The 57,671-nt window shown below is 39.4% G+C and carries 55 protein-coding genes (2 of these 55 cut by a window edge); 9 read left to right on the top strand and 46 right to left on the bottom strand.

What is annotated here, in order from left to right:
• Window positions 1-31, top strand: the final stretch of a protein-coding gene (locus BLS35_RS24480; protein WP_090786340.1) for an L-rhamnose mutarotase. 305 nt of this gene lie to the left of the window's left edge; the window shows 31 of its 336 coding nt (coding positions 306-336); its start codon lies beyond the left edge, outside the window; its stop codon occupies window positions 29-31.
• Window positions 32-34: 3 nt separating this feature from the next.
• A complete protein-coding gene (locus BLS35_RS24485; RefSeq protein WP_090786342.1) occupies window positions 35-1,069 on the top strand; it encodes an aldo/keto reductase in 1,035 nt (344 codons plus the stop codon).
• Between the two features lie 211 nt (window positions 1,070-1,280).
• Here BLS35_RS24485 and BLS35_RS24490 read toward each other — a convergent pair whose 3' ends face one another.
• From BLS35_RS24490 to BLS35_RS24625, 28 genes are all read right to left on the bottom strand, one after another.
• Window positions 1,281-2,834, bottom strand: a complete 1,554-nt coding sequence (locus BLS35_RS24490) for a M16 family metallopeptidase (RefSeq protein ID WP_090786344.1) — start codon at window positions 2,832-2,834, stop codon at window positions 1,281-1,283.
• Between the two features lie 51 nt (window positions 2,835-2,885).
• Window positions 2,886-3,695, bottom strand: coding sequence for a GLPGLI family protein (locus BLS35_RS24495; protein ID WP_090786346.1), 810 nt, complete (start codon window positions 3,693-3,695; stop codon window positions 2,886-2,888).
• A 27-nt stretch (window positions 3,696-3,722) separates the two neighbouring features.
• Window positions 3,723-5,297 carry a S8 family serine peptidase gene (locus BLS35_RS24500; protein ID WP_090786348.1) on the bottom strand — a complete coding sequence of 525 codons (1,575 nt, stop codon included), beginning with the start codon at window positions 5,295-5,297 and terminating at the stop codon, window positions 3,723-3,725.
• On the bottom strand, window positions 5,297-7,732 hold the full coding sequence (locus BLS35_RS24505) for a zinc-dependent metalloprotease (RefSeq protein ID WP_090786350.1): 2,436 nt from the start codon (window positions 7,730-7,732) through the stop codon (window positions 5,297-5,299). The genes BLS35_RS24500 and BLS35_RS24505 overlap by 1 nt, the downstream gene beginning before the upstream one ends.
• A gap of 28 nt (window positions 7,733-7,760) precedes the next feature.
• Complete coding sequence (locus BLS35_RS24510; RefSeq protein ID WP_090786351.1) at window positions 7,761-8,687, bottom strand: hypothetical protein; 927 nt, start codon at window positions 8,685-8,687, stop codon at window positions 7,761-7,763.
• Window positions 8,688-8,718: 31 nt separating this feature from the next.
• On the bottom strand, window positions 8,719-10,206 hold the full coding sequence (locus BLS35_RS24515) for a RagB/SusD family nutrient uptake outer membrane protein (RefSeq protein ID WP_090786353.1): 1,488 nt from the start codon (window positions 10,204-10,206) through the stop codon (window positions 8,719-8,721).
• Between the two features lie 10 nt (window positions 10,207-10,216).
• Complete coding sequence (locus tag BLS35_RS24520; RefSeq protein WP_217634951.1) at window positions 10,217-13,867, bottom strand: SusC/RagA family TonB-linked outer membrane protein; 3,651 nt, start codon at window positions 13,865-13,867, stop codon at window positions 10,217-10,219.
• 172 nt (window positions 13,868-14,039) lie between these two features.
• A complete protein-coding gene (locus BLS35_RS24525; RefSeq protein WP_090786355.1) occupies window positions 14,040-15,206 on the bottom strand; it encodes a FecR family protein in 1,167 nt (388 codons plus the stop codon).
• 76 nt (window positions 15,207-15,282) lie between these two features.
• Window positions 15,283-15,873: an RNA polymerase sigma factor gene (locus BLS35_RS24530; protein WP_175459630.1), complete on the bottom strand. Its 591-nt coding sequence runs from the start codon at window positions 15,871-15,873 to the stop codon at window positions 15,283-15,285.
• A 183-nt stretch (window positions 15,874-16,056) separates the two neighbouring features.
• A complete protein-coding gene (locus BLS35_RS24535) occupies window positions 16,057-16,392 on the bottom strand; it encodes a hypothetical protein (RefSeq protein WP_132226065.1) in 336 nt (111 codons plus the stop codon).
• 69 nt (window positions 16,393-16,461) lie between these two features.
• Window positions 16,462-18,051, bottom strand: coding sequence for a S8 family peptidase (locus BLS35_RS24540; RefSeq protein ID WP_090786360.1), 1,590 nt, complete (start codon window positions 18,049-18,051; stop codon window positions 16,462-16,464).
• 38 nt (window positions 18,052-18,089) lie between these two features.
• Window positions 18,090-20,219, bottom strand: a complete 2,130-nt coding sequence (locus BLS35_RS24545; protein WP_090786362.1) for a S9 family peptidase — start codon at window positions 20,217-20,219, stop codon at window positions 18,090-18,092.
• A 5-nt stretch (window positions 20,220-20,224) separates the two neighbouring features.
• Window positions 20,225-21,313: a thioredoxin family protein gene (locus BLS35_RS24550; RefSeq protein WP_165973408.1), complete on the bottom strand. Its 1,089-nt coding sequence runs from the start codon at window positions 21,311-21,313 to the stop codon at window positions 20,225-20,227.
• A gap of 16 nt (window positions 21,314-21,329) precedes the next feature.
• Window positions 21,330-22,472: a thioredoxin family protein gene (locus tag BLS35_RS24555; protein ID WP_165973407.1), complete on the bottom strand. Its 1,143-nt coding sequence runs from the start codon at window positions 22,470-22,472 to the stop codon at window positions 21,330-21,332.
• 19 nt (window positions 22,473-22,491) lie between these two features.
• The gene (locus tag BLS35_RS24560; RefSeq protein WP_090786369.1) at window positions 22,492-23,652 is read right to left on the bottom strand and encodes a thioredoxin family protein; all 1,161 of its coding nucleotides are present in this window, start codon (window positions 23,650-23,652) and stop codon (window positions 22,492-22,494) included.
• Window positions 23,653-23,721: 69 nt separating this feature from the next.
• A complete protein-coding gene (locus BLS35_RS24565) occupies window positions 23,722-24,660 on the bottom strand; it encodes a hypothetical protein (protein ID WP_090786371.1) in 939 nt (312 codons plus the stop codon).
• Between the two features lie 25 nt (window positions 24,661-24,685).
• Complete coding sequence (locus BLS35_RS24570) at window positions 24,686-26,248, bottom strand: RagB/SusD family nutrient uptake outer membrane protein (RefSeq protein ID WP_090786373.1); 1,563 nt, start codon at window positions 26,246-26,248, stop codon at window positions 24,686-24,688.
• 11 nt (window positions 26,249-26,259) lie between these two features.
• A complete protein-coding gene (locus BLS35_RS24575) occupies window positions 26,260-29,832 on the bottom strand; it encodes a SusC/RagA family TonB-linked outer membrane protein (RefSeq protein WP_207909182.1) in 3,573 nt (1,190 codons plus the stop codon).
• A gap of 316 nt (window positions 29,833-30,148) precedes the next feature.
• Window positions 30,149-31,297 carry a FecR family protein gene (locus tag BLS35_RS24580; RefSeq protein ID WP_090786376.1) on the bottom strand — a complete coding sequence of 383 codons (1,149 nt, stop codon included), beginning with the start codon at window positions 31,295-31,297 and terminating at the stop codon, window positions 30,149-30,151.
• Window positions 31,298-31,389: 92 nt separating this feature from the next.
• Entirely contained in the window at window positions 31,390-31,965 is a 576-nt protein-coding gene (locus BLS35_RS24585; RefSeq protein WP_090786378.1) for an RNA polymerase sigma factor, read from the bottom strand.
• Between the two features lie 504 nt (window positions 31,966-32,469).
• On the bottom strand, window positions 32,470-33,051 hold the full coding sequence (locus tag BLS35_RS24590; RefSeq protein WP_132226064.1) for a hypothetical protein: 582 nt from the start codon (window positions 33,049-33,051) through the stop codon (window positions 32,470-32,472).
• Between the two features lie 11 nt (window positions 33,052-33,062).
• A complete protein-coding gene (locus tag BLS35_RS24595; protein ID WP_090786382.1) occupies window positions 33,063-33,437 on the bottom strand; it encodes a hypothetical protein in 375 nt (124 codons plus the stop codon).
• Between the two features lie 52 nt (window positions 33,438-33,489).
• Window positions 33,490-33,861, bottom strand: a complete 372-nt coding sequence (locus tag BLS35_RS24600) for a hypothetical protein (RefSeq protein WP_090786384.1) — start codon at window positions 33,859-33,861, stop codon at window positions 33,490-33,492.
• Between the two features lie 44 nt (window positions 33,862-33,905).
• Entirely contained in the window at window positions 33,906-34,124 is a 219-nt protein-coding gene (locus tag BLS35_RS24605; RefSeq protein WP_090786386.1) for a hypothetical protein, read from the bottom strand.
• A gap of 42 nt (window positions 34,125-34,166) precedes the next feature.
• On the bottom strand, window positions 34,167-35,246 hold the full coding sequence (locus BLS35_RS24610; protein ID WP_090786388.1) for a DUF932 domain-containing protein: 1,080 nt from the start codon (window positions 35,244-35,246) through the stop codon (window positions 34,167-34,169).
• 11 nt (window positions 35,247-35,257) lie between these two features.
• A complete protein-coding gene (locus BLS35_RS27955; RefSeq protein ID WP_165973406.1) occupies window positions 35,258-35,431 on the bottom strand; it encodes a hypothetical protein in 174 nt (57 codons plus the stop codon).
• Window positions 35,432-35,620: 189 nt separating this feature from the next.
• Window positions 35,621-36,175 (bottom strand): hypothetical protein, encoded by a 555-nt coding sequence (locus BLS35_RS24620; RefSeq protein ID WP_090786391.1) that lies wholly within the window; start codon window positions 36,173-36,175, stop codon window positions 35,621-35,623.
• A 302-nt stretch (window positions 36,176-36,477) separates the two neighbouring features.
• Window positions 36,478-37,089, bottom strand: a complete 612-nt coding sequence (locus BLS35_RS24625) for a UPF0758 domain-containing protein (RefSeq protein WP_090786392.1) — start codon at window positions 37,087-37,089, stop codon at window positions 36,478-36,480.
• Window positions 37,090-37,242: 153 nt separating this feature from the next.
• Between BLS35_RS24625 and BLS35_RS24630 the strand changes: the two genes are divergently transcribed.
• From BLS35_RS24630 to BLS35_RS24640, 3 genes are all read left to right on the top strand, one after another.
• Window positions 37,243-38,505, top strand: a complete 1,263-nt coding sequence (locus BLS35_RS24630) for a site-specific integrase (protein WP_090786393.1) — start codon at window positions 37,243-37,245, stop codon at window positions 38,503-38,505.
• A gap of 275 nt (window positions 38,506-38,780) precedes the next feature.
• Window positions 38,781-39,491: a tyrosine-type recombinase/integrase gene (locus BLS35_RS24635; RefSeq protein ID WP_207909180.1), complete on the top strand. Its 711-nt coding sequence runs from the start codon at window positions 38,781-38,783 to the stop codon at window positions 39,489-39,491.
• Window positions 39,478-40,491 (top strand): site-specific integrase, encoded by a 1,014-nt coding sequence (locus tag BLS35_RS24640; protein WP_090786468.1) that lies wholly within the window; start codon window positions 39,478-39,480, stop codon window positions 40,489-40,491. Before BLS35_RS24635 ends, BLS35_RS24640 begins: the two co-directional genes overlap by 14 nt.
• A gap of 85 nt (window positions 40,492-40,576) precedes the next feature.
• Here the strand turns inward: BLS35_RS24640 and arsB are convergent, their stop codons facing one another.
• From arsB to BLS35_RS24660, 4 genes are read right to left on the bottom strand one after another with little or no spacing between them, the layout of a single operon-like run.
• Entirely contained in the window at window positions 40,577-41,656 is a 1,080-nt protein-coding gene (gene arsB, locus BLS35_RS24645; RefSeq protein ID WP_090786396.1) for an ACR3 family arsenite efflux transporter, read from the bottom strand.
• 2 nt (window positions 41,657-41,658) lie between these two features.
• Window positions 41,659-42,291 carry a low molecular weight phosphatase family protein gene (locus BLS35_RS24650; RefSeq protein WP_090786398.1) on the bottom strand — a complete coding sequence of 211 codons (633 nt, stop codon included), beginning with the start codon at window positions 42,289-42,291 and terminating at the stop codon, window positions 41,659-41,661.
• Between the two features lie 11 nt (window positions 42,292-42,302).
• Complete coding sequence (locus tag BLS35_RS24655; protein ID WP_090786400.1) at window positions 42,303-42,770, bottom strand: DUF6428 family protein; 468 nt, start codon at window positions 42,768-42,770, stop codon at window positions 42,303-42,305.
• A gap of 56 nt (window positions 42,771-42,826) precedes the next feature.
• On the bottom strand, window positions 42,827-43,156 hold the full coding sequence (locus tag BLS35_RS24660; RefSeq protein ID WP_090786402.1) for an ArsR/SmtB family transcription factor: 330 nt from the start codon (window positions 43,154-43,156) through the stop codon (window positions 42,827-42,829).
• Between the two features lie 418 nt (window positions 43,157-43,574).
• Between BLS35_RS24660 and BLS35_RS24665 the strand changes: the two genes are divergently transcribed.
• The gene (locus BLS35_RS24665; protein ID WP_090786403.1) at window positions 43,575-43,994 is read left to right on the top strand and encodes a hypothetical protein; all 420 of its coding nucleotides are present in this window, start codon (window positions 43,575-43,577) and stop codon (window positions 43,992-43,994) included.
• 196 nt (window positions 43,995-44,190) lie between these two features.
• Here the strand turns inward: BLS35_RS24665 and BLS35_RS24670 are convergent, their stop codons facing one another.
• From BLS35_RS24670 to BLS35_RS24680, 3 genes are read right to left on the bottom strand one after another with little or no spacing between them, the layout of a single operon-like run.
• Window positions 44,191-45,870, bottom strand: a complete 1,680-nt coding sequence (locus BLS35_RS24670) for a nucleotidyltransferase domain-containing protein (RefSeq protein ID WP_090786404.1) — start codon at window positions 45,868-45,870, stop codon at window positions 44,191-44,193.
• A gap of 2 nt (window positions 45,871-45,872) precedes the next feature.
• A complete protein-coding gene (locus tag BLS35_RS24675) occupies window positions 45,873-47,015 on the bottom strand; it encodes an HNH endonuclease (protein WP_090786406.1) in 1,143 nt (380 codons plus the stop codon).
• Between the two features lies 1 nt (window position 47,016).
• On the bottom strand, window positions 47,017-47,286 hold the full coding sequence (locus BLS35_RS24680; RefSeq protein ID WP_132226063.1) for a hypothetical protein: 270 nt from the start codon (window positions 47,284-47,286) through the stop codon (window positions 47,017-47,019).
• Window positions 47,287-47,655: 369 nt separating this feature from the next.
• Here BLS35_RS24680 and BLS35_RS24685 point away from each other — a divergent pair, with 369 nt between their 5' ends.
• Window positions 47,656-48,282 (top strand): sigma-70 RNA polymerase sigma factor region 4 domain-containing protein, encoded by a 627-nt coding sequence (locus tag BLS35_RS24685; protein ID WP_090786411.1) that lies wholly within the window; start codon window positions 47,656-47,658, stop codon window positions 48,280-48,282.
• Window positions 48,260-48,982: a hypothetical protein gene (locus BLS35_RS24690; protein WP_090786413.1), complete on the top strand. Its 723-nt coding sequence runs from the start codon at window positions 48,260-48,262 to the stop codon at window positions 48,980-48,982. Before BLS35_RS24685 ends, BLS35_RS24690 begins: the two co-directional genes overlap by 23 nt.
• A gap of 73 nt (window positions 48,983-49,055) precedes the next feature.
• On the opposite strand, the gene BLS35_RS24695 is transcribed toward BLS35_RS24690, so the two are convergent.
• Genes BLS35_RS24695 through BLS35_RS24735 form a run of 9 tightly spaced genes read right to left on the bottom strand, consistent with a single transcriptional unit; the run spans window position 49,056 to window position 56,274 of the window.
• Complete coding sequence (locus BLS35_RS24695) at window positions 49,056-49,238, bottom strand: histone H1 (protein ID WP_090786415.1); 183 nt, start codon at window positions 49,236-49,238, stop codon at window positions 49,056-49,058.
• Between the two features lie 58 nt (window positions 49,239-49,296).
• Window positions 49,297-50,718 carry a hypothetical protein gene (locus tag BLS35_RS24700; RefSeq protein ID WP_090786417.1) on the bottom strand — a complete coding sequence of 474 codons (1,422 nt, stop codon included), beginning with the start codon at window positions 50,716-50,718 and terminating at the stop codon, window positions 49,297-49,299.
• 30 nt (window positions 50,719-50,748) lie between these two features.
• On the bottom strand, window positions 50,749-51,798 hold the full coding sequence (locus BLS35_RS24705; RefSeq protein WP_090786419.1) for a hypothetical protein: 1,050 nt from the start codon (window positions 51,796-51,798) through the stop codon (window positions 50,749-50,751).
• Entirely contained in the window at window positions 51,798-52,877 is a 1,080-nt protein-coding gene (gene traM, locus BLS35_RS24710; RefSeq protein ID WP_090786421.1) for a conjugative transposon protein TraM, read from the bottom strand. The genes BLS35_RS24705 and traM overlap by 1 nt, the downstream gene beginning before the upstream one ends.
• A 33-nt stretch (window positions 52,878-52,910) precedes the next feature.
• The gene (locus tag BLS35_RS24715) at window positions 52,911-53,132 is read right to left on the bottom strand and encodes a hypothetical protein (protein ID WP_090786423.1); all 222 of its coding nucleotides are present in this window, start codon (window positions 53,130-53,132) and stop codon (window positions 52,911-52,913) included.
• On the bottom strand, window positions 53,129-53,755 hold the full coding sequence (traK, locus tag BLS35_RS24720) for a conjugative transposon protein TraK (RefSeq protein WP_090786425.1): 627 nt from the start codon (window positions 53,753-53,755) through the stop codon (window positions 53,129-53,131). The genes BLS35_RS24715 and traK overlap by 4 nt, the downstream gene beginning before the upstream one ends.
• 11 nt (window positions 53,756-53,766) lie before the next feature.
• Window positions 53,767-54,966 (bottom strand): conjugative transposon protein TraJ, encoded by a 1,200-nt coding sequence (gene traJ / locus BLS35_RS24725; RefSeq protein WP_090786470.1) that lies wholly within the window; start codon window positions 54,964-54,966, stop codon window positions 53,767-53,769.
• A gap of 5 nt (window positions 54,967-54,971) precedes the next feature.
• Window positions 54,972-55,598, bottom strand: a complete 627-nt coding sequence (locus BLS35_RS24730) for a hypothetical protein (RefSeq protein WP_090786427.1) — start codon at window positions 55,596-55,598, stop codon at window positions 54,972-54,974.
• A 10-nt stretch (window positions 55,599-55,608) separates the two neighbouring features.
• Complete coding sequence (locus BLS35_RS24735) at window positions 55,609-56,274, bottom strand: hypothetical protein (protein WP_090786429.1); 666 nt, start codon at window positions 56,272-56,274, stop codon at window positions 55,609-55,611.
• Between the two features lie 33 nt (window positions 56,275-56,307).
• Between BLS35_RS24735 and BLS35_RS24740 the strand changes: the two genes are divergently transcribed.
• Complete coding sequence (locus BLS35_RS24740) at window positions 56,308-56,676, top strand: VOC family protein (RefSeq protein WP_090786432.1); 369 nt, start codon at window positions 56,308-56,310, stop codon at window positions 56,674-56,676.
• Here the strand turns inward: BLS35_RS24740 and BLS35_RS24745 are convergent.
• Together BLS35_RS24745 and BLS35_RS24750 are read right to left on the bottom strand one after the other, a co-directional pair.
• Window positions 56,673-57,308 (bottom strand): conjugal transfer protein TraI, encoded by a 636-nt coding sequence (locus BLS35_RS24745; protein ID WP_371328263.1) that lies wholly within the window; start codon window positions 57,306-57,308, stop codon window positions 56,673-56,675. The genes BLS35_RS24740 and BLS35_RS24745 overlap by 4 nt on opposite strands.
• Window positions 57,309-57,437: 129 nt before the next feature.
• On the bottom strand, window positions 57,438-57,671 hold the 3' portion of the coding sequence (locus BLS35_RS24750) for a hypothetical protein (RefSeq protein ID WP_090786436.1). 141 nt of this gene lie beyond the right edge of the window; 234 of the gene's 375 nt are visible here — the last part of the coding sequence; its start codon lies beyond the right edge, outside the window; the stop codon is at window positions 57,438-57,440.

The raw sequence follows: 57,671 nt of genomic DNA on the forward strand, positions 1-57,671 counted from the left end.
GATCATAATGGATAAAATATTTCAACTGTAGGATATGAAATTATCAACTAAATTACCACCAGTGATTTTTGGCACAAGCGGCTTGGGCAATATTTACGAGGCAACCCCATACGAAATAAAGCTGGCTATTGTCCGGGAATGCGTGAACAATGTACCAGGCGGCATTGCTATCTTCGATACTGCCGGAAAATATGGAGCCGGCTTAGCTCTTGAAACATTGGGAAAATGCCTGAAGGATCTGAACGTACCGAAAGAGAAAGTAATCATTAGCAACAAGCTGGGATGGTACCAAACCGAACTTAATACACTTGAACCAACCTTTGAGCCTGGGGTATGGGTTGGCCTAAAAAACGATGCCGTTCAAAAGATCAGTTATGAAGGAATTTTAGAATGCTTCGAACAGGGGAACCAACTATTGGGCGACTATGACTCTCAAATGGTTTCAATACACGACCCTGATGAATATCTGAAAGCATCCCTAGACCAACTGGATGAAAAACGTCGCTTCAATGATATCCTGGAGGCCTATAAGGCGTTGTTTCAACTAAAAGCACAAGGCAGAGTTCGCTCAGTAGGCATCGGCGCCAAGGATTGGCGTTCCATTGAGCGAATCTCACAGCATATCGATCTAGATTGGATGATGATAGCCAACAGCATTACGCTGAAATCGCACCCCAAAGAACTGCTGGATTTTGTAAAAAAAACTCACTCGAAAGGTGTAACAATCATAAATTCAGCTGTTTTCAACGGAGGATTTCTAATTGGAAGCGATTTCTACAACTATTCGCAGGTAGATAAAAATACACCTGAAGGAATTGAGCTGCATCAGTGGCGCGACCAATTCTTCGCACTTTGCCAAACGTTTGGGATAGCGCCGGCAGAGGCGTGTTTCAATTTCGGATTCAATATCTCCGGCATTGACAGCATAGCTTTGAGCACCAGCAAACCCTATAAGGTAAAAGGGAATATTGAAATGGCCACTAAAACCATCCCGCCCGCGTTTTGGGAGGCGATGGTTCGGGAGGGCCTGTTAGAAGGCATCAATTTTTTTAACACCGATAAAAAATAGGAATCATCTCAAATGAAATAGAAGTTACTTATCCATATTTTTTCAAGAAACTTAGGCGCTTTTTTTATCAGAATTCGGATGATAAAAGAAGCGCACCCCCATCCGGGAAACTTGCGCTTCTAACCTAAATTTCAATTTATAGAAAATTCAAATTGACTAAACGGAAAACTTGTACCATCTCATCTATTATTAACTAACCACCCTTGTCCAGCTATGGTTTTTTCTCTATCAGAGATTTATCTATGGCATTTTCAACAGCAGCAACCAACTGGGCTTCAGTAGGAAGATCCTCTTTTTCTCTTTCCGGAGCCTGTACAAGAATAATCCTGTTCTCTTTCGTGATCAATGTTTTTACCAACTTATTTACCTCTTCAAGTGTAGTGCTAGCAATTGCCTTTTGAGTTTCAGCATATATAAAGTCGATAGACGGAACCCTACTCCCTATCAGAAAACTAGCTAAATACTGTTGAACAAAAGTTGCAGAAGGGGTTTTATCTTTCTCCTTAAGCTGCTTCTCCACATTCGCAAGAATATTCTTTTTTACAACACTCAACTCAGAGTCCAAAAACCCGAATTTACTAGCACTTTCGCTTTCAGCCAACGCCGAACTAATCGCTTTCTCCAGTGTAGCTGCAGACAATGACACTACCGAAGTTTGAAAAGCATTAATTCCTGGGACTAAACCTCCCTGATAGGCTCCAAATTCAGTCTGTGCAAAGAGGAATGGTGCATTTCCTTTCTGAAGAACTTCTTGTAACCTTGCAGCCAACATACTGTTGATCATGGAATAAATTAATGTTTTTTTGTAGTCTGCAGTTGTCGTGGTGACCTGTCCTCGTTGCTTAAAAATAATCACAGCAGTACTAAAAGGCTGCTCTGAATCAGTAACGACTTTTACCAGTGGCTCTTTATTGTCTGGCAAATCGTATTTTAAGCGTGGTCTGGAATTAACCGGATTCGTAAGGTCAGAAAAATTAGTTTTGATTAATTTTTCCACCTCATTTACATCAAAATCCCCCACTGCAATTACAGCCTGCAAGTTCGGTCTGTACCAGTCTTTGTAAAATCTGCGAATCTTATCGTGCGTAAAAGTCTGCAGGATATCTGTCTTACCAATTGGCATGCGGGTTTCATAGCGGGAACCTTTCAGCAATAATGGCATCAGCTGCCTACTCATTCTTTCTTTAGCATTTTTACCACGTTTGCTATCTTCTTCAATAATAACACCACGCTCTTTGTCGATTTCTTTATCTTCCATGACTACTTTTCCTGCCCAATTGGCTAGAATTTTAAAGCCATCCTTAAATCTTTCAGCGCTATCGGTAGGAACTGGTAGCTTATACCCTGTTTGCTCAAATCCACTATATGCATTTAGATCAGCGCCAAAACGCATCCCCGATTTTTGCAGGTAATTGATCATTTCATTTTTAGAGAAATCCCGTGTACCATTAAATGCCATATGCTCGGTAAAATGGGCCAAACCTTGCTGATCATCATCTTCCATTAGCGACCCTACTGCAACGGCCAAATGAAGCTCCGCCTTGTTTTTGGGCTCAGTATTCCTTCTAATATAATAGGTTAATCCATTAGCAAGTTTCCCGATTCTAACATCTGGATCATTAGGAATTAAAATACCTTCGACCTCTTTTCTCATTGTCTGAGCCGGTTTTATAGGCGCAACAACTTTCTTTTGTGCATAAACGGAACTGTTAAATACCAAAGCGGTAACGATTCCTACTGCAAATACATTGATCTTATTTCTCATAAATATAAAAAAGTAACTTTTCTTGTTAAAAATTATGTTGGTATATTGTATCTACTTCTTATTGTCCAATTCAATTGGATTATTAATAGGCGCAGCTCTTTTATATGCTGGCCCAGTTCTTACCATCTTTACATCAGGGATCAATTTGGAAGTAAAGGCAATTGGATCGTCCAGGTATTCCTCCTTTTTCTTTATATGTTCAGCCAAGGTGGTATTAATATGTTCCTTATGCAGCTCAACTAACCACTTTGGTCCAACGTATTTTTCATATTCGATAAACTCAAATTTAACCTGTTTCTTAAGGTCAGAAGCGTTGATAATCAGACCAGGAAGACCTGAAAGCTTCCATGGTCCCAAATGATAAGGCAATTGGCGTGTAAACCACGCCTCATATATTCTGCCCTTCCATTCCCCTGTCGCTTTTTCACATTTATAACCCGAAATAGTAGCCGTTTCTTTCCCAATCTTCCATTTTATAATGGGAAAGTCAATATCGTAGTAGTAATTTTCTACCATAGCATCGACTCTTGCGGCTTTTTTCTTTTTGTAATCAATATATATTTCGTCCCCCGTACGATTCTTACCTATATGTGACATCCGTTTGAGATTTTTTGTAAACTCCAAATATTGCAAAGTTGTCGAGTCACTTAACATCAAAGCATGAGATTTGTATACACTAGAGTTTGCACCCAGAATCAACACCATTTTGTGGGTATACACCTTAGTTAAATCTGTAGTGTCCCTAATATGTGAAAACTTGTAAGTTACTCTTGCAATGACCGTATCCGTACTTTGGGCTCTTACACTGATTGCCGCCAGCAAATGAAAGCAAGAAATGATCAGTAAAATTGTTTTTTTCATGAATTGTTAGTTTTATAAATTATTAGATTATTTAAATGTTTCGGCCATTTTTACAGCTTTGTAGGCATTGACAATTCCACCTGTTTTACTGAGCGCATCAAGTGTAGTTTTTTCATGGGATCCTGGCTTATTAACGAATCCATCAATTTTGGTAACAGATCCCTCAATTATTGCTTTTACTTGTTTCGCAGATAGTCGTGGGAAATAGGATCTAAGAACGGCAGCAAGTCCAGCAACCACTGGAGAAGCCATACTTGTTCCACTCATGATATTGTATTTGTTAATACTCCCTGTAACCGTTGAATATATAACTGATCCTGGCGCAAATACGTCTACGCTTTTCACACCATAATTGGAATAACCAGCGACCAGGTTATCGTTCTCATAACTACTGGCGCCAACGGTTATTACATTTGGTGCAAACTCTTCCTTTTTCAGGTATTTTGCAGTTGGATAAAACAACGTGCTATCAACATTTCTGCTATCATTACCTGCAGCCTTAACAATAAGTACATCGTTTTTATTTGCATAGCGAATTGCATCCTCAACCCACTTCCGCTCCTGCGAGAAGTCCTTGCCAAAACTCATGTTAATAATCTTTGCTCCATGATCTACCGCATACCTGATGGCAAGCGCGACATCTTTGTCATGCTCATCCCCATCTTTAGGGGTAACTCTTAACATCATCAGCTGCACATGATCTGCCACCCCATCGATGCCAATATTGTTTCCTCTTACAGCACCAATAATACCGGCAACATGGGTTCCATGAGGATCATGGCCAGCGCTCACATTGCTATTACCATAATATTTATCATTCAAATCAAGTTCATTATCTCCAACAATTTCAGCTCTTAAGTTTTTAGGCGCTGTCTGCGGAACTTTTACAAGCTGTTTTAAGCTATCCAATTTTTGATTTGCAACTTTTAGCAACTGCTTATTTGTACTGCTAATGCCAAACTCGGCAAACGACCTGATATAGCTATCCTGCTTCCGTTTTGTTGCATCGTCAATCGCCATATATGATTGGATCTCCCCAAGGGTATATTCTTCTTTTTTTAATACTTTTTTGAAAATCAGGTTATATTCATTTATCCACCTAAATCGATTCCCCATAAACATTACCTGTCTTTGCTCAGGCGTAGCCGCTAAAACTGCATTTTTGCTTTTCAGCCATTCCTGGTAAAGTAATTGCTTTTTTTTTCGCATCCTTTTCTTTGGATCCAGATTAGCAAACCGATCTGAATACCTGAAATAAAATCTGACGCGCTCATAGCTATCTACCGTAACATTTTTTTTAGGATCACTTGAATTCCCGAGGAAATTCCATCCAGAGTTCCCTTCCGGACTATGCCATAATACAGTTTTCAGATCTTCATGCAGGGTGTCAATCCCCGAATCCATTATCGCAACAATTACCGGAACTGATTTTTTATTTTTCAGTAATTCCTGATAAGTCCTTTCCATACTGATTCCATACACACGATCGTTTTCATGGTCCAAAAGATGCCAATTTTTTACGGGGTCATTCTGTGCCAGAACGTTAAAAGCACCAGCAAAACATAGGAACGCAAAAAGCGTTAGTTTTTTAAATTTATTCATTATAGTATTTTTTCAATCGCTTTATAAAGAAATTCGTAATGATTACGGGTGATTTTATCACCCCTTTTCTGAGCCTTAATCAACAATGTGCTTAACTGCTTTAATGTTGAGTAACAGATCACCTGATAGTCCATCATAGCTACATCCTGATATCCCTGTAATATCCACTCGCGGGCAGGTTTAGCATCGTCCAGTTCTGGAAACTCAGTGCTTTTAGTCTGTGTTATTCCGTTAGTGTTCAACTTGGTATTTGTATTTCTTTTAGCTTCGGGAGCAAGTTGTTTAACAGTTCCATTTCCGGAAAGCAATGCCTTCACAAAAAAATATTGTCTCGCCCTTTCGTACTCGTCAGGTACTTTGTGTTTTAATGCAGACTTCCACACAAACTCATATAAGTCTTCCATATAGGTTTTAGGAGTATATGGATTAGATGTAAAGCCTCCGGATTTTGTGATCCGTTGAAAAATATCTCTGTCCGTGAGTGAATTAAGGAGCTTAATCTGTAGGTCTTTAATCTTTAGAGTGCTCATCCATTTTGGCAACTCAACCATTTCAGTAAAAAGAAACTGCAAAGCCTCCCGCTGTTTCTTTACAGGGACTGCTTTATAGAATTTGTCTTTTTCATTTTGAGATAGATTGCTCAGATGGATCCCCCCAATATTGGCCAAAACCATATTGGTGTAAGCCGTATACTGCTGAAGCACCAGACCGTACACTTCAGCTTCGCTCCTCTGTGCTTTATCTCGGGAAGCTCCCCATTGAGAAAAATGTTTAACAATATATTTGAGGTTTTCAATGCCATACCTGCTGGCTTTGACCGCATCGTCACCAACATCTCCCTCCTGTGCTGTAGGATCGAGTGGAATTCTGGTATAATCCTGTGCAGCGTTTCTGTACAACGGATTATCAGCGTATTCCTGAAACCATTTCATCGGCATTTCCGCATCCTTTTCAGGGGAATCTGCATCGAAGATAGGTTTGTAGCCCATTTTTATGGCAAACTCGTCAAAAGGTCCTAATTTCATTGGCATGTAAGTCACACCCTTATCTTTAGGCTGAGCAACATAATTAAACCTTGCATAATCCATAACAGAGGCACTGATCCCATACTTACCAGTAAAAGATCCGCTTCGCAAGGAATCCACTGGATAAGCAGAAGACCCAGCCATATTGTGCATTAATCCAAGTGCATGTCCACTTTCATGGGTAGCGGTATGACGGATCATCCGCCTTAGTAAATTTGTATCTATCACTTTCCCCCTAACACCTGGAACTGTAGCTGCGAGTTGCGGAAATGCCCAGCCATCGTACATTTTTAACACACCATGATAAATATAAACCATACCCTGCAATATTTCCCCAGACCTAGGATCAATAACCGAATTACCCTTGGCATTCTCCACCGCATCTGGAATGTACCTCACGGTTGAGTACCGGATATCTTCGGGATCGAAATCAGGATCATTTTTTGGAAAATCTTTTGCGATGATCGCATTTTTAAACCCTATTTTCTCAAAAGCAGTTCGCCAGTCTTCGATCCCTTTTCGAATCGGTTCTTTCCAAAATTCAGGGAAGGCATCATCCACATAAAAAACGATTTGTTTTGCCGGTTCAATTAACTCTCCTGCTAAAAACCGCTCCCTGTCTTCAGGCTTTGGCTGCAAATTCCATCGTTGGATAAACTCACGGCTTGTTACCTGCTTAGTATCCTCATAGCTGGTAAACTTCGCCGAAAAATAGTTAACCCTCGGATCGGAAAAACGCATTGGCATCACCTGAGTTGGTAGCATACGGATAGAGCGAACCACATACTGCTCAGATGGCTCTGGAGAAGTTTGACCGAAATGACATTCAATATTGACATTTTCGGGGAACGCTCGCGCACCGATAATGGCTTCAAAAGAAACTTCTTTAGCGGTCGTCTCAAAACGGTCAATTCCAAATTCCTTATTTCTAAGCATAAAATCGGCTATACCAATCACAAAACTGGAGTCTCGTGCCGACTGACACAAAATATCAAACTGCTGCACTACTGGATATATGCCATTTCGCTTAAATGCAAGTTCCAATCCCTTTTCCTGCCTACGGCTATCTATCTCCTTTTGTCTGATCATCAGCTTACCTTCCTCTCTGGTAAAATAGAACACCTTAGAAACAGCCAAGAGCGCTCCCGCATAATTATTTACTACCTTACTACTAGATTTAACTTTAGAGGTCATAATCAAGTCTTTATTTAAAGCCGTTGCAGGAATTTCCAAATAGTACTGACCATCTGAAAAGTGTACAGAGAACATCCCCCGCTCAGTTCTAGCGGTTTTAATAAAATTAGGATAGCTTAAAAGTACAGCCCTTTTATTGGGCTGCGCTTTTAAGAGCTGAGAAAATAAAAGGCAAAAGCCAAGCAATAAACACCTAAAAATTAGGTTTTTTTTCATGTACGTACTATTAAATTGAATGGCCTTCTTATTTCTGCTTAATGGATTCTACAATTGTCTTCATGATATTGTATTTCTTAATCACATTGGGATAAGCGGAGTTAGCGGCAAGGAATGTTGCATCTTGGTTTGCAAGAACTGCCTTGATATAATCGCTTACGTCCTGCTGTCTGGATGGCGTGGTATAACTAAAACTCGTTGGAGAACTGATAAAGCCAGAAGCAATAGATAAAAAAGTGTAAAATCTGACATTCATTTGATTTCTTGGATAAGAATTGAAATAGGATATACTGATACCATTCAAACTACTGAGATTATAGCTTGCAAACAATGCATCTGAAACTTTATAAAAATCGACCAAGGTACCCGGCTTATAATCTGAAATATAAGCGCTGATTTCATTGGCCATAATCTCAGTCTTTATAGCCGATTTGGCCGCATTTGTTTTGGTGTTTAACACATTCAGATTACTTAGTACTGTAGTAGTGAGTCCCTTTATCGTATTGACATATTTATAACCACTGGAATAAGCCCTAAGGGTATCTGTTAATAAAAAACTTCTGGGCTTAAGATTGTATTTTTTTAGTTCAGGAATAATTGAATCTCTTAGAAATACCACACCATCAGTAATCTTCGCTCTTTTTTTAGGAATCGTGAAAGTAGTTGGAAAACCATTTGTACCTTCAATGAAGTAATTAAGGTCCAGGCGTTCGTAATACATGAGCGGCTTACCAGCCAGATCCACACCTCTATTTTGGACACCTATAGTGTCATTGTAAAAAATTGGAATGCCGGTAGATTGATAAACCTGGTAAATCAAATGGTCAATAGGATCAGCAGAATCTTCTTTTTTATAATAATTTACATCCAGCCCTGAAATTGTTAAGGGTTTATCCTTGGCACATCCTATAAATAGAACAATTAGTGTCAAGCATATATATATTAATCTTTTCATTTTTTTTAGTTTTTAATGGACTATCTATTGACTAAGGCATAATTTGTCTTAACGGACGTTCATTGTTAATCAAAGTCCCGTTATTTATCGTGAGTTCCGCATCCGGAAGTGGCAATACATATCCACCGCCATTTTCCTCCAAATAAGTCCCAAGCCTATAAGTACCCACATACTCAACTTTACGGCTCACAGTACTGTAGGCGTATTTTTTATGCAAAATCTCCTTAGAAACTGGGTATTTACTACTAACAGCATACCTTCTAAGATCAAACCATCTAAAACCCTCAAAACACAATTCTAGCCTTCGCTCGTTTCTGATGAAGTTCACTAGTGCTTCACCAGACAAATTTATTGAACCTGCATTGCCATCTTTAAATCTTGTTCTTCTTAAATTCTGAAGTGTAGTAATTGCGTCCGCAGGTTGATCCAACATGGCTTGTGCCTCAGCTTTACCCAGATAAACTTCTGGAAGTCGGATTAAAAACTCACTGGAAACCGAACCAATTGATCCGCTGGCTAATTTATTTACATTATAAAAGGTAGTTCCATCCTGCCAATTCATTTGCTCTATGAAGAAAAAAATGGGACGAAGATCACCTTGCGTATAGCTTTCTCGCAATGAAGCGGCAACCTTATAACTATTACTATAAGGATAAAAAATATTGTTAGGAAAATTACCTCCCTGAGAAAAGATAGTTTCAGGAGAACCGGCATAAGTAAAACTACCGATATTGGTATAGCTATTTAGATTTAAAAGAGAATGGGCAGAATTGATTACCTTATTGTATTCTGTTAAGGCCTGATCCCATTTACCAGTAAATAAGTAAACCCGCCCCAACATAGCGTGTGCAGCAGCCTCATTAGCACGATAAACAGTAGGCTGTTGTATCCCAGACAGATTAGTCGCAGCTAACTCTAAATCTGCAACAATCTGTATATAAACCTCTGCAACAGTGGCACGGGTATATTTTTTATCTTCTATGTAGTTGGTGAGCTTCAAAGGCACGCCCAGATCTGTTTCAGCAGTTACCTGACTAAAAGGTTTAGCATACAGATTTACCAAAGCAAAATAGTAACCCGCACGCAAAAATGCACTTTCACCCTTTACTTTGCGGTATCCCTCAGGATCTGAGGTTTTAAACCTTTCTACTTCCTCATATACGGTATTTATTACAGCAATGCGATGATAAATATCTTTCCAGGTTAAATCAGTAACAGGAACTCCATCTTTGATAAAAGGCTTCTGTGCCCAAAGGTGAAAACCTTCGTAAGTACCTAGCGGATTGCCAGAGCCCGATCCCATCACATTCTCCTCCGAATCATCATCCATTAGATGAACCATTGAATAACTGTTCCCCTCTACTAAGCCCAAATATCCTTCACCAACAAGCAGTTCGCTTAAATCAGCAGCAGAATTTGCATAAGATAGATCCTGTGAATTTTCTTCTAAAAACTTTTTGCATGAAGTCAGCATTAAGGTAAACATCAGCAGAAAGAAATAAGTATTTTTAAATTTCATGACTTTAGGTTTATAAAGAGATATTCAGATTAAAAGAGTAAGTTGGTCTGAGCGACATGTTGATAGTAGACGAGCTGCCTGCCTGTGTGGTAGGATCTTGTCCATTCAAATCTTTACTAGCCAGCGTAAACAAATTAGTACCAGAAAGGCCAGCATAAATGGATCTTACGAACAACCTCTTACAAAAATTTTCGGGTAAATTGTAACGAAGATTTACACTCTGAAGTTTCAGATAATTCCCACTGACTACCCTAATATTTGAGTAGTTATACATTTCCCATATATTAGAAGAGAAAGCATAGGTTGTACTGCCCCACCATGGACTAAGTGTTTGTCTAAAAGTAGTATTGTCGATCACACCGGGTATATTGGTATAAATTTCATCTCCTGGTCTTTGCCATCTGCTACTCATCTCGTTTCTTACATTTTCTGTCGGTTGCGGCGCAATAGTGCCTGAACTTAAGTTCGGATATAACTGAAGTAACCTGATTTTAGATCCCAAACTGTAAGTAGCGTTAAAGCCAAGGCTCAGTCGTTTGTAAGAGAATGAATTGCTAAAGCCCCCCTGAATGGTCGGAACGCGAGAACCTGAATACTCCATCACAGACATCATGACTTGTTCATTGGTCTTAGTTTTATATAAAGCACTGAATTCAGCCTGATCAGTACCATAAAATACAGGTCTTCCGTCTACTGCACTCAGGCCTGTATATTTGTAGGAATAAAAACTATTTAACGGCTGCCCAGCTATTTCGATATTACCGTTCAAGTAATCTCTATAGGTTGTTACATCACGAAGCACATTTTCCTTATTAGAAATCGCATTATTAACTAGGGTATTAATGATCTGACCAATTTGAGGATCAAACGTCCACCTGAAACCATTAGGATTTGAAGTACTGATGTTATTAACAGGCACAAAATTTAATGTGGCTTCAATGCCCTTGTTTACAATCGTACCCGAGTTTACAACATACCCCGTTACACCATTTATGGCAGATACAGTTTTTGATAAGAATGCATCCCTGGTTTTTTTATAGAAGTAGGTAAAAGAGCCATTGATCTTACGGTTAAACAATGAAAAATCTAACATCACATTGGTTGAAGAGGTCTTCTCCCAATTTAAATTCGGATTAGCATATTTATATATTGTGCTCGCATATTCACCGAAATTAACATCCATAGCACCTTTTTTGATCAACAACTGTGTGCTTTCATTATCCAACATATTACCTTGCCACCCATAAGATGCACGGAGAGACAATTGATCAACCCATTTGGTACTTTTCAAGATATCATCCGCGATATTCCAGCGCCCGGAAACAGACCAGATAGGCAGAAGTTTATCATTACTTCTGGAACCAAACTTGTTAGATGCATCGATACGGCTATTTACGTTAAATATGTATAAATTATTATAGATATATGTGGCTGTAGCAAATGCAGATGCCATATTGGTTAACTGGGCCGTCCGCCTACCCAATGCTTCCTCGGATTGTGTCCATTTTGCATAACCTGTATACAAAACCGGATCAACTGGATTGGTCACTAAGCCCCGATCAGGATCAAATCCCCGGTGCGTCTGAGCTAACCCACTATACTTATTAGATGAAATCTCCCCACCCATTACCCCAATAATTTTATGCTTCTGATTTCTATCCAGAAAACTATCATAGTCTAACTGACCTCTAAGCACATAGCTTTCATGGCGATTATCATCTTGCTTTAATTCTCCACCAACAGGCATATAATTTAATCCAGGAGAGGCTATATTTCTGAGGCTTCCAGCATAAAAAGTATTATAGCCATGATAAGTATCGTGCGCAGTATTATCAATAGTATAGCCAAAAATCAACCCAACCTTTAAAGGATTACTGACTCTATATCCTAATTGAGTGTTTAAGTTAATACCGCTCGAATTTAGGCGCTCATATGAATTGTCCCTATCTGAAATGATATTAAATGGCACATAATCCAGACTGTTTGGATTACTTTTGCGGTCATAGTACCATAAACTCCCATTTTCATTATACGCTGGGACAGCGCGGCTTGTATTATAGGCATATCCCATAATATTTATATCCGAAGGCGTATAATTTTTGTCGATTTTATTGGCTTGTAAACCTACCTGATAAGTTAACCTCTTTTGAATACCGTTTACTTTTATATTTGCGGTATACTGTCTGTTATTTTCGCCTCTAATGGAACCTGTCTCGTTATTAAAACCCAAAGAAGAATAGTAGTTGAAACCATTCGACCCTCCACTAGCAGTAAGCGTATGTTTGTTGGATATGGCATTCCTGGTCAGAATATCAAACCAATCTGTATTCAGCCTTTCATAATAGCCAACCTTTTGCACCATCTCATCATAGGAAATCTGTCCGCTGTAAAAGTCTTTCAAAGCACCTTCATATCCAACCCATGAATTAATAGCCGGATAATCTATCCTTTTTTCAATAAGATCTCGGGAAAAAGCAATGCGATCCTTGGAGTTCATCATGTTTACACTCTTATCACTATAGCTTGGGTTTGGCGAATAGGTGGTAGAAACAGAATAATTAATTGTAGCAGGCCCCGTTTTACCTTTTTTGGTAGTAATAACAATTACACCATTTGCCGCACGAGCACCATATATGGCAGTCGCAGAAGCATCCTTCAGTACATCAATCTGATCAATATCGTCAGGGTTTAGTCCTGAGACCGCATTACTTAACAAATTGACAAAATCAAGGTCATTAATCCTGGTTGGATCCACGTTTACAGGATCCTGTTGTACAATTCCATCAATTACCCACAGCGGTTCCTGCGTTCCCAGGATTGTAGATGTTCCTCTGATCCTAAGTCTTGGCGCAACGCCCACCTGTCCGGTATTTTGCATGAATACCATTCCAGGGACTCTGCCTTCCAGCAAACCTCCAATTGTATTGATACCTGGAACTTTGATATCATCCATTTTTAGACTAGTTACAGCACCAGTAAGCACTTTGGTATCTATTTTTTGGAAACCAGTGTTGATGGTAACTTCATCAAGTGCGGAACTTTTCTCTTTTAATACCACATCGATTATTAACCGACCTTTAATATCTACTTCCAATGTTTCCATACTCAAAAATGAAAATACAAGAGTAGTTACGTATGCATCAGGAACACGCATGGAGTAATTTCCATTGTTATCAGTTGCAGTGACCAGATTTGTTCCTTTCAATTTGACTGTTACGCCCGGAATAGGTTTTCCTTTTGCATCGAGTACTTTACCTTTTACATAAAATGGATCAAACCTCGACTCTTTGTAAATTGTGGTCTTCGGTTCATTACGGATAATAACATCCTTTCCAAATATTTTATATACTACGCCAACATTTTCAAAGCAAGCTTTCAAAGCCTCTTCAAGTGTGGCATTCTTGATACTGACATCAATTTTACGATTGATGTTAATTTCATTCTCATTATAAAACATCAAATAGCCACTTTGCTTTTCAATATTTTTGAGTAATACCTTAATACTCGTATTTCGGTTATCTAGGGTTATTTTCTGACTGTAAGCAGAGCCGTAAACTTGCATCATAGAAAGAAACAATAACATAGTTGTCAGCTTCATAATTAAAAGCTTTTGTGGTGAAAGCCATGCCTTTGGCATAGCCATAGTTTCATTAAAATTCATTAATTTTACTGAGTTTTGGTTAAAACATTAGGTTGTCTAGTTTTTAAAATCTGATAGGGTTAGCCAGAATATAAACCGTAGAAGCGTTCGAAGGATTCTGCGGTTTTATTTTTTCAACCCTTTTTAGGGTAATTATTTATTCATCTGTTCGGTTTTAGGGTTAAAATTTTGGTTAATTATTAGGTTCAACGATAAGTCTGCCATTTTTGACTTTACAATTCAACCCGGCATAGCTTAATCTCTTAATCAATTCAGGCAAACTGGAGTTTCTTGATATTTTCCCACTAAATACACCTGCGGGTGGAGCTCCCTTATACATTACTTCAACATCATACCAACGTGATATTTGTCTCATGATTACTGCTACAGAGGCCTCGTCGAAATAAAAAACATCATTTTTCCATGCAATGGCACTCTCGGTATCATCACTTTTAGAAACTGATATGGTATTTGACTCAAAACTAGTTAACGCTTGATCGCCAGGTAACAGTTCTTTACGACTATTTCCTTTACTTATTTGCACTTTTCCTTCAAGCAGGGTGGTATTCACAACATCCTCATCAGTATAAGCATTGATGTTAAAATGCGTCCCCAAAACTTTCACCTGCTGTCCCGCAACAGCTACAATAAAGGGATGAAGACTATCCTTAGCAACCTCGAAATAAGCCTCACCTACTAGTTCAACATTTCTTTCTTTCCCGGTAAAACTCGCAGGAAACTTTAAAGATGATGCTGCATTTAACCAGACCACGGTTTGATCAGCAAGTATAACCTGATATTTACCACCTTTGGGGGTAGCGATGGTGTGATAGCCCACAACATCGGTGGAAGCATCAGCGTTGTAACGTAATTGCCCGTTTTTTGTTTTTTGAATTGTCAGACCTTTTTCACTAGTAATCTGGCCATTTTGAATATCAGTCAAATCGATAATTGTTCCATTGCTTAGGGTAAGTATCGCCTTATTTCCTCCAGGCTTGATTTGAGTAAAAGTAACAGGAATAGCTGGTTTGTGATACAAGTACAATCCAACGGATAAAATAACCGCAATCGAAGCTGCGATACTGATCCTGAACAGCCAATTGGCTCTTAACGACAGGGTACCTTTCACTTGGATGTGATCACGCTTAATGCGATTTAAAACCTGTTGAAGTCTTTTGCTTTCTTCCTGATCCTTTTCCACGTTGACATGTATATTGCTTAAGCCCGATCCCGTAATTGCACAGAGTTTATCTTCCGGAATGTCACCAAGCGCTTGCAATAACTGCTTAATTTCAATAGCTGCCAATTCATCATTTAAATACTTCTGATATAGAAGCTGTAATTCCTGTATATTCTTCAAAATGCGTATTCCCTTTTTATACTATACGCTTAGAAAAAGACCTTCCTCTACTTAGTTTCAAAAAAAATATTTATTTTCAGTACCGGCTGGCTAAAAAAGCAGAGACCAATAGTATAAAGCCTTCTTTTGACGAGAAAAACTCCTTTTTTATTGTCTTTGTAGCTTTTACAATATGATTGCTTATGGTAGAGGTAGATATATTTAACATTTTAGCGACTTCCTCATAGCTTTTTCCTTGTATTTTGCACAAATCAAAAACCAAAGCCTGCTGTTTTGGTAATCCTGCAATGGCTTTATCCAAAATATTTTTACTTTCTTTATAAAATAGATCTTCTTCGGTGGGATTATATAACTCTGTACTCGCAGCAATTATTTCGTCCTGCAATCTGGAATCACGAGAAACTTTCCTGTAAAAATCATTGACAATATTATTAGCTATGGTTAAAATATAATATCGAAAAGGCTGTTCAGTATTAATAACATTGCGCTTATCCCATATTTTAACAAAAATATCCTGGGTTAATTCTTCAGCAAGGGAAATATCCTTGACCATCTTCAATAACTTCCTATAAATATCTACACTATATTGATTATATAGTATTTCAAAAGCGGATTCTTCGCCAGACTTCAGTCTTTTTAACAAGTCATCATTATCGTCAAAATCCACAATAGCCATTTACCTTTTTCCTGTATATTTAATTTGTGAACTATTCCAGTGATAAGCTTTTCACCAAGCAACAGGAAGATGTTTAAGCAAATTTAACATTAAATATAACATATGATAATTAAGCTTCATCGCCAACGCAAAAAAACAAATCGTTTACATCTAAGTAAATGAGAAAAGGGCTAATCAAATCATTTCATTTTGAATCTGTTTACCACAGAATAAAGTTGTACTAAGCAACCTTAACAATTCTTCTAAATGAACCCTTTCTTTCCCACTATAAAATGATACCGCATCCTTTATTTTCCGATAAAGAAACAGAACAGATTGCCGATTAAAATCAGAAACCTTATCATCCATCTTCATTTCTATAATTTTACCATTTACTCCAGTAATAGAAATAGGTTCAATCAGTTTGATCAACATCAGTACAAACTTCTGTTGAAGCTCCATAGATGCTGAATGAATAGGCTGCTTACTATCAATATCTCTAAACGTTAAACTGGCAACGAGCGTTAACATATCTGGCATTAATGGTCTATCACAAACTTATTTTTAATATCATTTGTAAAACATACGCTTCGATAATATTTAGCGATAAGCTGCGGCAAGTTCCAAAGCCTGATAGGCATTAACAATCCCCCCGCTTATGCATAAATCTGAAAATTTCGAAGTGGCAGGAGCATTATTTACTTGCAAGTTAACCAAATGTTGAACTGGGCTAACAGACCGGATTAAGATGTCCTTAATCTGTTCGGCCTTTAGCTTTGGATAATACGCTTTTAGCAGAGCGGCGATACCTGTTACTACCGGTGCAGCCATACTCGAGCCACTTTTAAACCCATAAGCAGAACCGGGTATTGTACTGTAAATCTGGTTCCCAGGAGCAAAAACATCCACGTTTTTTTTGCCATAATTTGAAAATGACGATTTTAAGTTGCTATCATTTACTGGATTTGAAGAGCCTACCTCTATCCACTTTGAAGCCCTTCCACCATCCAAATAGTTGCGACTGGGATATACCGGTTCTACATCAATATTCTTACCTTCATTACCTGCAGCATGAACGATCAGTATATCTTTAGACATCGCATATTTTACGGCATCATCCACCAGCTTTTTATCAGGTGATAATGATTTGCCGAAACTCATATTTATTATACATGCGCCATTATCTACAGCATATCTAATTGCATTGGCCACATCCTTATCCCGTTCGTCACCGTCCGGAACAACCCTCAGCACCATAATTTTTGCAGCATTTGTGATCCCATCTATACCAAGTCCATTGTCCCGGATCGCCGATATTATCCCCGCCACATGTGTACCATGACTAGCCTCAGGCCCTGTCACGTCATTATTTCCATAAAAAGCACCTAGTTCAGCATTATCACCTATTATCGCTCTAGCGTTATAATCTTTATTCTTATGGTAATCCGCTATCTTCTTCACAAAAGCTAACAGCCCGGCGATTTGCTGGGCATAGATATCTTTAAATTGTTGTCCCGTAGCCAAATGCTGCATCATTACTGCGCGTACTTGGGCTTGATTAGCCGTACGAGGCTTATAAAGTTCGAAATCCTTTAATGAAGGATTTGGATTGTTATTTAAATTCACAAGAATGGTATCCAATACATTCTTAAAAGGCTCCAGGTTACCAACCATACCCTTAGCTTCTGCATAATCCTTTTCCACTTCAGATTTACTGGCTTTATAAAGCATAAAATCAGCCAGATCTTCCTTTTTTACTGTGGATGAGTCCAAGCCCTTGAAACGTTGATCACCAGCAACCGTCAGTCGGGTGATTTCGAGGTTATCGTATTGCACGTTTCCTTTTGCAGACCCCAAAAAATTCCAACCATGCACATCGTCTACATAACCATTATGGTCATCATCTTTATGATTACCTGCAATCTCCTTTGGATTGTTCCAGATCACAGTCTTCAAATCCTCATGGTTAATGTCAACACCACCATCAATTACGGCAACCACAACAGGTTTCGCCTTTTTACCTTTCAGCAAAGCTTTGTAACTCTTTTCCACTCCTGCCCCAAATACACTGTCTCGTTTAATATCCAGCAAATGCCAGTTGGCAGCAAGTTTGATAGGTTGCTGTGCCAGAACAGGTGTAAAAGGAAATAGCAAAAAAAGTGTAAAAATTATTTTATTAAATGTTCTCATCAAAGGAATAACTAAAGATATAAGTGGATAAATAGAAATTATTTTGTCTCATTAAGTATTAAAAACCTGTCAAACCAACTCCACATTTTTCTTTCAAAAAAAGACTTTGATTTGCCAAAATAAATATGCCCTTGTCCCGGCAACATCACCAGTTCAAAGTCTTTATCCGCATTTATTAAAGCATCTACCATTCTCATGGTTTGCACAGGATTTACATTATCATCAGCGTCACCACTCACCAGCATTAGTTTACCCTTTAGCTGGTGGGCAAGAGGTAGATTTGTTTTTACATCGAAGAGAAAAGTGCTATCTCCCTCTACAATCCCCTGATGAGATTCTCCCCACCATCGATTGTAAATGGTATTATCGTGATTTCCTGAGGCACTCACTCCGACTTTATAGAAATCAGGATACGTACACATGGCAGTAACCACCATAGCTCCCCCGGCAGAATGGCCAAAAATTCCAACTTTAGTGGTATCTATGAAGGAATAGGTTCTGGCAAGATCATGAATAGCATGATAATCATCGGCTAAAGCAAAATCCCTAAGATTATTATAGCCAAAAGTATGGTATGCCCTGCTACGCTGCGGACTTCCTCCGCGATGCCCCATTGTAACAACTATTGCCCCCATTTGTGCAAGCGATGCATTAAAATTACCATCTACACTAAAGTGTATATTTAATTCTTCAGTTTGTGGCCCTGGATAAACATGTGAAATGAGCGGATATTTTTTATTTTCATCAAAATTGACCGGCTTCCACATAACGCCGTACAAATCGGTTTTACCGTCGGCTGCCTTCACACTAAAGGTTTCAGGCATTTTCCATCCGGTTGCAAAAAGTTTACTCAAATCCGCTTCTTCCAGCTTCATGTTCAACCTTCCATCCATGCTTTTCAAGTAAGCATTCGGCCCAAGATCTGCACGTGAAAAATTATCAATAAAATATTTCCCTGAAGGAGAAAATCTGATTTGGTGATCGGCGAACTCCGGCGTAAGCAACTTCAATCCAGAACCGTCAAAATTCACTTTATAAATCATCGCATAATAGGGGTTACATCCTTTTTCTCGCCCATAACCTTCGAGTACAATTTCTCTTTTTGCCGTATCAACCTTCAGCACACGTCCCGCTACCCAATTTCCTTTAGTGACTTGATTTTTAAGTTTACCCTGATGATCAAATAGATAAAGGTGTCCAAAACCCGATCGCTCGGAATACCAGAGTATCTCCTTATCATTGTTCAAAAATGACAAATAAGCCTGTTGTTCATTGAGATAGGGCTTACTTACTTCGTGGATTAAGACTTTTACGATACCGTCTGCAAGATTAACTGCGCATACCTCTATCTCATCATTTGTACGCTTCTTTCGCGTAAAGTAAACTTGTTTACCATCTTTACTTTCCCCTTTCAACTCCACCATCTGGTCTTTCCAGTGGCTCAGATCTACTTTTTTTAACTTAGCACTTGAAACATCGCCTATTGAAAATTCGTATTGAGGCACATATTTATCTCCAGGAAGTTCATAAACGTAATCCTTACCGTAAGGTACCGGTGCCAATGCGTTCACAATTGTCATCCGGCTTAATCGACGACTATCTTTTCTGAGCATGTAAAAGTGACGCCCGTCAGCAGCCCAGATTGCCTTTGGCAGCACATAGCCCGAAGAGGTATCACCATCACGTTCCTGATAGCTGTAATCTTTGAATCCATCATTTGTCAGCTGAATCGTTGCAGTATCAACTGGTTTTCCCGTTGTTTCAGAACCTTCTGGTAATTCCTTTTTAAGGAACAGATTGTATCCTTTCGAATACAAGATGTATTTCTGATCAGGTGAGACTCTAAAAGCTGCCGGATAATACTTTAATGGAGGACGAAAGTTCGTAAACAGCCGCGGCTTGCTGACCTTCAATGCTTTATCTAATAAAGGTTTCCTTTCTTTCTTTTCCGGATCCACCAATACATCCCGTTCACCGTCTTTTGTCGTATAACTATACCAGAATTTATCTCCACCATTCAAAAAATTTGGGGTGACTGATGTACTGTACAATAATTCCTTGGAGTTTTCAAGCGTAAACTTCTCGAAAGAAATATAGTTTGACTTTTGAGCAATAGCAATTTCCACACACATGGCAAGACCAAATGTAAGATGATACCTAATACGCATAAATTTTATTTTTCAGCGTTACTTCCGGCATATCGTTGGCTAAGCTCAGTAACTTTATTCCTAAATCCCTCGCTATCGGCCAACTCCATCGCCAAAAGCAACCATCTTTTAGCGAGCGTTGTATTTCTAATTGGAGATTGATTGATATTGAAATCTGCCAGACACAGATACTGCCACCCGGCGGCATGTTTTAAAGCTGATTCGGAAATCGCCTTTAAACCTGCGTCATCCTGATCTCTAATCGCAATATAAAAATCTACCTCCGCAACCATAAAGTCAACAAAAGGAATATTTCTGCGCTTAAGATCTTTAATGAATGCCAGATATCGGTCTTGTAACAATATCCTTGGCGGCCTAGTGTCATACATTTTAGCCAGTTGCTTATAAGAAATATAAATATCAGACATCTTTTTATAGGTCAAATCAACACCGTACCTATCCGCATAGCTTTTATGATTCGCAGTAAAAAACTGCACCGCTCTGCTGTCAATCGAAAGAAATGTAAGTACATCAAAAAAAGGCTTCCGAAACAAAATGCTATCACCTTTTTCCCCAACTACTAAATTAATAACAGAATCTAATTTAGCAAATTGCATATCCGTAATCATCATTTTAAAGTATTTTTCAATCAGGTCGACAGATCGCTCTCCAGAATTAAACGCCTGTTCCAAAGAGACTTCTACCTCCCCGCTATGTACCCCTTTTGCCCACTCCAGCAAAGGCCCTGCTTCCTGTTTTCCAAATCTCTTAGATACCGCATAACCATCTGCATTAATAAACATCAGAGTCGGATACCCATTCACCGCATAACGCACCTTAAGTGCAGGTCCCTCGCCCTTCTGCATGTCAATCTTAACCACAACAAAATGCTGGTTGAAAAAATCACCTACATCTTCCCTGCTGAAAGTTTCCTTCGCCATTTCCAGACATGGCGCGCACCAAACAGTATAACAGTCCAGAAAGACTAATTTCTTCTCAGCTTTAGCCTTCGCAAGTGCTTGATTCCAACTGCCTTCAAAGAACCTTATCCCTTGTGCTTCAGCCACAGCTAATTGAAATAAATAAAATATGATCACTATCAAAAATCTTTTCATAATCATTCCTTTACAGTCAAATAATAAATCCCATCAATATCGTTGAAGGATAAAAAGAACCCATTCCGCGATTCAGCAATTCGTCATAAACCTTTTTAAGGACATCCAAATAGGGTTCATTTCCTGGAAGCGTAAGTGCTTCTTTAGCCAAAGGAAGTATTTTTGCTCTTGGTTCACTTCGAATAAATTCCCAATTGGCCATCCTTAAGAAGTCGTAATACATCCATACCGGAGCCCGATCGAGACTTTTCTCCATGATAGCAACAGCCTGGTCATAATCCCTTCGCTTACAATACATAAAAAATTCTACCTCTGCGGCCAGAAAATCAACATCAGGTAGCTGCTGATCTCTCATCTTTTGGATATAGGCCCTAAATGGCTGTTCATCAATTCCTTTGGACGCTGGCATCCGTAAAAAGTTAGTAAGGTATTTACTATTTACATAAAGAGCCCTAATCTTTGCATCGACATCGCTTTTGCCATATAATTTATATAATGCACGACGATTTTTCACCACATACATCAACATTGGCGAATCGATTTCTGCAAGTGGCAACAACTCATAGAAATACTTTTTCTGTAATAACACGGCCCCATGAGCATTATAAAGTTCATTCAATTTCAATCGTGCTTTGAAAGTCTTCCCTTCTTTTACCAAATCCAAAAAGTATTGATTGATGAAAACCTCGTCTATTTTACCTTGTGCTAGCAATTCGTCATCACTAACAGTTGGTTTAACAGCTAATGCATCTTCCGCCCATTTCAGGTATTCATTCGGGTTTCTCAATCCCACAATATCCGATATCTTGAAACCAGAGGAATTCGCAATCACCAGTGTAGGATAGGCCGAGATTTCAAAACTTTTTGACAGGTTAACACCAATCCCTTTCTCCATATCCATCTGTATACTGATGAAATGCGCATTGAAAAAATCTCCCATATCTTTTCTGGGAAAAACAGTCTTCGAAAGCTCTGCACAAGGTACGCACCAAGTCGTATAACCATCCAGAAAGATTAATTTCTTCTCGGTTTTCGCTTTTTGGAGTGCTTGCTCCCAGGTACCCTTGAAGAATTCGATCCCTTGCGCTTTCAAATCTATATGTACAAGGAGTAATAATAGGATACTTGCAGCAAAAGTTTTTCTTAATATCTTTTTCATATATCGGTAGATTTTCAATTTAAAGTCCATATAATCGCCTGCCCATTACGGTTACCGTCGGGATTATGAGAGCGTCAGAGACTGGTCTGCGAAGCAGTTCCGCGAACGATTTTGCTTTACTTTTAAAGGCATTATCCTTACTTAAACTGATAGCCTTATCAAGCCATGCTGCAGCTTTAAGTTTATATTCAGAATTGGAAAAGCACCAGTTAACCATAGAAGCCATTTCGTAATACTTCCAACTGTCTTTTGTATTCAACACAGCCTTCTCAGCAATCTGAAAGGCTTGTTGCGGCCTCCCTGTTCTAGATAAAACATAGACCTCAAGTTCCGCAATTATAAAGCCCTTATCTGTCAAATTGAGCTGTTTGATCTTGTTCAGCAATTGTTCATGAACCTGCTCCTTGTATCCCCTTGGCATCGTAAAAGGAAAAATCCTACTAAGTGGGCGAACAGAAATAAATGCAGATCTGAGCTTTTGGTTAACAGTATCTTTGGTAAACATTTTATCAAACTTAGCCCGATAATCTACAACATAGCTTATAGCAGGGTCATCAAACTCCAGTAAATTGAGCAATTGAAAATATTTAGGCTCGGCTAAGGCTTTGAGCCCCTCTGCAGATAAAATTTTTTGAAAAGCTTCTCTCGCCTTGTTGATCTGTCCCTCTTTAATAAGTGTTCCGAAATAACTTGTGATAAATTCTGTGTCGCGAATGCCATTATCAAATTTCATTTCAGGAGTAAGCACCTTCGTCTTTGTCAGACCCCGGTCAGCCCAACTGATCAATGTGTCAGCTTCCCAATAGCCAACAATCTGATCAATTTTATATCCTTTTGGATTAATCAACAATAAAGTAGGGAAAGCAGTTATACCGAATTTCTTAGTCAGCTCAATTCCTACGCCTTTTTCCATATCCACCTGGATATTGATAAAGTTTTCGTTATAAAGATCCCCCATCTTTTTAAGGGGGAAAACTTCAGCCGCCAGCTTTTTACAAGGAACGCACCAACTGGTATAGCAATCTATAAATATAAGCTTATTTTGCTTTTCCGCTTTGGCCAATGCTTGCTCATAAGTTCCTTTAAAAAATTGAATGCCTGGACTGCTCTGAGCCTTTAGTATAGAGCTTCCAAAAGCTGTTAAAAACACTAAAATAATTATTAATCTGTTTTTTTTCATTCGAAATATATAGGGTGATTTTATTGATATATTACCCCTGGCAAAAGTGTTTTGTACCAGGGGAATATTTTAGTTAAACGTAAAACCCATTTCAACCAGCTTTGTCTTAATCCTGTTATACTTAAGCATAACTGGTACATAGCTTCCATAAGTGGCCGTAAACTGTGCCGTGGTATTGGCAAAAACTGCTTCAAGATACATGTTAATATCCTGAGCAATAGTTGGTGTTCTGGGAAAACCGTAATCTTCACCGGAGTACTTACCCAAAAATCCAATTTGTTCCGGTTTGTTAAACCCGCTATTAGCAAAGTAAACTTTAGATAACTCTAATTGCGACTTTGTCGAACTGTAAACATCCGCAGTAGTATAAAAAGCTCGGGAGATATTCAAAAAATTAGTGCTCAGCCAAGTCGCATTAGCATCTGAATTAATAAAGGTACTCACCATAGAACGAAGCACTGCTGCTCTTAAGATATTTTTGCTTGTTGCATTCAATGTACTGAATTTGTTCCCTTTGCTTATACCAATAGTGTTCAAGCCTCTGACAGCAAACGTGCCGGAAGACAGGCTATTTAGGGAGTCTAGTAGTAAAATACTGGGCACATAAATACCTTTCGGTAATTTCGAGATAACCTCGTCCCGTATAAATAAGATGAGTGGCATTAATGAGGTTTTAGCGGCCGGAATCTTATAATAATCTGGAAGCGGAGCGACTGTTCCTGCCGAAGTAGTTCCCGTAAGTGCATAATTTACAGCCAGCGTCTCGTAATACATAAAACTTTTCCCTGAAGCATCAAACCGTTGCTCTCTGATTACTGTATCGTTGTAAAAGATTGGTACACCATATTTTATATAAATATTGTAAATTTCATGATCCACCGGATCAGATGGATTGTCCTGAACGGATAGAAAATTTTTATCGAGCAAGGAAGGTTCCAACGTAGTCTCTTTCTTACAGGAAGTAAATAAAACAGCTAGCACCAAGGATAATATGATATATAGTTTCATAAAAAATCTTTTTAAATATTTAACGTTATTTAATAGTTCTTACTGGCCGCGTCAAATTCTTCAAGCTACCCTGATTAAATTCTATTGCATAATCTGGAATAGGCAACACATAAGCGGCCTTATCTTCGGCGTAAGATTTCAATTCAAACGAACCTTCAGTATAAGTATTAAATGTAGTTTGACTGTAAGTATATTTATTATGTAATATGGTAACATTAAAGGGAAATAAACTATTAACTGCATATCTGCGTAAATCAAACCAACGCTGTCCTTCATAACAAAGCTCTCGTCTACGCTCATCCCGAACGAAGGTCACCAGATCAGCGCCGGTAGCGGTCACCGCTGTTAAATTAGCAGGAGCAAATCTTGCTGTCCTCAAAACCTGTACAGTGGCCTGCGCCTCGCCAGAACGGCCCAATACAGCTTGAGCCTCTGCTTTATTTAAATAAACTTCCGGTAAGCGAATCAAGAAATTATCAGAAACGGAGTTGGTCTGATTAGCTGGCGTGGCTAGTTTCTGGCATAATGGCTGACCGTAAATCTGCGAATTTTTAAAGAATACTGTCCTTCTTAAATCACCGGCACTATACTTAGAAATCAGATCAGAAGAAGTTTTGTACGCTGAAACCAAACCTGGAAAAAAACGCCCTGTAAAATCGCTTACATAGATTTGATTCATGCTATAGCCACCTTGCGTAAAGATAGTTTCAGGAGAACTTCTGAAAGTAAAGCTTGCGCCTGTAAATCCATTTAAATTCAACAAACTGTACCCTCCCTGGTTTAGTACAGCATCTGCTGCCTGTATACACAACTCATATTGCTCAGTATACAAATATAGCCTGCTTAGAAATGAATTCACAGCAGAGAGGTTTGGGCGTAATGGATTTGGAATAACGACATTTTGTAGACAAACCTTAGCCCTCTGGAGATCTTTAAATATCTGATCGTAAATAACCTGTACAGATTCCCGAGTAAAGAATTTATCCTCCACTTTGGAGTTTAATTTCATTGGCACCCCTTCATCCGAAACTGCAGTCGCTTTATTAAATGGTACAGCATAAAGATTCACGAGCAAATAATAGTACCCCGCTCTTAGAAATCGAGCTTCCCCTTCAATCTTATCCAGTGCGGCATTATCCTCTTTACCCCTCAATTCATCTGCAAGTTCAATAACAGCATTGATACGCGAGATGCTTTTGTAAAATCTCTTCCAACTATTATCCTGAACAGACACATTCAGTGCATTAATAAAAGGTCTGGGCTGCCAGCGATGAAAACCACTCAGCGTATTTCTAGGTGCATTACTTTCCGGCCCTATATTCCCGCCCACAAACTCTTCCGAGTCATCGTCCATCACATGGATAAAAGGATAATTAGGCTCAGATGTTTCACTTCCCAACTGAAAAGTTGCCGGACTCGAAACTACATCAGTAGGATTGCCATTATACATATAGCATTCGCCAATCAACACCTCATCCAAATCCTTTGCCGTACTGGCATATACTTGATTCTGCGAATACTCCTCCAGAAACTTTTTACAAGAGCTGAACGTAACTACAATCAGCATCAATATTAATATCTTTTTCATAACCGGTATTGTTAAAAAGTTACGTTTAAATTAAATGAATACGTTGGGCGTATGGACAAATTGATTTGTGGCGTTTGACCTGATTGTGCGGGATCCTGACCTTTTAAGTCTTTATGCGCAAGCGTGAACAAGTTCGTTCCAGACAAGCCAATATACGCTGATTTCAGACCCAGCGACTTGCATAGGTTATTTTCAAGATTATACCTGAATGAGGCCGACTGCAATTTCAAATAGTCACCACTCACAACCCTCAAATCAGAGTTATCATACATTTCATAAACATCTGTTGCCCAACTGTAAGGTAAACCATTCCACCATGGTGCTACGTTAACTGGATTTACTTTCAGCCCAGGAATATTGGTAAAATTCTCATCACCTGGCTTTCTCCAGCGATCAACAAATTCTTGGCGAAGGTTTTGTTGTGGATAAGGCGTAATAGTAGATCCTGAATTTGAGGTTCCATAAGAGGAAGCGATTTTGAGCAGACGTACTTTATTACCCAAACTATAAGCGAAATTTGTTGAAAGACTGAAATTTCTATATCCAAAAGAATTAGATATCCCGCCCTGCAATATTGGAATTCTGGTCCCTGACTCGTCGAGTACCTGAAAATATACCTCAGCAGGCGTCTGACCATCATAAGTCGTTTTCAAGCTTGCATCCGTGTTATAGAAAGTTGGAGAACCATCCGCATTACTTAGTCCCTTGTATTTGAAAGAATAAAAAGTATAAAGCGGTCTACCCGTAATCTGCACATTTCCGTTTAGCAAGTTAGATACATTGACGGTATTCTGAACTAGATTTGTTTTATTGTTCACCGCAGCTGTGATTAATTTATTGATGACCTGCCCGAGTTGTGGGTCTATTCTCCAGCTAAATCCTCGTTTACCATCCTTCCCTACCGAGGTGTTTATCGGCATAAAATTTAAAGATACTTCGAAGCCTTGATTGGTTAAATCACCCTGATTTACCACATACTGGTTTACTCCATTGATTTCTGATACCGCTTTGGTTAGGAAAGCATCTGTTGTCTTCTTATAGAAATAAGATAATGTACCATTAAGCTTCCCGTTAAATAGACTAAAATCGACGCCAAAATTCGTTGAGCTAGTTTTTTCTCGACTCAAATCCGGGTTTGGCAAGTTTGTTACTGTAGAAGTCAAAGAATTATAAATGACATTATTTGCACTTCTCTGCAATACCAATTGCGAAGTCTGATTATCAATCATATTTCCCTGAAAGCCATATGAAGCACGTAAGGCAAGATCATTTACCCAGTTGGTTTCATTTAACAAATCTTTTTTAATATTCCATCTACCCGCTATGGCATAAATCGGTTGAAATTTACTATTTGCCTGTTGACCAAATTGATTAGAAGCGTCAGATCGAATACTACCGCTGATTAAGTAACGTTCGTCATAACTATAAGTCGAGGTAGCATACACCGAAAGAATATTAGTCAGTTGTTCATTGACAATACCCATAAATTGAGGGTTATTGTTGACTAAGTTATAATAGGCCCCAAAGGTAGTTGGTATAGAGTAGAAAGTTTTTCCACGGTCCTGGGCATATCCCCTTCTGGTAATTGCAAAGCCATCGTATTTCGTTGAGGACAATTCTCCCCCTAGACTGGCCTGAATACTGTGTTTTCCCGCCGATCCAAAAGATTTATTATAATCAGACTGTAGTCTTGCCGTATAAGAATTCTTCACCGTATTGGCTTCCCTTAATTCACCTCCCAATGGAGCCAGATTAGCACTTAAACCATCATTGATTAGCTTTTTTATGTAAAAAGTCTTTTCTGTAAATGAGGTTTCTTCATTTGTACTCGCTGTAGAATACGAGATCGTCGCGGAAATACCTAAATCCTTGTAAATCTGATAACCCAACTTAGAAGTTAACATCGCTGTTGAGAACCGAGTCAGCTTTAACGCATTATCCATATCCTCCTGAACATTGTAAAGATAAGACATGCTATAGTCGTTGTTACGTTGATAAAAGTAAGGACTACCATCAGGATTGAAGGCGGGTATTGCTCTACTTGTGTTATACGCATAGTTTAACGCACCAACTTCCGTGGGAATATACTTTGATGTTCCTGTATTTGCATTTAAACCAAATTGAAGCGTAAACTTCTTCAAATTGGCATTAATACCAACGTTGGTGGAATATCCCTTTAATCCTTCACCCTTAATGGTTCCCTGCTCATTATTATAGCCTAAAGAGCCATAATATTTTACAGCCGGGTCACCCCCCGAAATGCTCAAAGTATGTTTGGTAGATAACGCATCTCTCGTAATTACATTAAACCAATCGGTATTGGTTGTTTCATAAAGCGATACCAATCGTTGAAATTCCGCATAATCAATTTTTCCTGCGTAATAATCCTGAACAGCAGCTTCATAGCCTGTAGGAATAGTGAGATTCTGGTAAACCATTTTACGCTCGATCATTTCCCTGGAAACATCTACCCGATCCTTAGAATTCATAACATATACCGATTTATCCGAATAGCGAGGTCGCTGGGTAAAGGTGCCGGCAGCAGAATAAGAAAAAACTGGTGGACCTTGTTTACCGCGTTTGGTGGTAATTACAATGACACCATTTGCCGCGCGTGCCCCATAAATAGCTGTAGCTGAAGCGTCCTTAAGAATATCTATCTGATCAATATCGTCAGGATTTAATCCAGAAATGGAATTACTCAATAAATTGACAAAATCCAGGTTGTTAATTTGTGCAGGATCGACGTTAACCGGATCAGTTAATACAATACCGTCCAACACCCATAACGGCTCCTGATTCCCTAAGATTGTTGAAGTCCCTCTGATTCGAAGCCTTGGCGCAGCACCAACTTGACCAGAGTTTTGCATAAAGGTCAAACCTGATACACGACCTTCCAATAACTGATCCAAACGGTTAATTCCCGGAGTTAATATATCTCCAATTTTAAGACTTTGAACCTCACCAGGCAAATCTTTTCTTTTGATACTCTGGTACCCCGTAGAAATCACCACTTCATCGAGTGCACTGGCTTTTTCCTTCATCACTACTTCAAGAATAGTTAGGCCCTTTAGTTCAATTTCCAAAGTCTCAAATCCTATATAAGTAAACACGAGAGTAGATTGCGCATCTTCCAATCGGATCACAAACCGACCATTTTTATCTGTGGCAGTCTGTAAAGCGGGGTTACTTTTAGAACGAATAGAAACGCCGGGAATTGGCTTTTTGTCTTTGTCTAGTACGGCACCAGTGATCAGAACAGAATTAACATTACGCTCCTTTAATTTGCGCTCGTCCACATTCACCACAATCGTATTGTGTACAATGGAATAGCTAATTCCTTGCTTGCCTAATGCAAGGTCAAGTACTTCTTTTAAAGACGCGTTTGCTACCTTTAAATTAACTGGTGATGTATTTCTCAGCAAGGCCTGATCCACAATAAAACTATAACCAGTTTGTTTTTTGATTACATCAAATAAGCTATTCAATGAAATATTATTCCCCTTATAGGTAATCGTCTGCGAGTAGGACTTTGCAGTTGAATTCAATATAAAAAAAAGCAACAAAACAGTCGTGATTTTCATGATCCGCAAGATTTTTTTAGCAATTTGATTGTTCCGGAGCATTTTGCCTCCAGACTTTGGCTCATGCTGACAACAGCCGTCCATAGGGCAACAATGCCCTTTGATAATAAAAGTAAGTTCCATACTTTTGGTAAGTCTTTGGTTTAAGTTAAATGAAGGTTTAGTAGTCTGATTTTAAGCGTAAATCAAAAATAGTTCCCGGGGGTAGGTCGAATTACTCCCGGTTTTTTAATCTGCCGCTAATTCCCGAAACCTGGTTCCGGAGGAATGTTTGGTTTTCTCATTTAGTTTTCTGTAAAGGTTTAATCATATCTATTTATTTGTTAGCATTTTGTTTATTGTTTTCTCTTGGTCCATTTACAACGATGATCTTTCTACCTTCAATTTCAAAGTGAACTTGTTTTGTCTCCTCTAAAACCTCCAATAGTTCGTTGGCATTACTTTTCTTGGGTATAACGCCATAAAACTGATGATCACTAACTGCTCCTTTATAAATTACATCTACATCATACCACCTCGAAATTTGTCTTAGAATAGCAGTGATGTCTGCTCCTTCAAATCGGAACTCCCAGTTCTTCCAGGCCAAAACCTCTTCTAAACTAGGCCTGTTGATCTGTATTTTACTGTCTTTTGCATCCATTACTGCTTGCTGACCAGGTACGAGCATACTCATAACACTTTCATTACCGACCCTCACTGATCCATGAACCAATGTAGTTTTTACATATTGCTCATCAGGGTAAGCCATCACATTAAAACCCGTCCCATAAACCCTGATGTTTACACCTTTAGCTTCTACATAAAAGGGTTGCTCCGGATTTTTAACTATCTCAAAATATCCTTCACCGCTAAGTTTTACAGTTCTATTATCGTTTTTAAAAGCTGTCGGAAAGGTTAAAGTAGAGGAGGAATTTAACATGACTGTAGAGCCATCCGGCAAAACGACCTTATACATCCCCCCTTTAGGCGTACTCAGACTATTCATTTCTGCTACGACAGCCTCACCACTATAGACCAATCCAGCATTTAATTTTGCATTAATTACCATGTTGCCACTCTGTGCAACCACTCCAGCAGTGTTGCTGTCCAACACAATTGTTTTACCATTACCCAGCGTTAGAACTGCCTTATTTCCTGCTTGAGAAATGTTTTTTTTTGCTCCAGCATCTGTATTGGTATTTATAAAGTATATACCGATTCCGCACACCAATAGCAAACTAGCAGCAATGGCTATTACTTTTTTGTAATTAAATAGCATCCTTCGTACCTGTGGTTCTACAGCTATTTTCGCCAGAAGCTCCTGTTCCATCCTATTCATTCTTAGCTCTTGTTGGCTGGCATCCATATGAAAAGCACCAGTCTCATTCAGACGGGCATACCACTGCTCAACAATCAACTTTTCCTCATCGGTTGCTTGACGGTTATTGTACTTTTTGATTAGATCCCTAATATATGATGAAGTCATTTTTTCTCTTTTACACCCCTATGTCAACTGAAACCGATCAAAGGGGTAAAAAAAATAAAAATATTTTATTATCAACACAATGAATTAACAAATCACTTCAACAGAAATAATAAAACACTAATTCCGATGGCATTTTTTAATAGCTGTAAAGCGTGTTGTATGTGTTTTTTAACAGTTTCTTTAGAAATTCCCAGTTGATCTGCAATTTCCTGATGAGTAAGATACTTATCTCTGCTGAGTTTATAAACTACTTTCATTTTATCTGGCATTTGCTCAACTACTGTAGCAATAGCCTGCTCCAGTTCCTTCAATTGCAGTAGTTGTTGTGCATTACAATCCCCATTTTGTTCAATAGTAGACAAAAGCACCTGGATGTAGTCACGTTCGAATATATCCCTTTCAATTAAGTTCATTGATTTGTATCGAACACTGGTATGTAAATAAGCCAGTACCGACCCAGTAATACTAATCTCACTTCGTTTAGTCCACAAAGCCAAAAAAATCTCCTGAAGGACATCTTCAGCACGATCTTCTGACCGTAATACCCTGCAAGCAGTCCCGAAGAGTTCAGTCCAGTGCCTTCGGTATAAAATGGAAAAAGCAGACTCCTCCCCAACTGAAATTAATTCAATCAGTTCCTTATCTGTCAAGTTAGCATTTATTGGCATCCCGTTTTATCCTTAGTTTGATTTCCACACTCCCAAATGAGGATTTTACTACAAAAAATCTGTTATATCGTATTCGCGTCTAAATGTAGAAAAAAATACGTTGAGATTGTTACTACGACTATTTGGAATGAACGCTCAACCACTCTTTTGAACGTATAGCATAAACTATGAACTTCAATGTTCTAAGATACTACAGACTGATCTAATTAAGACATCCATAAATCACTCCTAACAAACAGCAAACCTCAGTCCTCTACAACACACTTATTACCATCAAATACTCTCGCCATTGAGAGTACCGGGGTCTACTGGAAAAATTTATATAAACTAAGATACTTAGCGAAAAAACTTAACTCGACCAGGATTCAAAGCTAACAAATCTGGAAAAATCGCTTAATCAAATCTTAAAAAATACTTAATGCCCGTAGGGCCGCGCGTATTTTTGCGCAGACAGCCCTACAGGCCAACAACAGCATAACAGGAAGATTAAAGATAAATCCCTGTTTAAGCTTCCTCGTTATTTGGGTTTAAATTGATGCCAATAACCTTATGATCCCTGTCATCTATCACCCGGCCGCAGGCTTCACACCTGTACAAATATTCCCATTCATCGCCCGGTTCGATAAGGTCACCATCTTCATCGCAGGAATAAAACCCATTGTAACAGGGCATATTTCCGCACAAGCATACCCAAGCATCCCTGTCCTGCTCCTCATGAGTAATGTATTCACCAGACACAGGTTTTAAAATAGAGGGTAAAGCTCCATTCTTTCCTTCAACTGCTTTTAACAATTCCAAAAGATCAATTAATCCAAAAAAGTCAATTTCAAGATCAGAAATACAACTACGCAAGAATTTTTCCGAGGTATCAGCAAATGAAGTATCTATAATAATCTCTGTATTTTCATCCAGTCGGATGGCATCCATATACATACTTATTTCATCGGAAAAAGGGTTGAATTTCAGTTCTGTCATTGCTACCATTCTAGTGATTCGCTGTAACTCACAGGTTAGACTGTATATGACTTCTTCGGCAAAGTCCAAAAGCTCCGATTTCAGTACATTGATTCCTTTTATTCTTTTCATAACCTGTTTCATTAAATTTCAATAAATAGCTTCACCGCCAGTGCGAACTTGGGAGAACAGTATTTTGTTTCTGCATATCGTAATAAAGTATGAACTGTAAAAAGAGAAATACTTCCTTTGAATAACTGTTTTGTAAACAACTTCCGACAGTAAAAGAAACTCTCCCCATATTGCTTTATGCGGTCAAAGGTTTTCATAGCCAGCAAAACACAGTAGTCTTGTTGAACAACACATTTCCCCGAAGTTTCGGCTGCTTCTTCTCTATCTTCTATTGTTTCAATGGCACATGCCTTTAAATAATCGGTGAATTCAACAATAGATGCGGGATATAATTTATAAAGGATTTTAATTTTTTGGTGTAATTTCATTTCATGTATAGGTTTCATAATTTTAGAATTAATGGACAAAATTTGCCCTTGATTGACATTAAATAATAACTTAAAAAAACATGGGTACAGCAAGTTTAAACCTTTGGTTATAAGATTCCGTTTCTGCATATTTGGTTAATTGATTTAGGGTTAGGGTGGCATAATCCAGGAAAAACAAATGGTTTGCAAATGCTTCTGAACTGGATTCCAGTTTTGAACGTTTGCTTTCCAAAAGCTGCAGGATATAGCCCGAAGTAACCCGCCATCGTTCAAAATGCATCAACCGGGGATTCCATAATTTTTCATAACCTTCCTTACGTTCATATATGTGCGCACAGAATTTTTGCAGATGGTTTAAAAACTCCGGTATTTCATTAGGAAAAAGCGCATGTAACAACTTGGCCTTTTCCTTAGTATTGAGTTTTATGATTGGCTTCATCATTCTTAGAACTTAGGGGGCGGAAGTCCGCCCCGTGAATAAATAAACTAATTAATAGCTGTAGTTTTATCGGCATCCTGTTTGAGTATCACCAGTTTGCTATAAATATCTTTCCAGTAGCTTAAACGTTTCTTATGAAATGCTTCCTCCTCCTGAGTAGGGTTCTTGATTTCGTAAGTGAGGTACATGGCCACCTGAAAAATGGCCGTTTTCAAATCTGTCACTTCCAGTAGATTTCCTTCCTTATCGATTATATATCGTTTCATTGTATGAAATTTAGGGGGATTACTCCCCCATTTAATAATCTGTTAATTCAAGGCGCTTGCCCCTGTTTTGGTAAAGTCCATGCACAAATCAAATGCGGTTTGTGTACGGGTCAAGGCCGTACCCGACATAATGGATTTAAACTTGCTTTCATCGTCTTTATAATTGCGCACATTCTGAAAATAACCCGTTACTGAATTGTAAGCGCCAAAAACTGTCCCCCTTGTAGTGTTCATTTGTTGCGAAGGACTTGCCATTGCATACTCGTACACATTTTCAACGATATTGTTAAACTGGGTCGAGAGTTCATCATTCTGAAAATTGCGCAGTTTTTCCAGTACCTCACGATTTGGCACCATAGCCAATTGAATAAGACGTTTTAATTCGGGATCACTGATCCGTACGTGCGACCACCTGTTATAAATCGCTTCCATTTCAATAGAAAGGCTATTTGATATACCCAGCATCATTTGCGCCTGCTTCAGTTTATCGGTAGCAGTGGCCGTATGGCGGATTTTAATGCAGTTTGAATTGTGCCTTAAAGCAGCGTTTAAAGTATTCGCACAAACAATTCTGACAGGTGTAAAAGCGATACTGATACTGCCTGAACCGTCATGTGAGGAAGTCAAAAACAAATATTGTTCAATTAAATCTTCACGCCCTACCCGAATAAAATCCGGTAGTTTGGCAGTAATAAAGATAACCTGTCCACGTCCAAGGCATCCGGCCGTTTCATACTTGATCCCAGTTCCCCCACCTACTATGCTATCAAAGAAAGCAAAAGCCTCTGTATTCTGTACTACGTTATAATCCTTACCCACTAAACCCAGTACTTCGTCTGTATCGGTTCTCATCGTAGAAAAGAAATCCGGCACTATAATATTAGGCTCAAAGCTGTTCATATACTCGTCCGTTTCCACGTCATTAAAAACAGCGAAGTTTTCAGAATTGCAGGTAAAAAGCGGGCGTTTCTCAACTTCAAAATTCAAACCTGCGTAGACAATTGCCTCGCTACTGGTCGGGTAATGCTCAATGATCTGCCCAAGATTGTGCCATGCTTTTTCTTTCACACTGAAAAAACTATGCTGATTGGTATTGCTGTTATAATTAAGGTTATGTGACATGATTTTAAAAATTAAGGGTGATTAAATCCAGTTGCTAAAAGTTCCGTTTCCAGTACCTTCACATTCTCGGTGCTGTCAAAACTGTATTTAGTCTCCTGTTCAAATTCGGCTACCGTTTCCATCAGGCTATCGGTCTTGCTTTCGACCTCTACCCGAACGATGATATATAAAATGTGATTTTTCATACTTAGGAATTTTAGGCAGCTGGTTAAACCTTTCCAGCTGCTGATAAAATGCCGAGGGGTTATTTTACTTAAATTCCAAGCCATACCCCGGCTCATACACATGGTCTAGGAATTCGATAAAAGCCCTTTCCATACTTAAATATTTAGGTGAATACTGACGCCCCCGCCTAAACAGGGGCGCTGGTATATTTAAGCAGGAATAAGGTTAACGATGTCGGTTTCGACCTCTTCGAGTTTTTCAGTGCAAAGGCTGTTCACCTGCTCGGCAACGCCTTTAATGATCGTAGGGTTTTTAGTGGTAAAGGTTTTACCATTGTCATCCTTAATGGTGAGTAGACAGCCTTGATAATAGTTGCCATCTGTTTCGTCCGCATTGTCTTTTAAAACCAACTCGAATTCGTCCAGCGTGGTAATGATATTTTTTAAATTGTCCCTGTGCCTGATCTTACGGGCTAATTCGTCCCCGAGTTTAATATGACGTTCCAGTATTGCCCTTTGCTCGGCAATCTTTTCGACTATACTTTTTTTGATCTCTAATTTGGTAGGTTCGGACTTCGCCTTTTCCGCTTCTTGATTTACATTTACAAATCCACCTTTTGTGCTTTCCGCTTTTGGCTCTTTGCCTGTTTCCTCCTTTTGCGATACCGCATTTACCGGATTACCTGCTACAAATTGAGGGGCTTTTTTGTCTGCTACGGCGTTTGTTCCTTTAACCTCTGCGCCTGTTTTTACTTTAGTTTCCATTTTTTATGGGTTTTAATTTGTCCACCCTACCTACTACCCTTCGGCAGGAGCCACTGCTGGCTTTTTGTTAAGCACCCTCGCCTGATTAAGCAGGGGGTACAGGCAAGGCTTTTGGAAAAAAAATACAACCCGAAGGCGCAGCCGAGGTGTGGAGATTTTTTTTTCAAAACCAGCGGAGCAAAGCGGAGCCGGCTTGACTAGGTGCCCCCTGCATATCAGAACTTTCGAAACAAACAGCCTAATACTTACCAGTTAAGCAAGCTTAAAAAACCTTAAAAAAATGGTGTAAAATAGCCAGGCATTTAGCTATACTCAAAGAAGCTGCCTGGCTCCTGCCCAGGTGGGCGGTAGATATATACAGGTTTGTAGGTGGGTACGGATGCCGGGGATATGCGCCCTGCCAGCTCCAATGCCGCCAGCACGGTGCAGGATTTAGCGATGCCCATGCCTTTGAACCTGCAAAGTTGCTCCAGGGTCATGCTTTTCAGACCAGACAGGTCTGCGCCCTGCCCGGCCAGTATGCGCTGGGCTAGTACAATTGATGATTCATTCGGCGTGCCCGAACCAATCAATATCGCCAATAGCTCTGCATCACCAAGCTGGGCTGCACCCAGCGCCATAAGCCTTTCCCTCGGCCGCTGTTCCGGTGCCATTCCCTTTATGCCCTTTGACGCTTTGGCCTCAGCATGAATTTCATTCATGCCTTTATATTCTGCACCATACCATGCAGCACTTTGAAACAGCGAAGAGAAGGCCTGGATGAATTCAGCGAATTGATTTTCAAAAACAATCACCTCCCACCTCTTATAGCTACCATCTGGTTGCTGCTCGCTGCGAGTGATCTGGATATAATTACTGTTGTTCTCTGCACGCTTGAAATCCAGGAAATAATGCCTGTTTCCCTGGTTATGCAAAGCTTTCCATAAACGTGGTTATGGAAACTAAAATATAATGGAAAGCTATCTTGTTTTGAATCAATTAGCTAAGTCTTTAACCGGGTTTATTAATAATCTGACTTTACATTATTTTGTTCTGAGCAATAGTGCTTTAACTAAATAATTATTAAGATGAAAAAACAAACCATTGATGATTTACTTATGAAGTTTGACAGCCATTTAAGAGAACTTCGGCGGCACTCCTACACCATAAGTCAATACTGGCAAATTTGGAAGTTGCTCAGAACTTATATGTCGAATAGCGGAATTACTTACTTCGATCCAGGCGTTGGCAAAGAATTTATTGACATTAGGCTAGGAAAATATGATTATAATTCACTTGATAGACAGCAAAAGCGGTTGGTTAACGTAATCGATGCTCTCTATTTATTTCAGAAGTCGGGTACAATAGCACTGGGTAGGTCTCCCCAAAGAAGGAAACCACCGCTGGTTTTCGAAGGAAAAGCGGGTGAAGTAATAAAAACTTATATAGAAACAAATGCCAAGGTATACTCGTTAAGGCCGGGTACTATCTACAAGCACACTATTGCCCTTCATGAGTTTTTAGCATTTATTACAAGTGAAGGTTTGGTAGATGTTTCTGAATTAGCCGAAAGACACATTTTAGCGCTTATAGAACTTGTAAGTTCTAAATCTGCCTATAGAAGATTCCTGATGCTTACTGTTGTAAAAGGTTTTCTCGGATATATATACGAGGAAGGATTAACAGGTAAAGATCTATCCTTTTTAATTCCTAAAACCAATTATAAAAGCCAACCGAAGCTACCATCTGTATATTCTTCAGATGAAATAAAGTCAGTGCTTAGTACGATTGACAGATCTAGTGCTATAGGAAAGAGAAATTATGCGATGCTTTTGCTTGCAACTAAACTTGGTTTAAGAATATCAGACATCGCTGGGTTGACGTTTGAAAACTTTAATTGGGACACAGGTATAATCAAACTTTATCAGTTCAAAACGGGAAAGGAAATTACTTTACCAATTTTACCAGAGGTAGGAAATGCCATTATAAATTATCTAAAATACGGAAGACCAGTCTCTGATGATAACCATTGCTTCTTAAAACACTTCTACCCTTATTTAAGGTTAAATCCACAAGACGTCAGTTATGCAGCTAGATATTATTTCCGGCATTCTAAAGTAGATGTGAAAGACAGAAAGCATGGTGCACATGCACTAAGACATAGTTTTGCGACACATTTACTTGACAATAACGTCAGTTTTCCTGTAATATCTGAAACGCTGGGACATAGTCAAACGGAATCAACGATGTATTATCTACGTGTTAGTAAGCAGCAATTGAGCCAGTGTGCGCTTGATGTTTTATTGGTTCCTATAAGCTTCTATACTCAGGAAGGAGGATTTGCATCATGAAGCCCCTTTATTATAGTATATATGGCCCACTAATCATCGAGTATATTGCCATGAAACGTGGCCTTGGTTATAGATATAACAACATTGAATACTCGTACACACAATTTGACCGATTAGTGTCACAAAGGGATGAAACAACAATAGGACTTTCAAAGGAGCTTTGTGACCAGTGGTGTGCAAAACGTCCTAATGAATCTGATAAGGGTTGGTATGTCAGGATTCGACATGTTAGACAGTTTTCATCCTATTTAATTACGTTGGGATATACATCTTTTTTGCCCAGACTGCCCAAAACAAGATCAACTTACACTCCATATATCTATTCTGAAGGAGAAATTGCATCGATATTCAAATCAGCAGACGATCTCAAAACCAATTTCATGTGTAATAATTCGATGGTATTAATCATTCCTTGTTTAATAAGATTATTATATGGCTCTGGCATAAGGTTAAGCGAGGCTTTGACGTTGTCGCGTAAGGATGTGGATATTGATGATAGAGTCATTACACTGCGACACACCAAGAACGGAACGGATCGACTGGTTCCAATTTCTGCGTCTCTTGCGCAAGTAATAAAGGATTATCTTGACGCAAGGGAGCACTTTCCAATCAGAAGATCAACTAATCTACTCTTTGTACACCCCAATGGATTATCTTGTTATCCCACATCAGCATATAGGTGGTTCCGGAAAATCCTTGCTGCAGCTAATATACCTTTTATTGGTAATCACCAAGGGCCGCATTTACACGATTTAAGGCACACATTCAGCGTGCATTCGCTTGCGAAAATGGCGGAAAGTGGTATTGATCTGTATCATTCATTACCAATATTATCTACTTATCTGGGGCATTCAAGCATCTCAAGTACAAATGATTATGTACGTCTTACCAGTGAAATGTACCCGTCAATCCTATCAAAAGTCAACAATATATGTCCATACCTTTTTCCAACTGTTTATGAAGATACAAACAATGAAAACAGTTGATTTTCCAAGGAGTCTGGCAAATTTTCTTACAAAATACCTTCCTGGAGAAAGGGGTATGAGTAAAAATACGATCGACTCCTATAGAACTACCTTTATACTGTTAATATCCTTTATGAAAGAGCAAAAAGGTATTTTTCCAGAAAAGCTAGTATTCAATGACTTGACAAAAACAATTATTGAAAGCTTTCTAAATTACCTGGAAAACGACAGGCTTTGTTCAGCTTCTACGCGCAACGTTAGGTTAGCCGCTTTGCACTCATTCTTTAAGTATGTTCAATATGAATGGCCTGAACACCTCGATGAATGTAGAAAGATACTATCGATAAAAGTAAAAAAGGCCAAAAAAGGCTCAATGAATTATTTAACATTGGAAGGAATCAAACTCTTGTTATCTCAACCTGACCTCTCAACCAGTACAGGACTTCGGGATCTGGCAATGCTCGCATTAATGTATGATACCGGATGCCGAGTTCAGGAGATCATCGATCTTCATCCTTCTAGTCTAAGACTTAATAAGCCATACACAATTAAGTTAGTTGGCAAAGGCAATAAAGCTAGAATAGTCCCCCTGATGGAAAATCAAGTTGCTCATTTGAAGAATTATATGTCAAAGAATCATCTTTTTGAGGTATATGCAAACATGTATCCCTTATTTTTCAATAAAAGGAAAGAGAAGCTAACAAGAGCAGGTGTGACATACATTCTTGATAAATATCTTTGCATGGCTAAAATCCAGGATTCCACCTTATTTCAGGGTAAAATCAGTTGTCATTCATTAAGACACTCTAAAGCCATGCACTTGCTTCAAGCCGGAGTAAATCTGGTTTACATTAGAGATATTCTTGGACACACGTCAGTAACAACTACAGAAATCTATGCTAGAGCAGATTCTAAACAAAAACGCGAAGCAATAGAAAATGCCTACGTAGATCTAGTAGACAAAGAGATACCTGTCTGGGTTGACAATGAGAATTTGTTGAGCTGGTTGAAAAACCTTTAAATAATATAAAGTGGGTTGTCTATATTTATGCAAATTATGCTGGAATAGGGCAACCCACTTTATAAAGTACGCGTTTGAGTAGTCTTTATTTTGTAATTTCTGTAACTGTATAATACTTTTTTCTGAACCAAAAGGCAAGGTTAACTAGGGCAATCAAAGCAGGAACTTCAACGAGAGGTCCTATAACACCTGCAAAGGCTTGTCCGGAATTGATGCCGAATACACCGATGGCAACAGCAATAGCCAGTTCAAAGTTGTTACCTGTAGCGGTAAATGCTATCGAAGTACTTTTGGAGTAATCAGCTCCAAAATAACGTCCTGCAAAAAAGCTAACCACAAACATGATAGAGAAATAGATGACAAGCGGAATAGCAATTCTTACCACGTCCATAGGGATCTGAACGATCAATTCACCTTTCAAACTAAACATCACTACAATAGTAAAGAGCAATGCGATCAAAGTGATTGGTGAGATAAGGGGAATAAATTTATTTTGAAACCATTCTTCTCCTTTCATAGCGATTAGTGCATATCTACTGATTACCCCCATCGCAAACGGGATACCCAAATAAATCCCCACACTTTTAGCAATTTCCGAAATGGTAATGTTAACATCCAGACCTTGAAGACCAAAATATGGTGGAAGGACAGTGATGAAGATGTACGCAAATACACTGTATAACAATACCTGAAAAATACTATTAAGCGCAATTAGTCCAGCGGCATATTCACGGTTTCCTTCAGCAAGTTCATTCCAAACCACAACCATTGCTATACATCTGGCCAAGCCAATTAGAATCAATCCAACCATATATTCAGGATAGTCCCGTAAAAAGGTAATGGCAAGAAAAAACATCAGTATCGGACCAATTACCCAGTTCAATACTAATGAAACACTTAACACCCTGGTATCTTTAAATACTTTACCCATTTGCTCATACTTAACTTTAGCCAATGGTGGGTACATCATCAAAATCAACCCTATTGCTAATGGAATATTTGTTGTTCCATTGGAAAATGAGTTGATGAAACCTGAAGAAGACGGAATAAAAAAACCAATGGATACACCAATAGCCATAGCCAGGAAAATCCAAAGCGTGAGGTAACGATCTAAAAAGCTTAATTTTTTTCGCTCAACTGCAGGGGTACAAATATTTGCAGACATAGTTATTTGATTTGTGAAAATATGTAAAACATTTCAGTAGCTATCTGCAAACTTCTCTCCTGATATTTTTCTATTTGCTGTGGAGTATTGTCAAATGCTTTTGGGTCATCAAATGTTATTGGAATACGCTTTTCAGCTCCGGAAATAAATGGACATCCTCCATCAGCTTGTGAGCAGGTCAATATTGCCGCAAATGCACTTGAAGGGTTAAATTCATCATCATAAGTTTTTGAAAAGCCGATGACAGGATGTTCATTCTGGCTATATTTTATGGCGTATATCGGATTACTTCCTTCGGCAATAACCTGAATTTTAAATCCCGACTGTTTCAAAGTTTCAGCGACTAGAGGAAACAAAGCAGTGGCTTCTGTTCCGCCTGAATAACAAAAAACGTCTTTAACGCCATAATAAGCTGCAGCTGTTTGTGCCCACACTTGAGAAAGATGACTTCTTCGTGAATTGTGTGTACATATCAAGTTAAGCCGTACTTCTTTTTGGGCGCTGTGTTTCTCTTGAATATAATCAATTAAGGGTTGCAATACCGCTTTGCGATCTGAGGTGATATTATCAAACTTGAAAGTGCTAACTACACTTTCAAGTTCCTGAAAAAGGTTTGTTTTCGTTGTTATGTTCATCGCTCTTAAAATTAACAGCACCCGCCACCTGGAGTACAGGTTGAACCTGAAGTCAGATTTACCATTTCAATTTTTTGTTTTTCGGCAGGAATACCGCATTTGTCCATTGCAAGACAAGCGGTTTTCTTGGCTAGTAAAAGAAAGTTCTCCCCGTCAAATCCCAAGTCATACTTACCTATAGTTTCTGCCTGGTATTCTACTTCAATTTCTAAATCTTCCATTCCCAGAACTTTTTCTGAAAGCGAGATGATATGAAGTAATTTCCCGGCCTTTAAACGGTGTTCGTAATCATCCGCATCCCATAATTGGAAATTAGCCACTTTTTCATGGCGCACTGTTCCCCCGCAGTCGATAAAGTCCTTTGTAATAATTCCGACTTCGGTTACATGGAAATGTTCGGGTACTGAATTCCCATTTTCCAGTTTAAAATTTACTCCTTCAACCGTAGCAAGGATTTCTTTAATTTCTGATAGTTTCATAATTTATGTATCTATAGTATTATTGCAATTTAACGATTGATATAAGCAAAAAAAGGTTAACAACAAGATGTTTCACCTTTGTACTCGGCAAGAAACCCACCCAATTGTTTCTCCAACAATTTCCAGGTTTTTGGATTGATACAGTAGCAAATACTAACTCCCTCTATTGTTCCTTGTATAATCCCTGCATTCTTTAGCTCTTTTAAATGTTGCGAAATTGTAGCCTGGGCTAAACCGAGTTCCCCAACGAGATCACCGCAAATACAAGTATTTGAAATTAATATCCTTTGCAGGATAGCAATTCTTGCAGGATGAGCCATAGCCTTTAACAAGGTCGCAAGCTGGTTCTGCTCGTCTGTAAATATTTCTGTCTTTGTAAGTCCCATAATTTTATATCGCAATATTACGATTGCCTGGTCAGATATCCAAAATTTTCATCGTAAAATGTTGATTTAATTACAAATTACTGAAAGTCAACTCAATATTTTTTCCTGAATTTCCAGGACACCATGCAAATAATGCAAAGTGAAAAGTGTGTTCATATGCAGTATGGGCACTTATCCATATCAACTTTCCATTATATTTTACTTTCCATAATTAAGCGAAAATGATTCCGATGCTAAAACTTGTCTTTTCATAACATTTAAGAATTTGTGTTCAGCAAAGTTGAAAACGACAACAACAAATATTAGGTACAAAAACAACTTACCCGATCAAAATTCAAATCATTCGATCTTTCTAAAAATTACCCGATCTCAAAACATTAAATCGGAAGAATATGTTATGGTATAAACCAATAGCCAGATGAACACAAATCAATACCATCTAATCTCAGATAACTGTGCTTTTTGCAATAAGCCATTACACGGCCGCAGTGATCAAAGATTTTGCAACGATACCTGTCGGAACACCTATAACAGAAATATACGAAAGGCAGAAAGAGTCCCTCCTCATCAAAACTCAAAGCAAATCTTCGAGATCCTCAAAAAGAATTATGAAATTCTTAAAAAGAATAGCCACCCGGGTGTAATAGTAGACCATAACAGACATCAACATTATGCTATTGATGATTTTTATGCCACTGGGATAAATACTAAATTCATTACCAGTATCCATATAGATGAAGCCGGTGATAGCTGGAACTGCGTTTTCGACAGGGGATATTATATGGATTTTGAACAGGTAATAGTCAAGGATTTTCCTGAACAAACTGACATTTTTTGAATATCATAAGACTAGTGTTGAATTTCGTAATCTGTATCTTGGCTTAGGCAAGCCCTATTCATTAATCCTCTACGAATATTCATTAAAGAAAGTGTAAAAGGAACTTTTTTAGAGTTCCTTTTCTTAAGCGCGGATCCAGTGTCAAAGCAGGATGTATGTCACTGTATTATAAAACAATTCTAAACGTGTTAAATCCTTATTCCAAATCAACATTATGGTTCATCGTTGCTGGGGTAAGATGATCAGGAGACTCTTTTCCTTCCCAGACGTTACCATTAACTAAGTATAGTTCATAGTAGATGATCCATTCAATTAACCATGGAATCGTATTTTCGTAAACTTTAGTCTTTTCTGTCCATTTTGTCTCCTTAGCATACGAAAGACAAAGACTATGATCTGAGTACATGTGAATTTTGGACGAGGGCTTTATTAATGGTTCTAAAATTGTTGTCTTTGGCTCTTTACCAACCACATGTTCAATTTTAACTTTATAGGATATATTGCTTTCTTCAAGTTTAACATAGCCTTTACAAATTAGAACCTTTCGATCAATAGTACATTTTAAAAAGTCATAGTTATCTTCTATAAGCTGCTTCTGATGCGTTAAATAAGCGTACTTGTAATCACCATGTCTTGGTATTTTCACTTTACTTCCAAAATGAAAACTATGCGCAGTATTCTTTACCGCGGTTTTAACAGATGTTATATTTCCTGAAGATGTGGTATATGCAGCTCCGCTTGAAATAAGGCCTGCTGCTGCCCTGAGTTTAGAAAATCGATCACGCTCTATATTGAAAACCTGGTTAACAGTAGTTTTACCGAATGAAAGTTCTAACACTTCTGAGAGTTCTTCCTGTGTTCCTATAATTTTATCTGACCTTAATGATTCCACCATTCTACTATGCCATCTGCGAAACTCCTTTTCCAACCTAGAATCTAATGCCCATTTATCTGCAAAGTTCTCATTTGGATTTACAGGATTCGAAATCCATTGTATACCATTGAAGGTTGTAATATATGCTGGCATTCGTTCTAAGATATCTAAAAGCACATCATAAAATGTACCTGTGCTGCTGTAAGACATTACATCCTTATAAGCTTTAGCAGCCAGCGTCGTGATGATAACTGAAATCGGCTTATGCTCATTATCGCCATACATAAGATCACGATGCCGCTTCATTAACTGTACTGCTTGCTGCAAAGGTGTTCTAACCTTAAAATCAGGCACCTGTTGAACACTCATTCTAAGTTCAGCTGCAAGCTTCATTCTAATTGCATCTGCTTGGATTTTCATAACGTCCAGAAACCACAATGCATATCCTTCTGGATTACTACGCGGAAGTTCTGAGGTTGTAAGATAATAATCCGGATGTTCATTATCGGTAATCAGTACAGCATGTTCCGCATACCTCAAGGGAACTCCAAGATCGATCAGCCACTTAAAATTATCAGCCGTTGCAGGCACAACATCAAAATGAAAACGAGATGATTCTGAATACTTTAGACGCCAACACCGCTTCTTTTCTTCTAACATTTCCTTATAAACTTTACTTGACTTAAAACAATCACCAATGAGTTGTTTCATCTTATACTGCGAAACTGGAAGTTGAATATCCAACCTGCAATTTGCATCCATGTCAAATTCACATTCTTGATGAACTGGCCTTGTCACCGTTCCAATTCTCATAGATCCTTGAGGTACAATTTTAGGATTATATGCAAAAAGATTACATTCAGGATTAGAAAGAAATTTTCCAACTGCTGCATATTTACTGATTGCTTCTTCATATTGTGAATCTGTCAAATCTATTGATTTAGCAAGTTGCTCAAGTATATTACCAAGGTATTTTCTTTCTTCAAAGGTCAAATTTATCATGATTATGAAATGATTAATGTTTTAATAAAGGAGTTATTTTTGTTATTCTGATCATATAAAACCAGTTCTTTATCGGCCTTGGGCATTCTGACCCTACCAAATTCTATAGCGGCAGAATTAGGAGCGATTGGAAAAACATGAATTTGTTTATGGTCTGGATGAGCTACATTTATTTGATCAAATGCAGAGCGAAAAACTCGCTTTAACTGTTGCATGTGAACACGTGATTTCAGAAAATCTCTTCTTGGATCTGAGATTCTAACAGTCCAAATGCTGAGCTGTTCTTCCCCAAAAACTTTCTTTATCCGTTCATCATTCAGCTCAGCACTAAGTTCTAGTTTGAGTACAGGAAGACCAGTAAATGTTACTGGTGGAACAACCTGACATCTCAGATCACTACTATCTTCTTGCCATTTCCAGCTATCAGAAGGGTCTCTAAAGTATTGAAATATATCTGCAGGTTGTAACTCGGACACCAAAGATCCTAATTTAATCAATAGTGGTTGTGGAGCAATGGCAAACAGCGAAATATGCGCAGATGATCTATCGTTTAAAAAAGGCATAACGTTTTGGTTGTACCATCTTTCTAAAACAAGAGGTTCTGTCGACCAATAAATCTCTTCGTGATCATCAATGGGACTATTCTTAGTACCGCCCTGAATGAAATAACCTTTGAAAGGAAAATAAGCAGGGATAATGGTTTCAAATGCTTTACTCCTATTAAGAACTGGATAAAAACTACCAACCTTTCCCAGGTAAGAGACCACTAAACTTCTGTTTGCACATTCAATACCAGTCACTAGGTTAATCCTATGTTCATGATCCTCTTTCATTGTCATCAACAACTCTACAGAATGGTTTTTCCGGTCAGACTCATCGATTCTATTATGACACTCATCACAAAGTAACATGAGGTTATCATAACTAACTTCCAATTCCTTTGACTTTATTTCGTCCCCTCTAGGACCAGCTGGGCTAGCTGCTACAATATGGGAAATATAAGCCTTATTCATATCTTTATACATGAGATCATCTTTCCATAACGACACATTACAGCCACTGTATTGACATCGTCCTGCGGATTGTACCCAGAGTTTTCTTGCGATCCCTGTGGGTATTTGTTTTCTAGTCCTTACTATTTTCATATTATCCCAGATGCTTTTTAATCCACTCCCAATGCGTTTTTTCTAACCAGCCATAATAATTTGCTTTTACCTCGATTATCAACAAGTAATCGTTATCATCCATATGTTTCCATATTCTATTATGTAATCCAATTGCCGACTCTGTTGTCGAAACCAGCCAGGTAGATTTTAATGGCTTGCAGAAAGCCGACGAGCGCTCTATCTCTGTTATTACACCATCGTAATTTTTATCTTTTTTGTTAAGATCATATGTTACTAAATAAACTGACATAAATTTTCTTTCTCCTTTTTTCAGCCCATACAAGGGTCTTTTATATATAAACCAATAACTTCAGCTATAGGAAACACTTTCTCATTCAGTGGTATTACACATAATCTCTTTCAACATGCTCTCATCGTGTTCCCTATATTATAATCAAGTTCTCAAATAGGACAGCTCCCCAATTTCCTTAAAAACTTGGAGATGGAGTTTTATCTGTTAAATATGTGATTACTGCTAAACAAGAGTTCATCTTCCTATCAAATTGTATATCCCTTGTTTTGTAATTCCAATATTATTTTGCAAACTTGCTTAACCATAATACTTTGAAGCGTGACAAAGTACTTTGTCACGCTTCAAAGTATAATCTAAAAGAAGCTCTTGAAAACTATACAACTACGACAGGCATCGGATACAGACCTATTGGAATTCATTTGCAGTAATGATGCAAGTGAAGAAGCCTATGGTATTTTTGTAAACCGCTACATAAAAGATCTTGGAGATGAATGCGCAAAAATATGTGATAGACGTAAGCTGGATAAACACGTTGGCATGCAGATTGCACACGAGGTATTTGAGAAGATTAAGAAATACCGTTCGTTCGATAAGACTAAATTAAAAGGAAACATTGAACGTGAGTCGATTATGCGATTTATGTTTACAATATCTCTCAACCTTTTTAGAGATTATCATAAAAAAGGCAAAGAAAACAATACAACATTTACCACATACTTTGATGACTTAGCGAGTACTGTCAAACTTGATGTTAAAGATAATAAGTTAAAGAAAGATTTCACTTTGCGCATATTGAAAAAATTAAATCCGAAAGAAGTTAAGGTATTATTAGCTGATATTGAATATAAACGGCATTATAGATACTTACCTGATGATGTGGTAGCCTCACTTTGCAAAGAATTAAATGTTAAGGAATCAGGAGTAAGAAAACTTCGTGAACGTCTAACTGCTAAAATAAAAAAAGAAATAGATGCCATTAATAGAGAACAATAAGGTCGAATTTTCAATGGATGATTTCGAGAAAGGGCTTATGTTACTAGGGCTTATCTCTCCGAAGTCAATTGAAGAAATTCAAGAGAAAGAAGAACTTGACGACTACGAAAGATCTTTGGTTAAGAATAAATCAACCACCTATTTTAAGCGTGCAGTTTTGGGCGCCGAAATAGTCACAAAGTTGAAGAATGAAAATACATTTGGAAGAATCAAATTTCAAAAGTTGGTCTTTTTGTGTGAGCATATTTCAAACATGGAGCTTTCCAGATATGTGAAACAAGCTGCAGGGCCATTCGACAACAAATTTATGCATTCGATTGACAAGGAGTTTAAAAAACAAAAGTGGTTCGATGTGAAGACTGTTAAGAGCGGAGATTATACAGTGAAAAGATACGTTCCAATGGAAAATGTTGAATCCTATAATAAATATTACAAGAATTACTTTTCAGCATATGATGAGCATATTCAATTTATCATTGAGCTGTTTAGACACAGAAAAACAGAGGAAACAGAGTTAGCGGCAACGGTTTTGGCTTGTGTTCTTGAGCTAAAAGAATCGGATAAAATTGACAGATCGAACCTAATGCAGGTTTTTTATAACTGGCATGACAAGAAAAAGAGGTTTACTGAACTTCAGATATTAACCTCCTTTAACTGGTTAAAAGAAAAAGGGCTATTACCAAATGACGTGAATCTTTAAAGTGTCCCCTTCTCTAGGTTTTTCAAAAGCCCGGTTCTGTTGAACCGGGCTTTTTCCCAAAACAGATATAAATCTATTTACTTTCCTTGTTTTTCAGTTCAGTTACTTCAGCGCGGCCTTCCTGGGCTGCAACTTTAATATCCTGAAATGCTTTGCGCAAACGCGTACCCGCTGCCTTGTTTCCTTTAGTGTAAAATGCTGTAGCATCTGCTTCCGCAGCAGCTACCAATTCTTTTAATTTATCAAATGCTGACATAATGAATGTTTTTTATAATGTGAATATATTAATTATTTAACAAGCAGTGGTAATAAAACTAAACCCCAAGCCCGGCTTCCTGGCCTTTTTGCTTACCCTGTTCTACTTTGTTACCAAATTCCTTCTCTTTGCCCATACCAGGTTTTAAAAAGTTCTCCCTGATCTCTGGCTTACCGTCCCGGTCATAAAAATTAATGTTGCCATAACGGGGTATTGCCTCTACATCCAGTTTTCTCGCTTCCGCTCCCGGCACTTCAACAATAACCGGCACACGTTCACCATCTTTTAATTGTTCCAGCAATCCTGCCATTTTCTTCGGATCGTCAAGCTCTTTGATTTCATAACGTTTAAGCTCATCCTCCAGCTTGAAACCATAACCGCTATTAAATTGCTTAACCCTCAAATTCCCATAATTATCCCTGGGCTCATCAAATTTATAAATGTTCCAGGCCTCATACTTTACACCTTGTCGGCTCACCAGATCATCCCGATAAGCAGCTCCATTTTGCAACATACTCGCACTCTGAACCATATTAAATCCTACCCCCCTATTGACATAAACCGTATTTTCGACTATCGGATTATAATAAGCCCCCTGAAAACTCTTGGTTACATAATCCACCTTACCGTCTTTCATGGTAGCCAGGGATTGCCCAGGGGTTAGCTTATTTTTATCATCAACCTTTCCGGTTGCAAGTTCACTGGTACCATTTTGCTCGTTGAAATACTTGATTGCCTCAATCGGACTGTCAAACTTCCTGAACAATGGTTTTTCAAATTCCAATCCATTTTCATCCTTAGTAGTGGTCACCGTGTATTTGTAATCATGTTCCAACGGCTTCACCTTATTGTTCAAGGCCAGATCATACTTGTTAAAAAAGTAATACTCTGAATCGCCACCACCCCGCTTCAAATGTGCAGTAGCCTCCAGGTACCCTTTACGTGCAGGTATGGGTATAGTTACCGAAATGCGTTCCACATTGGTTTCCATTTGTTTTTCAATTTCTACCTGCATCGCAGCAGGCATTTTCAGGGCCTTAGCCTGGTCCTGAAAATCTTCTAATGAGTTTCTATTCATATCTTCATATTTAATTACTAATTCCGGGTTAAGCAGGCTCATTTCCCTGCAGGCACGCAAAGTGTCAAACAGGTAATCAGCCGGCACCAATTCTTCTTGAAAAGTGCGTTCAGTAATATGCTCTCTTCTCCAGGAAGGATCTTTTAAATGCACTAAATCTTCCCTATTCACAGGGGTATTCAACAGATAGCCTGTTAACTTTTCCAGCATAATGCTGCCTTTTGAAATGTCAAATTCCATTTCAACAATGGCAAAGTCCCCTTTGTACTCCATCAGCTCCACAATTGAAAATTCTGTCCCGTAATAAGGGATGTTTTCAATCAGCGTAGTATTGACCCATTCTTCAGGATAACCTTCCTCTTTGAGGTATTCTGCCAGTTCTGCAAATTCATGTGCTACCATAGACTTCCTTTTAATTCCCCCTCGGTTCAGCTACACCACTAAAGACTGGCTTTGCTCCTTTTTACGGGATTTAGTCAGTTTAAGCGACTTAGGCTTTTCCATCTGGGTCTTCTTAGCTGATACCAGAGATTCCACAGCAACAGACTTGCCTTGTTCATTTCTTAAAACCACCTGTTTATCAATGGCATTGGCTTCAAGAAACGTAGTCTCCCCGCCTACCCCTTTCAGCAAGATCTGATTGCCTTTTTCCAGCCCATCCAACACCCTTGCTGAAGTCAGTTCCCATTTCTCAAGTGCCGAAGCGATCTTAGCCACCTGTTGACTAATGTTAAACTCATAATCAGCCCCCATTTCTTTTAAAACCGGTTTTCCATCAATGTCTAAATTCTTAAAATCCAGCTGCAACCATTTACTACCCATGCGGTTCTCCCCGATCTGGTAATGCTTTAAAACTGATCTGCCTTGCAAAAGCTTAGCAGCCTCCCTGGCATTGATACCGCCTGCCGCGTCAAAAGTATAAGACCGGGACTTTTCAGGATTAACCGGATCTTTCAGCATAGCCGTATAACCATTCAGCTGATAGGCCTCTGAATCATTTTTTTCCATGTGTAGCTTCATCTGGAAATTGTGGTCAGCACCATAAGCAGAGACCACAGCAATATCCAGTCTCGGATTTTCAAAATCTAGCCTTTTCTCTAAATTCAACCGTTCCGGATTTACCCCGATACTACCCAGCTCAGAAGAAAGCGAAACAATATTATCCGCCTTCAACTGCCTTAACCTAGCCGTCTGAACAGGCCTATCGTAAACCAGCGATTTCAACCTGCGCAATACCCGCAATACAGGATTCGGGTAAATCTGTTTTTCCAGCCTGGCGGTAGTCTTTTTCAGCATCGCCAGTACTAGCTTTTCATCCGGGCTGGCACTCGGACTGATCCTTGCCACCCCAGCTGATAAAAACTCAAACTTTTCCTTATTCAGTTCAGCGGCTATACCACTTCCAAATACAGATTCCAGCATTTCCTGTTTCCGGTGCCAGCTTTCCCAAAGTCCGATCGCCCGGTTAATTGTCCCATCCATCACTTAACCTTTTTGGTGTTGTCCCTAAGCAGCAAAGGATAACCCGCTTTTAAAGGCTGCTTTACCCTCTTCAGTCTCTTGGTCAGCATATTCTTAGCCGCTTCAATCCCTGCACCTGCTACCTGTACGCCTAAATTCTGGTCAAAAGCCCCGATACCAAAACCACCGATTGCATCACTGCTCCCGGAATTCACCGCATCCGTTAAAACTGCTTCAGGAGCATTGATCCCGACCATCGCATCTTTTTTATCGAACACCGTCAGGTTCACTGGGATAATCTGGTTTCCCACACGGATATTGCGGATCACCAGGTTCAGCCGCTGGTTACTGAATTCAGCGAGCCCAAAGATTAAGTGCCCCTTAGGGATCAGCTGTCCTTTAACCACCAGCGTATCCAATAAGCGCAATTCCACCACTGAACCCTGAACTGCCTTTTGTTTTATAGCAATCTCAGCGGGTATCGCCTTAAATAAACTGTCCGGAACAACGGCAGTCTTACTGCCCAGCTGCTTTTGCCTGGCCAACTCCGGGTTCTGCACCGCAATGATCTTATCCATCAGTGAATTCAGCTGCGCCATTTCTGGGTCATCACCGCCCGAGGGTGATTGCATCGTTTTCATCAGGCTTTCCAGGCGGGAAACATCCTTAGATAAATGCTCTTCCCTCTGCTGCCCTCCACTCTGTTTAAACAACCCCTCGTAACTTTTTTGTACAGTAACAGGCTGGTTGATCTCCCGGTTAATGGCCGCCAGTTTCTCATTAATCTGCCTGGTTTGCGGGTCTTCAACAGCTGTAAAACCCAAACGTCCGGCTACCGCCTCAATCCCATCACGCGCTCCTGTTTCCCCGGTATCACTTTCGGTCAGCCTGTAAATCCCCAGCTTATCGCTGGGTTCATTCTTTTTAAACTGCGCATCTGGCAAATCCATATTGATGCCTTTAGCCACCGCATCTTTTTCCTCCACCAACCCTTTTCCGCCCCCAAGGGCATAAAAGCCCAGGGCTAAGAAAGGCAGCGCCAGTAAAGGCAAGCATAGGAATAGCTTACGCTTTTCTACTCTCGTTCTCTGTTTACTCATCTTAATTCTTTTATGTTTTAAAAATTTATTGATTCACATCCATGCTGCTAAGACCAATTTCAGGCAATAGCATCCAAATACAAGGCAAAACCCGATCAGTAGCCAAAGCCATGACCTGCCCGAAATCCTCTGCGTTTTAGTATTCAGATAATCCGCTAAACTCTTCTGCCTGCTGACGATCTTATCGGCAATCCTTTCCGCTACTGCCTGCTGTGCTGCATTAAGCGGTACTTTCTTCCCCTTAAATAGCCTCATCTCCCCTCCGCTTTAGCTGCAATATCCGTATTGACCAGGGTCTCCCATCTCTGGATCAGAAAGCCATGCGGATTGTTGTCCGTCTGTTCCTTCAACTCACGCACAGTTCCTTGCGTCACCAGTTTACGCATTACCGTACTACTTGACCTGACCAGCTTTTGCGTGGCATAACAGGTAAAGACATAGGGCAGTTGGTTCAGGTCCAGTTTAATGCTGTCCACCTCTATCTCCTGGGAGATATTCGCCGAGATCAGGTTGTTGTAATAACCGGATTCCCGCAAATTATCATACTCCTTTTTCGCGCTCTGATCGGCCAGGTATAAAGCCTTAGTCACTGTAGCCCGGATGGCCTTGTCATCAGGATTCAGGTTAAAAAAGTACTGGTGAAAAGTTTTAATGTGGTCACGCAGCTCTACCCCCAGGTTGCTTTTCTTATCTGAGGCAAAAGCTTCCAGCACCTTTCCATTATATAATATATGTATGGTCTGGCGTTCCCGGTAAATGACCTCGCAGAACTTATAAATGCCGAAACACACCACCAGCACATTCCCGATCAGGAAAGCAATACTGAATTTTTTAATGTGCTGAAAAGCACTGTCTATATTTTTTAATTGTTTAAACATATCCTTCTTCTTTACTTTCCTGAAACCTTGTCCTTGAAATAATCATTGCCAGCTACCTCTGCCATTCCCTGAGAAAGATTTGACCTTGCATTATCGAAACGGTCTACGACCATTCCTGATGCACCTTGTGCCGCACCAACAGTTTTATTCATTCCACCTGTAACCAGTGAATTTACCTTGGAAACCAAAGCATTACCACCGCCCGCATGGACAATGTAATTGGCCACATTTGGTACCGTAAAATAACCTACGATTCCAATGCACATAAATATGAGGTACGCAAAATCCGTCTGGCTAAAGAAAGTATCGCCTTCTTTACCGATCTGTGCAATATCAATCAGCAGCATCTTTTCCTGAATCGTTCCTAATATCTTAGAGAAAATATTGGCTACCGGCAGCCACAAAAACACATTCACATACCGGGCAATCCATACCGTCAGCGTATGCTGGAAGCCATCAAAGACCGCAAAACCAAAGACCAGTGGTCCCAGTATAGCCAATACAATCAAATAAAAAGTCCGGATTGTGTTGATACAAAGTGCAGCCGCAGCAAACAAGACCTGCAAGACCTCGCTCATCCAGGCTTTAATACTGTTGCGGAAATTATAGGACTGTTTATCCATCCAGAACTTCATGTCATTACCAATCCCTTCAAAAATACCCTCCTCTTTCCTGTTGGGGTCTTTAGGATGTGCATACTTATACCAAAGATCACTGTTCCCACGCCCGCTCTCCCCAACATACATCTGCCAGTGTTCACTCCCCTTAACTGCTGCCTCCTTCTGTTTCAACAGCGCGGCAATGGTGACATTACTGTCCTTAACCATCGCGGAAGTTGCCGACACAACCGGCTGCAATACCCCGTTCATCACCGCAATCACCAGCGGAAACAACATAATTGCCATCCCCAAACCAAAGGGCCTCAACAAGGGATAAAAATCCACAGCTTCGGCATTGGCAATATGCCGCCAGACCCTGGAAGCGATATACCACAAAGCCCCAAAGCCAGCCAAGCCACGGGCTACACCAATCAGCTTGCCACATAGCGGGATCATATCGTTATACACCCCATCCAATACCCCCTGCATCCCATTTATCGATCCTGCAATACCGCCTCCACTCTGTGCCCAAACCTGACCCGGCCACATACAACAAACCACAGCCAGCAAAGCCCAGACCGCCCTGATCCTGCTTTTAAAAAATCTCATCATATACATTAATTCAGGTTATACAATCGCTTCGGTACCGAAACCTCCCTTTTCTCTTTTTCCCGCTGCAAATTCAGTAAACTGGTTTCCCTGTTAAACCCACGCAGAAATACCAACTTACCCTCCAGTTCATCGAACACCCTGTCAATCAAGCGCAAACGTTCCTCATCACTCATCCTTAGCTTTCCCGCAGTAATCACCATCACCAGCTGATCCAAATTGTCCAGGCTCTGACCAAGCAATTGACCATAAACCTTCCCCAGGTACTCCAGTTCCGAGACTGAAAAATTTCCACTGGAACCAAATCGTTTAAACGCCCCTTTATACTCCGTGACCAAGTCAGCCTGCATGGAAACAATGTCTGCTACCTTACGGTATTTACGCAGCTCGGGACTCACCAGCATTAACCCGTCGATAAACACCTCGTGGAGGGAAAAATTCCCCTCGGCGATATTCTTCACCGTATTATAACCCTTTGACACCACCTCATATCCTCGCTTCATATCAGAAAGGATATTTTTCAATTGGCTAAGTTTTTCTACATTCAGCAGCAACTGCTGCGCTTCCTGGCTCTGGGCATACCCCATGTTCATACAACCCCGAAAAAGCAATAACATTAACACTACTCTTTTCATTAAATCCTCCTTACTCCCTAAACTGAAACATTCTTAACATATCCCCGATCTCCTGACCTCCCACTCGCCTTTGCCGGATCAAACCAGCCACATTCCCGCAGAAATCCTGTACGAACGAAAACTTATCCAGCATATTTTCATACACCACGTCTAAACGTTTAAACCGCTCATCATCCTTCATTTCCAGCCTGCCAGAGGTCACCACTAGCAGCAATTCTTCCAGGTCATTAAAGCAGTCCAATGTGACTGCCCCTTGTACCAGGCGGATATAAGCCTGGTCTTCTGCCGATAAATACTCGCTGCCCTTTACATCTCCGAAACCAGCCAGAATACCGATCTGCAAAGCAATGATCTCCGCCACACGAGCGTCATTCCGAATAACAGGGCTCACTTGTTTCAGCGAACTGATAAAAGCATTGTGCAAACTAAACTCTCCTTTTGTGATATCCCGGACAGTAGAAAGTCCGCCATCCACGATCTCATAACCCTTTTTCAGGTAACCAGCATACACTTTCAGTGCAGCGATCTGTTCCAGCAGGTAACGCTTTTGTGTCTTCTTCTGCTTAAACCATTCCGACCAGGTCTGGGCCGATAAAGAAAGCGGAAAAACACTAAACACTAGCACTACAACCAGCAGGCAGCGTGCTTTAATTTTTATAATTTTATATTTAAACATTCTTTTGTAATTAATTGATTAAAACCAAGACCCATGAAAGCATTCAGCTCGGCCACCGTGATCCACGTCAGCGATTTTCATCGTTCACTTGATTATTACACCAAGATCCTGGGCTTCACTTTTGATTTCGAGTTCGGGGAATATGCAGGACTGTTTATCGACGAAGTCTTTATTCACATCAGCGGTTCGGGAAATCCCGGCCGAAAAAAACCGACAGGAAGTGCCCATCTCTGCATAGATATAGATCACGTAGACGATTATTATCAGCGGCTGAGCGAAAACGGAGCCATCATATCGGTTACCCTTGAAGACCGCGTTTACGGTATGCGGGATTTCGCAGTAGATGACCCTGACGGGAATACCTTGGTATTTGGACAAGCCATCGCACCAATCCTGCTTTAATCCTTCAGTTCATACATTCGCCTTAAGTTTTCAACCTCAAATTTTGAACCCGAGCGCTGGATAGATAGCGTAATGTTCTGGTTATTGAAAGCCCTGAGATCCGAATAATTCTGGTCCATCGCCTTAGCCGAGGCATCAATAAGCTCCATCCTTGCCGCATCACTCATCTGGGTTTTAAAGGAATTGATCACCATAAACACCTGGTCCAGGTTCTTCACGCTCGCCTCCAATATCCCCCGGTAAACCTCTTCCATATGCAGCAGCTCATCCACAGAGAAGTGCTTATCCTTATGGAAAAGCCCGATCGCCCACTGGTATTCCTTGACAATAGCGGCCTGGGTCTGTGCCAGATCCTTAATCCGCTGATAAGTAGCGATCAGGGATTTGACCTCCCAGAGTTTCTGGTAATAATCCGCATACAAGACCCGCTGCCGATCCGTCCAGTCTGCAATCTCCGTCAGTTTAAACTTCGATAACTGGTTTTCAATCACCTTCTGCGCATTTTGCAGCCAGATCGTTTCATTCTGCAGGCGCTGCACCTTCAGGTCAACCGCCTTAATCACTTTCTTTACGCCTGCCTTGATCACCTCAATAAAAGCGACCTGCGCCGTTGCTCCCGTGGGCAAAGCCACCAGCAACGTCATGGCACTAAAAGGCAGGACAACCATATAGGTTCTCATACATTTAATAATATGTTTCATGTTTTTAATAATTGAATTTTGGTCATGAAGCTTGCTTCGCAGGTCTCATCTTAAATTCTGTTAATTGATTCGCTGGAAACGACTGTTCTCCAGCTTTAATTCTCCTTTATCCACCTCAAATGAAATCACCCTGCTTTTGCTGTTCTCGGTCATTGTACCCGATCCTTCATCATAAACCGCCTGCCATTCTTCCTTTTCCAGTATCCGTTTTCCAGGCCTGCCAGCATCATCCAACAACTGGTACCCTGTCCGGCGGTGGATCAGATAATCTAGTCCCCCCGTATGTTCAACGAC

Origin of the sequence: Pedobacter sp. ok626 (assembly GCF_900100435.1) — a bacterium.
In the GTDB taxonomy this organism is placed as follows: Bacteria; Bacteroidota; Bacteroidia; order Sphingobacteriales; family Sphingobacteriaceae; genus Pedobacter.

Excerpts from the sequence above, each read along its gene's own strand:
- BLS35_RS24485 (WP_090786342.1), top strand. The coding sequence starts at position 35 with ATGAAATTATCAACTAAATTACCACCAGTGATTTTTGGCACAAGCGGC.
- BLS35_RS24490 (WP_090786344.1), bottom strand. The coding sequence starts at position 2,834 with ATGAGAAATAAGATCAATGTATTTGCAGTAGGAATCGTTACCGCTTTG.
- BLS35_RS24495 (WP_090786346.1), bottom strand. The coding sequence starts at position 3,695 with ATGAAAAAAACAATTTTACTGATCATTTCTTGCTTTCATTTGCTGGCG.
- BLS35_RS24500 (WP_090786348.1), bottom strand. The coding sequence starts at position 5,297 with ATGAATAAATTTAAAAAACTAACGCTTTTTGCGTTCCTATGTTTTGCT.
- BLS35_RS24505 (WP_090786350.1), bottom strand. The coding sequence starts at position 7,732 with ATGAAAAAAAACCTAATTTTTAGGTGTTTATTGCTTGGCTTTTGCCTT.
- BLS35_RS24510 (WP_090786351.1), bottom strand. The coding sequence starts at position 8,687 with ATGAAAAGATTAATATATATATGCTTGACACTAATTGTTCTATTTATA.
- BLS35_RS24515 (WP_090786353.1), bottom strand. The coding sequence starts at position 10,206 with ATGAAATTTAAAAATACTTATTTCTTTCTGCTGATGTTTACCTTAATG.
- BLS35_RS24520 (WP_217634951.1), bottom strand. The coding sequence starts at position 13,867 with ATGAATTTTAATGAAACTATGGCTATGCCAAAGGCATGGCTTTCACCA.
- BLS35_RS24535 (WP_132226065.1), bottom strand. The coding sequence starts at position 16,392 with ATGTTAACGCTCGTTGCCAGTTTAACGTTTAGAGATATTGATAGTAAG.
- BLS35_RS24540 (WP_090786360.1), bottom strand. The coding sequence starts at position 18,051 with ATGAGAACATTTAATAAAATAATTTTTACACTTTTTTTGCTATTTCCT.
- BLS35_RS24545 (WP_090786362.1), bottom strand. The coding sequence starts at position 20,219 with ATGCGTATTAGGTATCATCTTACATTTGGTCTTGCCATGTGTGTGGAA.
- BLS35_RS24550 (WP_165973408.1), bottom strand. The coding sequence starts at position 21,313 with ATGAAAAGATTTTTGATAGTGATCATATTTTATTTATTTCAATTAGCT.
- BLS35_RS24555 (WP_165973407.1), bottom strand. The coding sequence starts at position 22,472 with ATGAAAAAGATATTAAGAAAAACTTTTGCTGCAAGTATCCTATTATTA.
- BLS35_RS24560 (WP_090786369.1), bottom strand. The coding sequence starts at position 23,652 with ATGAAAAAAAACAGATTAATAATTATTTTAGTGTTTTTAACAGCTTTT.
- BLS35_RS24565 (WP_090786371.1), bottom strand. The coding sequence starts at position 24,660 with ATGAAACTATATATCATATTATCCTTGGTGCTAGCTGTTTTATTTACT.
- BLS35_RS24570 (WP_090786373.1), bottom strand. The coding sequence starts at position 26,248 with ATGAAAAAGATATTAATATTGATGCTGATTGTAGTTACGTTCAGCTCT.
- BLS35_RS24575 (WP_207909182.1), bottom strand. The coding sequence starts at position 29,832 with ATGAAAATCACGACTGTTTTGTTGCTTTTTTTTATATTGAATTCAACT.
- BLS35_RS24580 (WP_090786376.1), bottom strand. The coding sequence starts at position 31,297 with ATGACTTCATCATATATTAGGGATCTAATCAAAAAGTACAATAACCGT.
- BLS35_RS24585 (WP_090786378.1), bottom strand. The coding sequence starts at position 31,965 with ATGCCAATAAATGCTAACTTGACAGATAAGGAACTGATTGAATTAATT.
- BLS35_RS24590 (WP_132226064.1), bottom strand. The coding sequence starts at position 33,051 with ATGAAAAGAATAAAAGGAATCAATGTACTGAAATCGGAGCTTTTGGAC.
- BLS35_RS24595 (WP_090786382.1), bottom strand. The coding sequence starts at position 33,437 with ATGAAACCTATACATGAAATGAAATTACACCAAAAAATTAAAATCCTT.
- BLS35_RS24600 (WP_090786384.1), bottom strand. The coding sequence starts at position 33,861 with ATGATGAAGCCAATCATAAAACTCAATACTAAGGAAAAGGCCAAGTTG.
- BLS35_RS24605 (WP_090786386.1), bottom strand. The coding sequence starts at position 34,124 with ATGAAACGATATATAATCGATAAGGAAGGAAATCTACTGGAAGTGACA.
- BLS35_RS24610 (WP_090786388.1), bottom strand. The coding sequence starts at position 35,246 with ATGTCACATAACCTTAATTATAACAGCAATACCAATCAGCATAGTTTT.
- BLS35_RS27955 (WP_165973406.1), bottom strand. The coding sequence starts at position 35,431 with ATGAAAAATCACATTTTATATATCATCGTTCGGGTAGAGGTCGAAAGC.
- BLS35_RS24620 (WP_090786391.1), bottom strand. The coding sequence starts at position 36,175 with ATGGAAACTAAAGTAAAAACAGGCGCAGAGGTTAAAGGAACAAACGCC.
- BLS35_RS24630 (WP_090786393.1), top strand. The coding sequence starts at position 37,243 with ATGAAAAAACAAACCATTGATGATTTACTTATGAAGTTTGACAGCCAT.
- BLS35_RS24640 (WP_090786468.1), top strand. The coding sequence starts at position 39,478 with ATGAAAACAGTTGATTTTCCAAGGAGTCTGGCAAATTTTCTTACAAAA.
- arsB (WP_090786396.1), bottom strand. The coding sequence starts at position 41,656 with ATGTCTGCAAATATTTGTACCCCTGCAGTTGAGCGAAAAAAATTAAGC.
- BLS35_RS24650 (WP_090786398.1), bottom strand. The coding sequence starts at position 42,291 with ATGAACATAACAACGAAAACAAACCTTTTTCAGGAACTTGAAAGTGTA.
- BLS35_RS24655 (WP_090786400.1), bottom strand. The coding sequence starts at position 42,770 with ATGAAACTATCAGAAATTAAAGAAATCCTTGCTACGGTTGAAGGAGTA.
- BLS35_RS24660 (WP_090786402.1), bottom strand. The coding sequence starts at position 43,156 with ATGGGACTTACAAAGACAGAAATATTTACAGACGAGCAGAACCAGCTT.
- BLS35_RS24665 (WP_090786403.1), top strand. The coding sequence starts at position 43,575 with ATGAACACAAATCAATACCATCTAATCTCAGATAACTGTGCTTTTTGC.
- BLS35_RS24670 (WP_090786404.1), bottom strand. The coding sequence starts at position 45,870 with ATGATAAATTTGACCTTTGAAGAAAGAAAATACCTTGGTAATATACTT.
- BLS35_RS24675 (WP_090786406.1), bottom strand. The coding sequence starts at position 47,015 with ATGAAAATAGTAAGGACTAGAAAACAAATACCCACAGGGATCGCAAGA.
- BLS35_RS24680 (WP_132226063.1), bottom strand. The coding sequence starts at position 47,286 with ATGTCAGTTTATTTAGTAACATATGATCTTAACAAAAAAGATAAAAAT.
- BLS35_RS24690 (WP_090786413.1), top strand. The coding sequence starts at position 48,260 with ATGCCATTAATAGAGAACAATAAGGTCGAATTTTCAATGGATGATTTC.
- BLS35_RS24695 (WP_090786415.1), bottom strand. The coding sequence starts at position 49,238 with ATGTCAGCATTTGATAAATTAAAAGAATTGGTAGCTGCTGCGGAAGCA.
- BLS35_RS24700 (WP_090786417.1), bottom strand. The coding sequence starts at position 50,718 with ATGGTAGCACATGAATTTGCAGAACTGGCAGAATACCTCAAAGAGGAA.
- BLS35_RS24705 (WP_090786419.1), bottom strand. The coding sequence starts at position 51,798 with ATGGATGGGACAATTAACCGGGCGATCGGACTTTGGGAAAGCTGGCAC.
- traM (WP_090786421.1), bottom strand. The coding sequence starts at position 52,877 with ATGAGTAAACAGAGAACGAGAGTAGAAAAGCGTAAGCTATTCCTATGC.
- BLS35_RS24715 (WP_090786423.1), bottom strand. The coding sequence starts at position 53,132 with ATGAGGCTATTTAAGGGGAAGAAAGTACCGCTTAATGCAGCACAGCAG.
- traK (WP_090786425.1), bottom strand. The coding sequence starts at position 53,755 with ATGTTTAAACAATTAAAAAATATAGACAGTGCTTTTCAGCACATTAAA.
- traJ (WP_090786470.1), bottom strand. The coding sequence starts at position 54,966 with ATGATGAGATTTTTTAAAAGCAGGATCAGGGCGGTCTGGGCTTTGCTG.
- BLS35_RS24730 (WP_090786427.1), bottom strand. The coding sequence starts at position 55,598 with ATGAAAAGAGTAGTGTTAATGTTATTGCTTTTTCGGGGTTGTATGAAC.
- BLS35_RS24735 (WP_090786429.1), bottom strand. The coding sequence starts at position 56,274 with ATGTTTAAATATAAAATTATAAAAATTAAAGCACGCTGCCTGCTGGTT.
- BLS35_RS24740 (WP_090786432.1), top strand. The coding sequence starts at position 56,308 with ATGAAAGCATTCAGCTCGGCCACCGTGATCCACGTCAGCGATTTTCAT.